Source organism: Mastigocoleus testarum BC008, assembly GCF_001456025.1.
Taxonomy (GTDB): domain Bacteria; phylum Cyanobacteriota; class Cyanobacteriia; order Cyanobacteriales; family Nostocaceae; genus Mastigocoleus; species Mastigocoleus testarum.
Map to the genome: position 1 here is coordinate 115,344 of NZ_LMTZ01000055.1, position 54,230 is coordinate 169,573.

42 protein-coding genes (1 of these 42 only partly in view) are annotated in these 54,230 nt (G+C 38.1%); 25 read left to right on the top strand and 17 right to left on the bottom strand.

The window, feature by feature from the left end; translation table 11 throughout:
- From BC008_RS09960 to BC008_RS10020, 14 genes are all read right to left on the bottom strand, one after another.
- Positions 1-1,173 carry the start of a non-ribosomal peptide synthetase gene (locus BC008_RS09960; protein WP_058183485.1) on the bottom strand. The gene continues 2,223 nt to the left of window position 1, outside the view, so only the first 1,173 of its 3,396 coding nucleotides appear in the window; it begins with the start codon at positions 1,171-1,173; its stop codon lies off the left edge, out of view.
- Between the two features lie 312 nt (positions 1,174-1,485).
- Entirely contained in the window at positions 1,486-6,522 is a 5,037-nt protein-coding gene (locus BC008_RS09965; RefSeq protein WP_027845249.1) for a non-ribosomal peptide synthetase, read from the bottom strand.
- Positions 6,523-6,691: 169 nt separating this feature from the next.
- The gene (locus BC008_RS09970) at positions 6,692-9,034 is read right to left on the bottom strand and encodes an HAD-IIIC family phosphatase (protein ID WP_058183486.1); all 2,343 of its coding nucleotides are present in this window, start codon (positions 9,032-9,034) and stop codon (positions 6,692-6,694) included.
- A gap of 667 nt (positions 9,035-9,701) precedes the next feature.
- Positions 9,702-10,589, bottom strand: coding sequence for an FAD/NAD(P)-binding protein (locus BC008_RS09975; RefSeq protein WP_082650529.1), 888 nt, complete (start codon positions 10,587-10,589; stop codon positions 9,702-9,704).
- A gap of 15 nt (positions 10,590-10,604) precedes the next feature.
- Positions 10,605-11,084 (bottom strand): cyclic nucleotide-binding domain-containing protein, encoded by a 480-nt coding sequence (locus tag BC008_RS09980; protein WP_027845250.1) that lies wholly within the window; start codon positions 11,082-11,084, stop codon positions 10,605-10,607.
- A 234-nt stretch (positions 11,085-11,318) separates the two neighbouring features.
- On the bottom strand, positions 11,319-12,446 hold the full coding sequence (locus BC008_RS09985; RefSeq protein ID WP_027844921.1) for a 4Fe-4S dicluster domain-containing protein: 1,128 nt from the start codon (positions 12,444-12,446) through the stop codon (positions 11,319-11,321).
- 154 nt (positions 12,447-12,600) lie between these two features.
- Entirely contained in the window at positions 12,601-12,864 is a 264-nt protein-coding gene (locus BC008_RS09990) for a hydrogenase maturation nickel metallochaperone HypA (protein WP_027844920.1), read from the bottom strand.
- Positions 12,846-13,340, bottom strand: a complete 495-nt coding sequence (locus BC008_RS09995) for a hydrogenase maturation protease (RefSeq protein ID WP_036266758.1) — start codon at positions 13,338-13,340, stop codon at positions 12,846-12,848. Before BC008_RS09995 ends, BC008_RS09990 begins: the two co-directional genes overlap by 19 nt.
- On the bottom strand, positions 13,321-14,613 hold the full coding sequence (locus BC008_RS10000) for a Ni/Fe hydrogenase subunit alpha (protein WP_027844918.1): 1,293 nt from the start codon (positions 14,611-14,613) through the stop codon (positions 13,321-13,323). The genes BC008_RS09995 and BC008_RS10000 overlap by 20 nt, the downstream gene beginning before the upstream one ends.
- 70 nt (positions 14,614-14,683) lie before the next feature.
- Positions 14,684-14,842 (bottom strand): hypothetical protein, encoded by a 159-nt coding sequence (locus tag BC008_RS50415; RefSeq protein ID WP_201026106.1) that lies wholly within the window; start codon positions 14,840-14,842, stop codon positions 14,684-14,686.
- A gap of 29 nt (positions 14,843-14,871) precedes the next feature.
- Positions 14,872-15,189, bottom strand: coding sequence for a GNAT family N-acetyltransferase (locus BC008_RS50420; protein WP_201026107.1), 318 nt, complete (start codon positions 15,187-15,189; stop codon positions 14,872-14,874).
- A gap of 31 nt (positions 15,190-15,220) precedes the next feature.
- Positions 15,221-16,084: an SDR family oxidoreductase gene (locus BC008_RS10010; RefSeq protein ID WP_027844917.1), complete on the bottom strand. Its 864-nt coding sequence runs from the start codon at positions 16,082-16,084 to the stop codon at positions 15,221-15,223.
- 94 nt (positions 16,085-16,178) lie between these two features.
- Positions 16,179-16,523, bottom strand: coding sequence for a DUF7670 domain-containing protein (locus tag BC008_RS10015; RefSeq protein WP_027844916.1), 345 nt, complete (start codon positions 16,521-16,523; stop codon positions 16,179-16,181).
- A gap of 18 nt (positions 16,524-16,541) precedes the next feature.
- A complete protein-coding gene (locus BC008_RS10020; protein ID WP_027844915.1) occupies positions 16,542-17,327 on the bottom strand; it encodes an NADH-quinone oxidoreductase subunit B family protein in 786 nt (261 codons plus the stop codon).
- A gap of 519 nt (positions 17,328-17,846) precedes the next feature.
- Here BC008_RS10020 and BC008_RS10025 point away from each other — a divergent pair.
- The 9 genes from BC008_RS10025 to BC008_RS10065 all read left to right on the top strand — a co-directional run bounded on the left by BC008_RS10025 (position 17,847) and on the right by BC008_RS10065 (position 30,103).
- Positions 17,847-18,446, top strand: a complete 600-nt coding sequence (locus tag BC008_RS10025) for a response regulator transcription factor (RefSeq protein WP_027844914.1) — start codon at positions 17,847-17,849, stop codon at positions 18,444-18,446.
- Between the two features lie 97 nt (positions 18,447-18,543).
- Complete coding sequence (locus BC008_RS10030; protein ID WP_027844913.1) at positions 18,544-19,509, top strand: mechanosensitive ion channel family protein; 966 nt, start codon at positions 18,544-18,546, stop codon at positions 19,507-19,509.
- 392 nt (positions 19,510-19,901) lie between these two features.
- Entirely contained in the window at positions 19,902-20,963 is a 1,062-nt protein-coding gene (locus BC008_RS10035; protein WP_058183487.1) for a baseplate J/gp47 family protein, read from the top strand.
- A complete protein-coding gene (locus tag BC008_RS10040; protein ID WP_027844912.1) occupies positions 20,953-21,615 on the top strand; it encodes a phage tail protein I in 663 nt (220 codons plus the stop codon). The genes BC008_RS10035 and BC008_RS10040 overlap by 11 nt, the downstream gene beginning before the upstream one ends.
- Positions 21,616-21,617: 2 nt before the next feature.
- On the top strand, positions 21,618-23,465 hold the full coding sequence (locus BC008_RS10045) for a phage tail protein (RefSeq protein ID WP_027844911.1): 1,848 nt from the start codon (positions 21,618-21,620) through the stop codon (positions 23,463-23,465).
- A 30-nt stretch (positions 23,466-23,495) separates the two neighbouring features.
- Positions 23,496-23,714 (top strand): hypothetical protein, encoded by a 219-nt coding sequence (locus BC008_RS10050; protein WP_027844910.1) that lies wholly within the window; start codon positions 23,496-23,498, stop codon positions 23,712-23,714.
- Positions 23,715-23,804: 90 nt separating this feature from the next.
- Positions 23,805-24,245 (top strand): hypothetical protein, encoded by a 441-nt coding sequence (locus BC008_RS10055; protein ID WP_027844909.1) that lies wholly within the window; start codon positions 23,805-23,807, stop codon positions 24,243-24,245.
- Between the two features lie 295 nt (positions 24,246-24,540).
- Positions 24,541-28,650 carry a hypothetical protein gene (locus tag BC008_RS10060; protein WP_027846223.1) on the top strand — a complete coding sequence of 1,370 codons (4,110 nt, stop codon included), beginning with the start codon at positions 24,541-24,543 and terminating at the stop codon, positions 28,648-28,650.
- A gap of 253 nt (positions 28,651-28,903) precedes the next feature.
- Positions 28,904-30,103, top strand: a complete 1,200-nt coding sequence (locus BC008_RS10065) for an eCIS core domain-containing protein (protein WP_082650530.1) — start codon at positions 28,904-28,906, stop codon at positions 30,101-30,103.
- An 827-nt stretch (positions 30,104-30,930) separates the two neighbouring features.
- Here BC008_RS10065 and BC008_RS10070 read toward each other — a convergent pair.
- Both BC008_RS10070 and BC008_RS10075 read right to left on the bottom strand, forming a co-directional pair.
- The gene (locus BC008_RS10070; protein ID WP_027843391.1) at positions 30,931-31,323 is read right to left on the bottom strand and encodes a type II toxin-antitoxin system death-on-curing family toxin; all 393 of its coding nucleotides are present in this window, start codon (positions 31,321-31,323) and stop codon (positions 30,931-30,933) included.
- Positions 31,316-31,519, bottom strand: coding sequence for an AbrB/MazE/SpoVT family DNA-binding domain-containing protein (locus BC008_RS10075; RefSeq protein ID WP_235595845.1), 204 nt, complete (start codon positions 31,517-31,519; stop codon positions 31,316-31,318). Before BC008_RS10075 ends, BC008_RS10070 begins: the two co-directional genes overlap by 8 nt.
- A 543-nt stretch (positions 31,520-32,062) precedes the next feature.
- Here BC008_RS10075 and BC008_RS10080 point away from each other — a divergent pair.
- From BC008_RS10080 to BC008_RS10145, 15 genes are all read left to right on the top strand, one after another.
- Positions 32,063-34,408: an eCIS core domain-containing protein gene (locus BC008_RS10080; protein ID WP_027843389.1), complete on the top strand. Its 2,346-nt coding sequence runs from the start codon at positions 32,063-32,065 to the stop codon at positions 34,406-34,408.
- Between the two features lie 422 nt (positions 34,409-34,830).
- Positions 34,831-36,954, top strand: coding sequence for an ATP-binding protein (locus BC008_RS10085; RefSeq protein WP_058183489.1), 2,124 nt, complete (start codon positions 34,831-34,833; stop codon positions 36,952-36,954).
- Positions 36,955-37,299: 345 nt separating this feature from the next.
- A complete protein-coding gene (locus BC008_RS10090) occupies positions 37,300-37,881 on the top strand; it encodes a DUF4255 domain-containing protein (RefSeq protein WP_027843387.1) in 582 nt (193 codons plus the stop codon).
- A 124-nt stretch (positions 37,882-38,005) separates the two neighbouring features.
- Positions 38,006-38,680 (top strand): carboxypeptidase regulatory-like domain-containing protein, encoded by a 675-nt coding sequence (locus BC008_RS10095; RefSeq protein WP_058183490.1) that lies wholly within the window; start codon positions 38,006-38,008, stop codon positions 38,678-38,680.
- A gap of 7 nt (positions 38,681-38,687) precedes the next feature.
- Positions 38,688-40,190, top strand: a complete 1,503-nt coding sequence (locus tag BC008_RS10100) for a phage tail sheath family protein (RefSeq protein WP_027843385.1) — start codon at positions 38,688-38,690, stop codon at positions 40,188-40,190.
- A gap of 123 nt (positions 40,191-40,313) precedes the next feature.
- Positions 40,314-41,495, top strand: coding sequence for a phage tail sheath family protein (locus tag BC008_RS10105; RefSeq protein ID WP_027843384.1), 1,182 nt, complete (start codon positions 40,314-40,316; stop codon positions 41,493-41,495).
- A gap of 125 nt (positions 41,496-41,620) precedes the next feature.
- Entirely contained in the window at positions 41,621-42,064 is a 444-nt protein-coding gene (locus BC008_RS10110; RefSeq protein ID WP_027843383.1) for a phage tail protein, read from the top strand.
- A 223-nt stretch (positions 42,065-42,287) separates the two neighbouring features.
- The gene (locus BC008_RS10115; RefSeq protein ID WP_027843382.1) at positions 42,288-42,650 is read left to right on the top strand and encodes a hypothetical protein; all 363 of its coding nucleotides are present in this window, start codon (positions 42,288-42,290) and stop codon (positions 42,648-42,650) included.
- Entirely contained in the window at positions 42,638-42,808 is a 171-nt protein-coding gene (locus tag BC008_RS50425; protein WP_321170073.1) for a DUF6760 family protein, read from the top strand. Before BC008_RS10115 ends, BC008_RS50425 begins: the two co-directional genes overlap by 13 nt.
- A gap of 41 nt (positions 42,809-42,849) precedes the next feature.
- Positions 42,850-43,401 carry a phage tail protein gene (locus tag BC008_RS10120; RefSeq protein WP_063800756.1) on the top strand — a complete coding sequence of 184 codons (552 nt, stop codon included), beginning with the start codon at positions 42,850-42,852 and terminating at the stop codon, positions 43,399-43,401.
- 86 nt (positions 43,402-43,487) lie between these two features.
- Positions 43,488-44,864, top strand: a complete 1,377-nt coding sequence (locus BC008_RS10125; RefSeq protein WP_058183491.1) for a hypothetical protein — start codon at positions 43,488-43,490, stop codon at positions 44,862-44,864.
- Positions 44,855-45,547 carry a CIS tube protein gene (locus BC008_RS10130; protein ID WP_027843380.1) on the top strand — a complete coding sequence of 231 codons (693 nt, stop codon included), beginning with the start codon at positions 44,855-44,857 and terminating at the stop codon, positions 45,545-45,547. Before BC008_RS10125 ends, BC008_RS10130 begins: the two co-directional genes overlap by 10 nt.
- A gap of 13 nt (positions 45,548-45,560) precedes the next feature.
- Positions 45,561-46,619, top strand: a complete 1,059-nt coding sequence (locus BC008_RS10135) for a phage late control D family protein (RefSeq protein WP_027843379.1) — start codon at positions 45,561-45,563, stop codon at positions 46,617-46,619.
- Positions 46,616-47,260 (top strand): phage baseplate assembly protein V, encoded by a 645-nt coding sequence (locus tag BC008_RS10140; protein WP_036265491.1) that lies wholly within the window; start codon positions 46,616-46,618, stop codon positions 47,258-47,260. The genes BC008_RS10135 and BC008_RS10140 overlap by 4 nt, the downstream gene beginning before the upstream one ends.
- Positions 47,261-47,317: 57 nt before the next feature.
- Positions 47,318-47,704: a GPW/gp25 family protein gene (locus BC008_RS10145; RefSeq protein ID WP_027843378.1), complete on the top strand. Its 387-nt coding sequence runs from the start codon at positions 47,318-47,320 to the stop codon at positions 47,702-47,704.
- 309 nt (positions 47,705-48,013) lie between these two features.
- Here BC008_RS10145 and BC008_RS10150 read toward each other — a convergent pair whose 3' ends face one another.
- Positions 48,014-52,990 (bottom strand): phytase, encoded by a 4,977-nt coding sequence (locus BC008_RS10150; protein ID WP_058183492.1) that lies wholly within the window; start codon positions 52,988-52,990, stop codon positions 48,014-48,016.
- Between the two features lie 265 nt (positions 52,991-53,255).
- Here BC008_RS10150 and BC008_RS10155 point away from each other — a divergent pair, with 265 nt between their 5' ends.
- Positions 53,256-54,158 (top strand): alpha/beta hydrolase, encoded by a 903-nt coding sequence (locus BC008_RS10155; protein ID WP_058183493.1) that lies wholly within the window; start codon positions 53,256-53,258, stop codon positions 54,156-54,158.
- Positions 54,159-54,230: the final 72 nt, after the last annotated feature.

Consider the following 54,230-nt stretch of genomic DNA (forward strand, 5'->3'; position numbering starts at 1 on the left):
TTCTAGTAAGGAAGAACCTATAGGATAATTTTCAAATACTACAAGACTTTCAAATAAAGGTCTTCCCCCGGGTATTTCGCTACAGCGTTGAATTTCTACCAGTGGATACCATGAATATTGTTCCCTTTCCAAATGCTGTGACTGTAACTGTTGCAACCACGGTAAAATTTGAGTATCACCTGACACTTTCACTCGTACGGGTAAAGTATTAATGAACAGCCCAACCATAGATTCTACACCGGACAAAGTGGGAGGTCGACCAGATACCGTCGCACCAAATAATACATCCGACTCACCACTATAACGACTTAATAGCAGCGCCCAAATTCCCTGTAATAAGGTAGAAAGGGTGAGATGATTTTGCTTTGCTAGGGACTTGAGAGCGCTAGTAGTCTTTTCTGATAATCGTAGATGTTGCTCTTGGTAAGTCTTTTGAGGTTGTGAATTTTGAGAGTGTGAATCTTGAGATTGTAAATTTTGCTGCACCACTCGGTCTACCACCAAAGGCGTAGAAGCAGAAAAGCCTTCGAGTGTTTGTCGCCAAAATGCTTCTGCTGTCAAGCAATCTTGCTTTTGCAGCCAATTAATATAGTCTTTATAAGGACGGGGAGAAGGTAAGTATAAACCTTCGTTTCTATTTTTTCCTGTATTTAATAATTCGTAAAAATAAAAGACTTCCTTGAGGATGATGGGTAAACACCAACCATCCGTCAACAGGTGATGAGAACTCCAGATAAATTTATAAGTGCGATTATCGCTCAGTTGAATTAAGGTATTCCGCATCAACGGTGCTTTGTCAAGTTCAAAACCCTGCTCTCTATCTACTTGAAGGAAGCTTTGGAACTTTTTTTCTTGTTCGCTCGCTGATAAATTCCGCCAGTCATAATTATTCCAAGGTAAATTTACCTTTTTGCGTACTACTTGGAGCGGCTTTTTACTGTTTTCCCAGACAAAAAGAGTACGTAAAACTGGATGTCGCTCGACAACTTTTTCCCATGCTTGCTCAAAAGCAGTAACATTCAAGTCTCCACTCAAAGTAAAACTAAACTGCTCGAAGTAAACACCCGATTCTCCTTCGTAAAGGGTATGGAAGAGTAAACCCTCTTGCATTGGAGAAAGGGGGTAAATAGATTCAATATTTTTACTTTTATTTTCTGGAACGGAGAGTGTCATTTTAGTTATCAGTTATCAGTTAACAGTTACCAGTTATCAGTTAACAGTTATCAGTCATCAGTTAACAGTTACTATTTACCCTATGAATCAATTGGTGGATTTGAGTGAGGACAATTTTTATTCCTACTTTCACTTGGGCAATTATAAATATTTACACTGAGTTTTGGTGTTACTTTAAGAACTAAAATATTACTTGCTAGGGAGCATCCCAATTTTTGAAAAAATATTGTAGTGCAAGCATCTTGCTCCCTTTATATATACAGTTGCTAGAAGGACTACAAATTTAAGCGTTTGGGATACTATCTATTGATATCAATCAAGAAGCGATAGTAATACATCAAGTTCATCTTGACTCAAGTCCGCTTCAGGGAAATCAGAAGGGGTATATCCTCCTGCATCATTGGACAAACAATGGGCGATGATTGTTTCTAGAGCTTGCAAATAACAATTTGCTAAACCTTCTACAGTAGACTTTTCATGGATATTCTTGCTATACCTCCAATCCAGTTGCAGCTGACCATTAATAATTAAGCCATCTATTTCTAATAAATGAGAGCGTTGTCCCAAAGGACTATGAATTTCACCATGAGACTCTCGAGCAAACTTCCACCCATTCCCCAATTGTGTTTGGTCAAATTGACCCAAGTAATTGAAACTTATCTCAGCTTGGGGAAGTGTTTGTAATTGTTCGCGGATATTCAGGTCAGGACTGAGATAACGCAAAATACCATAACCAATACCTCGTTGGGGAATTTGTCGCAATTGTTCTTTGACTGACTTGAGAATATCTCCCAGATGAGTTAAATCTTCTAGTTTTAGTAGAACTGGGAACACACTAGTAAACCACCCTACGGTGCGAGACAAATCCACATCCTCAAATAAATCTTCCCGTCCGTGACCTTCTAAATCGACAAGTAAGGAATTACCATCGGTCCACTGAGCAAAAGTCTGCACCAAAGCAGTAAGCAAGACATCATTAATTTGAGTATTGTAAACCGAGGGGATTTCCTGCAATAGCTTATGAGTTTGTTCCCTACTCAGGAATACAGATACAATGTCACAGGAAGCTACAGTGTTAAAGAATTTTTCAGTTGATTTTTCATGAGTATAATCAACAGGTAAATGAGTCGCAAATGTATTAGTCATTTGCAACCAGTATTTTAATTCCGACCTCAGTGCTTCTCCCTGAGCGTAATCTTGGAGTCGATATGACCAATCTTTAAAAGATGTGGTTTTAGCTGGTAATTGGATATTCTCTCCCCGTAAAAGTTGGTAATAAGCCGTTGTCAAATCTTCCAGTAAAATTCGCCACGACACACCATCAACAGCGAGATGATGGATAACAATCAGTAAACGTCCTGGTAAAGAAGTACCTGACTGGAATAACACCATCTGTACTAATTGACCAGTAGAAATATTCAGTGCTTTTTGTTGTTCGTTTGCTTTTTGAGTGATGAACGCTATTTTTTCTTCTTCTGATTCTAGGTGCGACAAATCAATAACCTGGAAGGGAACAGAAAAAGTAGCATCCCGATTAATTTGCTCCCACTGAGAACTATGCTGGACATATTGCAGACGCAAAGCATCATGATGAACCAACAACTGTTTTAGTCCCTGCTGTAGTAACTCCGGTTTGATGTCAGATGGAACCTCCAGTAGCATTGCTTGATTGAAGTGGTGAGGTTCAACAAAATTTTGCTCGAAAAACCAGTGCTGAATTGGTGTTAAGGGAATCTCTCCAGTAACTAAACCCTGTTGAGCTTGAAGATTAGTAGTAGCTTTACCAGCAACCATTGCTAATTCCGCAACAGTTTGATATTGAAACAATTGTTTTGGTGTCAGTTTTAAACCAGCTTGATGAGCGCGAGCGATGATTTGAATGCTGACAATCGAGTCTCCACCCAGTTCAAAGAAGTTGTTATGAATACCTACTTGTTTTAGATTTAAGACATTCTTCCAGATATCAGCTAAAATTTCTTCAGTATAATTACGAGGAGCAACAAAGTTTTCTAAGTCAATATTTACTGATGGAATCGGAAGAGCGCGACGGTCTACCTTACCACTAGGAGTCAAAGGTAAGGAATCTAAAATTACAAACACACTAGGTACCATGTAATCGGGTAACTTTTGTTTGAGGAAGTCCCGGAGTGTATTTTGGATGTTGCGGAAAGTTGGGGGTGTAGATTTTCTTCCCCCCAAACTTTCCAAGACGGATTTTTGAGTTTGTAGAGATGTTGATGTTACATTTAATGTCTCTACAATATAGGCTACAAGACGTTTTTTCCCCGGTTCATCTTCTTGGACAATAACAACCGCTTCTTTTATTTGGGGATGTGCAGCGATCGCAGTTTCAATTTCTCCCAATTCGATCCGAAAACCACGAATTTTTACTTGGTTATCAATTCGACCGAGAAATTCAATATTACCATCCGGCAAATAACGAACTAAATCCCCAGTTTTATATAATTTTGAACCGGTAATGGGTAATAATTTGTAATTAATATCTCTCTTTGCTTCCTCTGCTCCCCTACTTTTTAAGAAGGAATTTTGGATAAATTTCTCAGCCGTTAACTCTGGACGATTGAAATAACCTCTAGCTAAACCAGCCCCACCAATATACAATTCACCTGGTACACCAATAGGAACCGGTTGGAGATATTTATCTAGAATATAAACTTCTACATTCTTCAGCGGTCGTCCAATCGGTAACTGTGAGTTTATATTGTGCGGCGATCGCAGTTCGGAAAATCTGTATGTTGTCGTTTCTACAGTTGCTTCCGTTGGACCGTAAGCATTGATTAATAAGGGAGTTTGTGTAAGCTTATTCTCTCCATACTTTCGCCACAAATTTAATGTTTCTGCTAGTGCTGCTTCTCCCCCGATAATTACCAGTCTTACTGATGCGGGTAATATTTCACCAGTAGTTACTAATTCAGATGTTAACTGATGCCAATAAGCTGTAGGTAAATCTAATACCGTTAACTGAGACTCACGACAGCTTTGTAGAAATTGAGAAGTAGAGTTTATCATTTCATCGGTGCGTAGCACCAAAGTTCCACCAGCAGTTAAACAAGTATAAATTTCTTCTGCTGCAACATCAAAACTAATTGATGCAAATTGCAAAACCTTGTCCTCGGAACTAATTCCATACTCTACCTTTGCTGCTTCGATGAAATTTACCAAAGACCGATGTTCTATCATTACACCCTTTGGTTTTCCAGTGGAACCAGAAGTGTAAATTATATAAGCTAAATTATCTGATTTTACCTTGCTAACTTTTGTAGAAACGTTACATGTAATGTCTGTAGATATTGGATCTTTATCCAAGCAAATTACTTTTGCACTATTTTTAGGTAAAACATCTACTAATTTCTGCTGAGTCAGTAGAATTGATACTCCAGAATCCGCCAACATATATCCTAAACGTTCCGGGGGATAATTAGGATCCAGGGGAACATAAGCACCACCAGCTTTGAGGATTCCCAATAATCCTACAACCATTTCCAAAGAGCGTTCTATACATAAACCAACCAAGACTTCTGGTTCCACACCCAATGTTTGTAGATAATGTGCTAATTGATTTGCTTTAGCGTTCAATTGTGCATAAGTTAGTTTTTGGGAACCAAATTCTACTGCGACAGCATCAGGTGTTTTTTCTACCTGCGATTCAAACAACTGATGGATACATTTATCCTTAGGGAAATCGCTCTTTTTAGAATTCCACTCAATCAATAACTGATGTTGTTCGTTTTCTGTCAGGATAGGTAGTTCACTAATTTGTAACTGGGGATTTGCAACAATCGCTGATAACAAAGTCTGGAAATGACCTGTCATTCTAGCAATAGTGTCACTTTCAAACAAGTCAGTATTATATTCCCAATAACCTCTGAGTCCCGCTTCTGTCTCCCACATCGACAAACTTAAATCAAACTGAGATGTACCCCGATCTACTAGTTGGGGAGTTAGGGAAATATCCGGTAAATCTAATGTATCTATGGAAAAATTCTCCAGCACAAACATTGTTTGAAATAGGGGATTGTAACTGGGAGAACGTTGTGGTTGCAGTGCTTCTACTACTTGCTCAAAAGGTATATCTTGATGGGTGTGAGCATCTAGCACAACCCGTCTTACCTGTTGTAATAACTCAGAAAAACTAGGATTATCTTTAATTTGGGTACGCAACACTATTGTATTAGCAAAAAAGCCAATCAGTGATTCTACTTCCTGACGGTTACGATTTGCAAAGGGAGAACCGATACAAATATCCTCTTGACCGCTATAACGATAAAGTAAAATACTGTAAGCCGCCAGCAGACTCATAAACAAAGTTGTTCTTGACTTTTGGCTGAGAGTTTGCAGCTGTTGAGTCAAATTTTGGTCGAGTTGGAATTGAGCGATCGCTCCACAATAAGTCTGTACGGGAGGACGAGGTTTGTCAGTTGGTAATTCCAATAACGGTGGAACCGAAGCTAACTGTTGCTTCCAGTAATTTAGTTGTCTTTCTAATACTTCTCCAGTTAACCATTGGCGTTGCCAAATTGCAAAGTCTGCATATTGGATCGGTAATTCTGGTAATCTTGTAGAGACGTTGCATGCAACGTCTCTACATGTCGCGTCTGTAGATATTGCGTCTTTATATGTTCCGTCTGTAAATGTCGCATCTGTGCGTTTCGCATCTTGATAAAAAGCAGATAATTCTTGAAAAAACACTCCCATTGAAGCACCATCGGTAATGATGTGGTGCATGACTAATATCAGCACGTAGGATTCGGGAGCGAGATGCAATAAAGTTGTTCTTAACAAAGAACCATTGCTCAAATCGAAAGGTTGTCTGGCTTCTTTGATAATAATTTGTTGTACTTCTGCTTCTGATGAACCCTGTAAGTCAATTACTGGTAGGGGTACATTCAAGGAAGGATTAATATATTGTAAAGGTTTTCCCTCTACATTCGAAAAGCTTGTTCGTAAAGCTTCATGACGACGGACAATTTCATTAATACTTTTTTCTAAAGCAGGGATATTTAACTTCCCTGTAATTCTTACTTGAAAACTTTCATTATAAAAAGGGTTATTACTATCCAATTGATAGTTAAACCACATTCGTTGCTGAGCAAAGGATAAAGATAAATTTCCGTTTCGTGGAGCAGGTGCGATGGCTTTGTTTGTGGATTGTTTAGCAATCTTTGCTTGTTGGAGAAAAGTTATAACTTCTGTTTTTCGCTCGGTTAATTCTTGCTTCAGGGTTGACGTCATTACTCCCTTCGGAGCACGATAACGTAGTTTTTCATTTTCAATCCAGAGATTGATTCCTAAATCTTGTAAATTAGATAAAAATTTAACTATAGTCATTTCAATTATCAGTTATCAGTTAACAGTTAACAGTTATTAGTTAACAGCCATCAGTTAACAGTTATCTCACTGATACATCGATAAGTAAGAGTAGTAGAAAACATTTTTACTTTTTCACAAATATAATTTGAGAGCTTGATACGTTGATAGGTTTTTACTGTTTGGTCATTTACAAAACACCTTCATCGTATTCGTCTTCAGTATCAGCAATAGAACTACTAATGTGTTGTGTTGTAGTTTGCAGTACCTGAAAACTCTCAGCTAAGCCAGTTACCGTAGGGAATTCAAATAAAAGATTTAGAGACAGTTCCAATTTAAAAGCGTCCCGCAATCGAGAAATTAAATGAGTTGCAGATAGGGAATTTCCCCCCAATTCGAAAAAGTTATCATTAATACCCACCCGATCTATTTTTAAAACTTCAGCGAACAGACTTGCGATCGCTTTCTCTACAGAAGTACGAGGAGCAACAAATCCAATTTCTAATTCTGGACGTTGACGTTGTTGTCGATATAAAATTTCCTGGAGTATAAGTTCGGGGGTATATAACTCTTTTGCTACACGTTCCCAAATAATTCCTTCTGAGGAATCCCGTAGATCTGAGGTATTTGTAGTTTCAATTTGTTGAGAATTATTTTGCTGCAAATCCTGTGGAGATGGAGTTTCTGTTTCTACTTGATTTGGATTAAAAGTTAATCTAGTCAAAGCTGTAGATGAAAATTGAAATAACTCAACAGTATTATTTTTAGGAGTTACGCACTCATTACCAACTTTCAATGGTTTGGGATTGCTTCCTATAGTCGCAATGACCGTATTTACATTGTCCATGCGTAAGTCGCGATCTTCTTGGTTGTATTTCTCCTGGTTACACTCATCCAGTTTCAACTTCTCACTAATACTTTCAAGAAAATCTAAAGCTGGTTTATTTTTCTGGGTCTGTTGATATAAAAGATTAACTTTGCTCAATCCTTTATCTCGTGCTGTTTTCCCCAAATAGGAAACCACCCGATGCTCCACACCTCGACCAAGTACCCGACAACTGAGTAAAAAAGTATCTACACTTAATACATCATCATTATCATTAGAGGAAAACAACATTAAACCAACTAAACCATAATCTCCAAATCGGTCTTTGACGCGAACAACTCGACACTCCAACATACCAGAATCACAGAGTTGTTGAATTTCAACTTCTGACCGTCGGATAGTAGTAAAGTTAAATTGATTAGTACGTTGAGTTAGTTGAGAAACCCGTGGTAAGTCTTCCGGTTTCATCTGAGAAATCTCAATTTCTAAACCCAATTTCGTCAGAAAATCAGTAAAAGTGAGAGACTTTTGATGTAAACGCTGACGTTGGACATTTTGCTGATAAAGTTCAGTTCTTTTCTGATCTTCTTTAGTTACTTGTATCTGGTCGAATGCCCAAATATGCTGGATAAATTGGGGAATTTGTTCGCATTCTTTAGGAAGTTGTAGGGTTAAAACCTGGGGACAATTAGCCTTAACTTCCCCACACTCCACCGGATTGTCATCAATGAATATAAAACTATCCAAACCCAATTGAAGTTCTGCAGCAAGGGATTTCAAATTTTCAGACTTAGTTTTCCAATTAATCCGCCAATTTACCACCCGATCTGTTTTTAGTAACATATCTGGATGTTGTTCAAATACTGCAAACACATCAGCTTCAACATTCTTACTGCACAAACAAATCAGCTTTCCCGCTTCTTGCTGTGCAATGATAAATTTTTGTAGTGCTTGATATGGAGGGCTAATTTTCACCCCAGTTGAACCATCTTCACCACAAACTCCACTCCACAGAGTGTTATCGCAATCGAGAACAATTACTTTATAAGGTAAACTTTTCAAAGCATGGATTTTTCGCGCCAGCATTGTACCCAAAGCACAAAAGAAAGATGGAGTGTAGGGAATTTTTCCTTCTTCTTCACCGTAAGGGTCGTAGTAATCTGCAACTGGATAAGTTCTATTTAACTCTTCATATGTCACTACGTATACACCGTTGATGTGATTTAATTCAGACACCAACCATGTCTCCATATCCCGATACAGCTGCACCCGATTAATATCCCCAAGTGCTGACGGAGAAACCGGACAAATACAAACCAGATAAGGAGTTTTTGAACCTTGTGTCGCTCCTTGCATAGCCAGCAAGAATTCTTCTACACTGTGCTTAAAAGTTTCATCATCCTGGTACCAGTCCTCAAATCGTATCAGAATTAGATTTACACCTTGCTGATTCTGCGATGTGATACTATTTTTGTCGAGTAACTGTTGAAATATTTGATTGTAAGGGGCAAACTCAATCGAGTGAAAGATTCCTATTTCTTGCATCCAAAATTCAAGAGTATCTTTCACTGGTTCGCTAGTAAAGGATGCAGCAATTGCAATATTCTGGATTATTTTTTCCCTTTTTCCTTTGGACAACTCATTTCCAGAGGATTGTCCTGCTTCTGGTGAATCTTTTACTTTTTTGATTAATCCTGTTGGTAACATCAAAACCCCTGCTTCAGATCGAGTCTTATACTGTTGAAATATTTGTCAGTTATTCGAAAAAATAAATTATTAGTAAACAACATCAAGGCTTATAACCGCAGGTGTTGTAACCCTAGTTATAAAGAATATTGTGTCCCACAGATAAACTACCCCCCTGAACAGGACATACTCTGCGAAAGCATGAATATAACCCTGTCCTAGAGCATCATTAGTAAATATGCTTATGGGGACAGGAAGGAAATTTTTCCCTGGATATAAAAGGGTTAGATATTTCCTACAGTCTCTTCTGAGAGGTTAAAATCATGTTTTATTTACCTTCTTAGTAATATTACGTTTTTATATTTTTTGTCTGTTTTTTTTTATACTAATATTTTCAGAAGATTTATTAGGTTGTCAGTGACTACAAAAACCACAGTAATGTTATTTGTATTATAAAAACCAGAGTTCAAACAACCTAATGAAAGACAAGTAAGTGATGTACAGGCGAGAAGCTAAAAGTCAGGTGTAAAGCGCATTCCACTTCTGATTCCTGTCTTCTGACTCCTGAATTCTGTTATGAAAGCTGAAATAACCTAAATTTGTGGGAATCATCACAGATGTGATTTACGGCGATTGTTGAAGGTTGATGTATTCACACCTGCCAATGCCCCATCCCCATCCCAACCCCTCAAAACTCCCTTTGTTCAAACCAAAACTTAATTTTGTCATACCTGAACACAGGTCCATCCTTGCAAATAAAAGTTGGTCCAAGTTGACAATGTCCGCAAAAACCAACAGCACACTTCATATTCCGTTCCATTGAAATATAAATGTTATCTGGACTGACTCCCCGTTTTAATAACTCTGCAATTGTAAACTGCATCATCACTTCCGGTCCGCACATTATTGCTGTGGTATTGAGTCGGTCAAAAGGTGCTCTACGTATCAAGTGTGTCACAACTCCGACATTGCCCTGCCAACCAGCTTGAGCCCGATCAACTGTGACAAATACTTCCAGGTCGAGGTGAGATTTCCATGCTTTTAAATCGCGACGAAAGAGTATATCTTGAGGCGTACGAGTCCCGAAAAGCAAAACAACCTTACCGTATTTTTGTCTATTTGCCAGTATATGATATACCGCAGGTCTGAGTGGAGCTAAACCAATTCCTCCGGCAACTAAAACTACATCATTACCCTCAGCAATCTGTAAAGGCCAAAAACTACCAAAGGGTCCCCGTATCCCCATTGTGTCACCAGGTCTGAGCTTACTCAAGGCAGTGGTAACATTTCCTACTATTCTGGTAGTATGTTGTAATTTCTCCGGTTCTTGTGGATTCCCACTAATAGAAATAGCACACTCACCTGTGCCGAAAGCATAGAGCATGTTAAATTGACCGGGCACAAAGTTAAATTGTTCTTTACCGTCAGCAGGTTCTAACTCTAGGGTAAAAGTATCATGAGTTTCCTTACGCGTTCGTTTTACCCGGTAAATTTTCGGGAGCATCGGGTTAACTGGGGTATGAGAGGGAAGATAGAGGTGTGGAGATATATTCTCTTTCCTTTTAAAAGTGGTCATAATAATTAAAAGTGGTCATAATAACTTTCTCTCTGGTAAACCGTAGAGATCTAAAAGTTGTAACCGGGTTGCTTGTAAGCTCTCTAACATGATGAAGGAAAAGCGTTTCATCATTTCGTAACCCAGTTCCGGATCGTTGTCACATTTACCGCGCAAACACCGACCATCTAATGCGATCGCTCGCGTTAATTCTAGCGCTCGAGCATCAAATTGCCATTGGTAGGGTGGAAATAGCCAAGACCATCCCAGAACATCATTGTCTGTGAGGGTTTTAATGACTATTGCTTGTTTTCCGGGAGAACTGATTTCTACTGAAACTCTGCCATGTCTAAGCAGGTAAAATCTGTTTGCCTCTTCTTCGCGATGGAAAATCATTTGTCCTGCTTCAAAACAGGCATTTGATGCACATTCAACTAAAAGCTGGATGTACTCTGGTTTGAGTCCAAGAAAAAAACTATGTTCTTTTAAAAGTGGTTCTAAAGTAGATATTGTCATGGTGTGGAGGGGATTGGGGATAGCACTGCGTGCCGCCGCAAGCGGCATATGGGGACTAGCGATTGGGAAAATGAACAGTTTTAATACCAATTTGGAAAAATAATGAGACAGATATATTTTGTAGAGACCTTGCAGAGCCTGCGGCGTCGGCGTTAGCCTCTGCAAGGTCTCTACCGAAGGATCTGTTGCAATAATTTATTGAATCGGTATAACAAATCATTGTTCATAATTTAGTTAACTGCTTTCTTTGATTGCCTTCACTTCTTCAGTAATATCAATTCCTACCGGACACCAAGTAATACAACGCCCACAACCAACACATCCTGATGTTCCGAATTGATCGATCCAACTTGCTAGTTTATGGGTCATCCACTGGCGGTAACGGGACTTAATACTGGTTCGCACGCTTCCCCCATGCAGATAAGAAAAATCAATCGTGAAACAAGAATCCCACTGTCGCCATCGTTCGGCATGATTTCCTGTTAAATCAGTCACATCTTCTACTGTGGAACAAAAACAGGTGGGACAAACTAGGGTACAGTTACCACAAGCAAGACAACGGGAGGCGACATCATCCCATCGGGGATGCTCCAGATTGTCATACAAAAGTTCTTTTATACCTTCTGTATCTAAGTTGCGTCCCATTTGTTGTGCTGTTTGGGTAACAATCTCATCTGCTATGACTTGTTCGGCGGTGCTGGCTGGTTTATGGACTACTCTATCAATTACTTGTGCCCCAAGTTCGCTACCAACTTCAACCACAAAATAGTGACTTTCGGAATCTAAAACCTCAGTTAACGCTAGATCAAATCCCTGAATTGCTTTTGGTCCAGTTCGCATTGATGCACAGAAACATGTTCCCCCAGCTTGAGCGCAGTTGACAGCAACGATAAAAATATTATCCCGATTTGCTTTGTAGTGGGGATCTACGCTTTCACCTGAAAGAAAAACTTTATCTTGAATTGCGATCGCATTTAACTCGCAAGAGCGCATTCCAATAAAAGCTCTTTTGGTGGAATCAGGAATTTCTGGATTAACTTGAATATTCTGACCTTGACGTTGCGCTTTCCATAAACGAACCCTTGAAGGAAACAAATATTTCTTCCAGGAGTGGGGTCCAACTACATAGCCAAAAACAGCTTTATCGTTTCGCGATCGCAAACGATATGTTCCCCCATCTTGCTCGTCAGTCCATCCAATGGGAAAGTCTTCTACTTTAGATACTCGATCATAGACAATTGCACCTTCATTAATGGTAGGGCCAATTAATTGATATTCTTGTTGAGTGAGTACATCTAATAGCTGTTGCAAGTCCTCTCTCGCAACAATAACTCGGCTGTTGGTGGGAGATTTTTTATTCAATACATGTTCACCTCAAAACTTTTTAATTGCACTTTTCAATATTGGGAGCTTAAAAAACATGAGGAATAATTTTTCCCTCACATCGGCTCTATTTTTAGATTAAGCAAAAAAAATGGGGAACTTGTGAGGATTGTTGTTTTTTTTGTGGTGTTTACTAAACCTCAAATTCTACACTTTCAAGTAAAATATCCTCTGCAAAAGGGTCTTTCAAATCCTCTGATATCTGACACTCTAGATGAGCACCCTCTGCAACTGTATCTTTAGATGCTAACTGAAAATGTTGCTGTAAATGCTCGCTAGAAATATGCGAAAGTGCTCCCAATTTTACTTTAACTGATATAGCTCTTGTACCTTCTTGCTCTAAAACAACAGTATTAATTTTTTTAATGAGGTCATTAACTAAACTTGCTTCGTGCATAATTCTATTAGTATTTGTTGTACGACTTTTTCTGTAGCTTGTTCAACTTCTGGAGAAAGTCCTATCCCATGGGAAAAATTCTTTCCTTCCACGCCATATATAATTAACTTGGATGGGAGTTGATTTAAAGTTCTTGCCAGTTCCACTGCTTCAGCAACACTAAAAGCATGAGTTGAATAGTTAAAAAACTTTGCAGGTACTACTTTTATCTGAGCATCAATGCGATGAATTTTACCAACTTCAGCTCCAGACATTACAGCATCAAATAGATAAACAGTTGTTGCGTCTTGCCATAATTCCATCAATGCAACACCTTCACCTGATGCTTCAATAATTTTTATTTCTGGGGTCTTGGTTTCTGGATATATTTGGTTGCGGAATTTTTTCGCAATTACTAACCCAACCGCATCATCCTGGCGGAATTTATTACCAACACCAATCAGTAATATTTGATGATTATGGTTCTCTTTCGACATTAAGCTTTAGGAAATGGGTTGAACACGATATGCAGGGGTCGTAATTACGAATTACTTGTTCAGATTGTTGTCGCAATTGTTCGTCTGGTAAATCTATGTGTTGTTCGACAAACTTCCAGAGGTCTTTTTCAATAGTTGACTGGTTCTGGGATGTGGGAGGTACAATCTTGGCATCGAGAATATCTCCTTGCTCATCAAGTTGATAACGGTGATAGCAAATACCGCGAGGTGCTTCGGTGCAACCATGCCCAGTACCAGGTTTAATTGTATATTCCGCAACAGGCTGACTTGACATTTCCTCGGATTCAATAATACGCAATGCTTCCTGGGCTGCGTATAGTACTTCTAAACTCCGGATGATAATGCTTTGAAAGGGATTGCTACAAAATGATTCTAAGCCGATATTGCGAGCAACTGCTTGGATTTGGGGTGTTAGTTTTTCGAAATTTAAATTGTAGCGTGCTAGCGGTCCGACAAAGTAATTTCCCCGCTCCTTGATAGTTGAATGTAACGCCGTAGAATGAGGTTTATGTATCTCTGCAATGCAATCGTAAAATTCACTAATAGGAATGTCCAAACCTTTATTAGAAACCAAACGCCCTTCATTCATCGGATATTCTTCAGGATGTTGCAGCGCCACAAATTCATAGTCTGGCTCAAATTCAGGGAAAGTAAACCCAGCGACCCAACGTGCTGTTGATTCAGCAGCCTCAATTGCCCATTCTAGATCTGGGATAAGGGACTGTAACTCTTGTTTTGTCAGCATTTTGTAAAAACCACCCACCCTAACATTGATCGGGTGAACTTCTCTACCACCAACCAAAGACATAATTTGATTGCCAATTTTTTTTAACCGCAGTCCTCGTTTAACAATATCTGGGTAATCCTTTGCCATTTCAACAGCACTGTCATAACCAAGGAAATCGGGAGCGTGCAACATAAATATGTGTAAACTATGGCTCTCAATCCATTCGCCACAGTAAATCAGCCGTCGCATTGCGCGAATAGTACCCGCAACTTTAACTCCGAAGCAATCTTCCATCGCATGAATAGCACTCATCATATATGCGATCGGGCAAATACCGCAGATACGAGCGGTAATATCTGGAGCTTCACTATATTTTCGCCCCCGTAAAAAAGCTTCAAAAAATCGGGGTGGTTCAAAAATTTTTAGTTTAACTTCTTTAACTTTATCGTTTTTGATTTTCACATACATCGCGCCTTCGCCTTCGACGCGAGCCAAGTAATTGACCTTGATTGTTTTAGTTGTCATGATTCACTACTCGGTTAATAAGATAAGAAGAAAAAAGAAGATGCTTCCCCGCCATCCCCTACACTTTTGGTTAGCAATTTGCAGAAAAACCTTGGTGAAACTCCACAATGCCACGAGCACCATTTTTCTCAAAGGTTAAGGTAAGAAAATATTCTTGCGGAACACCGTCAAGAATCAAATCAGGAAAGTTTCTGAAGCCGAACCGTTCGTAGTATTTGGGGTCGCCCACAAGAACACAACCTTTGCCTCCTAAGGCTTTCAGCAAGGATAAACCTTCATGAATAAGAGGGATTTCCCGATACCTTGTTTCTGGAATTCTGGCAAAACAGAGATAGGACCAAGACCATACCAATTTTGACTATCGTCAGAAATGTTAACTGGGGAGAAGGCTATATGACCTACCACCTTTCCACCAACTTCTGCAACCAGTGAAACTGTTAATGCATTGGCAGATCGCAGTGCATTAACTATGAATTGCTCTGTGTTGTTACTATGTGGATGATTTTCGAAAGCTGCTTTGGTGACTGCGGATATTGCTTCAAAATCGGACGCTGACTCATTACGTATAACAACCATATTCAACCTCAATCTAAGCGTCACCTATGGATTAACTGGTAACTACACCAAGTCTAGCCTTTCTCTTTTCAATCCACTCATTTAAAGTTGTCGTTGGTGCACCTAAGATACAGTTAGCTTCTTCTGGTTCGCCTATTTCACTGACCTTTTCGAAATAAGACATTAATCTGCCCGCAAACCCAAGTTCTCGGTTGCGCGTGATAAATGACAACACCTTAACAAGCCAGAAAGGCATGATAGATATCTTCTTGATATCCGAATGAAACACAGAACAATAGCGTCTTAATGCCTCATCCATAGTAATCAGTTCTGGACCATAAATGAAGAATCTTCTATTTGCTGCTTCCTCAGAACTATAAGCAGTTGAAACCATCCTAGCAAAATCGTCTGCCGCTATCCAGTGGTAAGCTTGAGGTTGCTTTCCAAAAACAGAGGCTCGACCTTGAGTAACGAATTTCGGTAAAACCTCCATAAACCAACTGGGACAGAAAATGGTGTAGGAAATTCCACTATCTCGGATCGCTTTTTCTGCTATGAACTTCCGATCTACTAGGAAAAACCATCTGTTCTCCTCAGTGACAGTTACTCCTGAAACATATGATATTCGCTCAATTGCTGTCTTGGAAGCGACTTTCGCAATCATCTCAGTTGCTTGCTGTTCCACTTCAGTTGGAAGACTGATATGAACTCCATGACAGCCATTTAGCGCCTCCCTCAAGCTATTAGTTTCGACTGGATTTCCAACCACAACCTCAAAAGAATCATCAAATAGCTTTTTCGCTTTTTGACCATCCCTTGTCATAATCCGCACTCGAAATCCATCTTCTTGCAGACGGTGTGAAACAGGTTGTCCCAACATTCCAGTACCACCAACGACTAAGATAGTCTTTTGCATCTTCTTTCCCTCCTCAGAATAATGTTTCTTGATACTTTTATGTGCGTTTAAGCTGGGAAAATATCACTTCAAACCCGTCCATAGGCGACAACTATCACCTTTTCAACTGTGCTCTGTATATCCAGTTGAGTAGAAACAGAAGACCTATAAGAAACAGTGGTCCGGAAATTACCCAACTCCCACCTCCGCTGGAAAATATATAGAATAAAGCCAAAGCGATGAACAGAAATGCTCCCACCCCCTCCCAACGCCATGCAATAAGTAACGCCATAACAACCATGCATGTTGGGATTAGATGGATTAGTAAGGCAAGAATTGTTTCTCCAAAGTCATAACCTGCACTGAATACATCTAAAGCAAATATACTCAAAAATATTGCGAAAAGAATGCACAGAATTCTTGGAGCCCAGAATAGAATTCGCTTTGTATTTCTATTCATTAGTTAATCCTTAGTATTCTAACTAGTGAAAGGTGAGTCATGGGATTCACTTTCTTTACGAAAAGCTTCTGCGTAAGCGTTATAAGTGCGGTAACTGCGTACTAAATCGGCTTGATTCACACCCAAATTTTTCCACCAGTCACTTAAAGATGCAGTATTAGGAGTTTCAGCAGGTCCATAACAACCATAACAACCCCGGTTGTACGCCGGACAAATTGCTCCACAGCCAGCCTGGGTCACCGGTCCCAAGCAGGGTATACCTTGGGCGACCATAACACAAACAGTCCCCCGACGCTTGCACTCCATACAAACGCTGTATTGGGAAACATTAGGTTTGCGGTGAGATAAAAAAGCGCTAATTACCTCCAATAATTGATACTTGTTAATTGGACAACCCCGCAATTCAAAATCAACAAAAACATGGTCAGCGATCGCAGTAGATTTACTCAAGGTTTCGATATATTCTGGCGATGCATAAACAATAGAAGTGAATTCTTTAACGCTCTTAAAATTACGCAGTGCTTGAATACCTCCTGCTGTTGCACAAGCACCGATAGTCACCAAGTATTTTGATACTCGTCGTACCTTGTGAATTCGTTCTTCATCATGGGGTGTAGTAATTGAACCTTCTACTAGAGATAAATCATAAGGTCCTTTAACAACAGCGCTGGAAGCTTCTAGAAAATTTGCAATTTCAACTTCTCCTGCTAATGCAAGTAATTCATCTTCGCAATCCAGTAAACTTAACTGACAACCATCACAGGAAGCAAACTTCCAGACTGCGAGTTTAGGTTTTTTACTCATTATGAAACATGATTTTATGGATAATTTTTTATTTTTCAGTTTTCTCTACATCTACCTTTATAGAAAAAAAATATGAGGAATTTGTGATGGGAATTATTGGTAAAGCTTCTTTTTTATTTTCTACCACTTTGTTGTGCTCGATTTATACTTCGGACGGGTCTTTCTGGCTCGGGAATTGATGGTACTCGTGTCAATTTCTGCCAAAAGTGGATCCTCCCCCTTTTTCTTCCCTATTTCTTCTCGATACTTTTATTAAATACTGAAAGTATAAATTATAGAATAATAAGCGATAAAAAAGTTTCCTAGAAAATTCTGCTTCTTATTAATCTTTAGTTGTTTTTTATTTGCTTCTTTTGAAAATTATTTTGAAGCAAGACTTAGAGAACAACAAATTTTTTAACCAAAAGGTTTGGAAATAACCTTGACCTAAAACTTTTACTAAAACTTTTGTTTTTATTCTGTGAGGTATAAAACTATGTCAGCGTCACAATCATATGAAAGAATGGAGGATTGAATCAGATGTTTAACCAATCTCAAACATTACAACTATATACCCGAACTAATGGTTTTCCATTCTGGAAAAACCTGGATCACTATATTGTTCCAGATTCGAAAACTAGTACTATCCTCATTGCTGATGAAGAACTTGAAGTCTGCAATACTTTATCAGTTGCAGTTCGACAATGGGCGCAAGAGGAACAAAGAAATGTCAAAATAATTGCGTTTGAAAACGGACAACAAGCAATAGATTATGTACAAACAAGTCATCAAAATCCACCGTTTTTGGCAATTCTCGACCTGCGTATGCCCAAGATGAATGGACTCCAATCAGCTCAAAGGATAAATCAGCTTTTTCCACAAATGGCAATTATTATTACTGCCTCACATAATGAGAATGACGAACAATTAATCAAACAAGCTGATAGTTTTGCCAATCAAAACTCCCACATTGGTTTTATTATTCGCACCAATAGTCTTCATCTCTTAAAAGTAACTTTGGAGTCGGAAATTAACGAAGTTTTTTCAGGTAGGAAGCAAGCACAGGAAAATCCAGACTTGTTCAGAAAATTTCAAGGTACTCTAAGTCACCTGTTAAGTAAGGTAAGGGAAACTTTTTAAATTCCTCTTAACTCTTCTAAATCTTTCCAGTTATTCCATCAAGAAGATACAAATAGCAAATTACGTTAAAAAACTCATATATAAGGAGAAATTAGAAATGGAACTCACTCTGATGTCAGTCACTAAGGGTCTTATGAGTGGATTAATCTTAGGGGCTTTATATCTTATTGGTAATCCCTATATTCGTAAGTTAGGCAGTAACGGTAGGGCACTTGCTTATGTACTCAGTATTTTTGCTTGGCCAGCTATTTTGGTAGTTTGTCTTGCAGTTGCTGAAATTCACCTTGGTTTACTGGTCTCTTTAACTAGCGCGTTAGCTTTTGGTTTTTCTTTTGGCTCTAAGCAAGTTGTGGAAAATGTCGCTACCGTAGTCTTAAACTTACGGGATGACATTTATCAAGTAGGTGACATTATTGGCTTTTCTGGTGATAATGATTTCTATCAAGTTGCTGCAATTAAAACTTCTAGTGTCAAGTTAGTTTCAATGGGGGGACATGCAGGTCGAATTCTCAACGCCTCTCCTAGCGCACTTGCACAAAAGGAATTTATTAACTACACCCAAGATGGCTATGGTACTTTGTGTAAATGGATTTTCCCCATTTCTCTAAAGGCTCAGATTGACCAACCAGGTAGGGGAGATATGACTAATATGGAAGACACTTTACTTAGAGCAGCTAAAGAGGTTCAGTCTTGGATTATTCAAAATACTAAACATCCAGATGCTAAAGCGAGCTTTGCTGCTGAAGCAAGTAAAGAAAAGGGTCGTCAGGATATTCCTGCTGGAGTGTTTTTGACCAAAGTGGAAAAATTCATTCATCACTATGTTGTTGCTCTATGGGTTCCAGGGGTTGAAATTTATAAAGTCACTTCTATTGGTAATGAGCTACTTCATCGTATCTGGTATTATGCAGTTGAGTATCATAGCTTAGAGCTAACCACGTCAACGACTACAGATGATACAGATATGGTCGAAGCCACTCAAGCCATCGCTATGTCTATCAAAGAAGGATTGGGTAAAGTACATGAATGGGATTCAAGTAAGCATTTTAAGGCTAAAGTTTAGGTGTGGGTGATATGGGATTTTTTCTAAACTTTCAAAGCAATTTAATTAAAGCGATAACTTAATAATAATCATCATCCTTAAAAGTTCAATTATTAAAGAAACATCCTTGTGTTTTAAGTAATAAATAATTGGAGTTTAGACTAGATTTAGAAATTATCCACAAAGGCAGCTTGAGAATTTCATTCACGGGTATTGGGCTTAATATGTTGATAATTCTTGCTCTACACAATGGTGCCTGATATGCCGCAGGCGGCAAGCAAGTACTATCCCCGTTTATTTATGACGGGGAGCAGTTCAACACATTTTGGTTTAATTTTTCTTGCGTTTACTCTGTGGTAGCTTAAGGAAATATCTCTTTATTGACCTATTAATTTTTAATTCCATATCTTCATATGACTTTACCTTTACCCAATTTAGATGATCGCACCTATCAGGATTTAATGGAAGAAGCCCGTCGCTTAATTCCCATAGAATATCCTGAGTGGACCGATCATAATCCCAGTGATGCTGGAATAACCATTTTAGAGTTAATGGCGTGGTTAACCGAAATGGTGATTTATCGGGTTAATCGGATTCCTGATGAAAATATTGAAGTCTTTTTGAAACTCCTCAATGGGAAAGATTGGGAAAAAACTTCTGATTTAGATTTAGATATGGCTATACAGCAAACCATTATCGATCTACGGAAGCGTTACCGAGCAGTCACACCGGAAGATTATGAAACACTCATCCTCAAAGATTGGTCTGAAATGATTGCTCCATTGGATAAATATCCGGAGTATCTTCGTAGCCCGTCATGTAAAATTGCACGGGTAAAATGTTTCTCACAACAAAACTTAGAAGATTTTGAAGGAGAGAATTTTGAAGGAGAGAATTTTGAAGGAAGGAATTCGAGCGAGTTGAAAGAGCGACTCGCAGTGGGACATATGAGTGTAGTCATTGTTCCTCCCAAACCGCAGACTTCCGTTGAAGAACAACAACAAGAACAACTGTGTCGCTATATCTGGAATTATCTCGATGAGCGGCGTTTGTTAACCACGACTCATCATGTGACCCTACCTGAATATGTTGATGTACAAATTTCAGCCCAACTCCGGTTAAAAGAGGGAGCTAATTCAGAAGAAGTTAGGACATCTGCACAAAAAGCGATGGACAATTTTTTCGACCCCTTAACTGGAGGAGATAAGGGTCAAGGTTGGGATTTTGGGCGTGATGTCTATTTATCAGAAGTGTATCAGGTTTTAGATCGCTTACCTGGAGTTGATTATGTAAATGCTAAAAAAAATGAAGGAAATAATTCTGCAGAGCAAGCAGGGGATACTGTTATCTATAACGGTGTGGTTTTACAGAATCAAGTAAATATAAATACTGTAAAACTTAAAGATTATCAGTTAGTTAATCTTCGTAAACTAGAGTTGCAAATTCAGGAGAGTTGGGAGGAGGATGAACGCTAATACTAGCGAACAGCAAGTTAGTGAATATGTAAAATATTTACCCAGTATTTATCAGGACAATCAGTTTTTAGGACGCTTTCTATTAGCCTTTGAGCAGATTTTAACAGGACTTCCTGGTTCTGACACTTACGGTTTGGAGCAGTATATTGATAAAATTCATACTTATTTTTATCCGGGTTATCCAAGTAAAGAAAATAAAATTAATCCTGAAGAAACAGCACCAAAGGAATTTTTACCTTGGTTAGCCAGTTGGGTAGCTTTAAGTTTACGGGATGATTGGGAAGAAGAAACAAAACGAAGATTTATCAGTCAAATTGTTCCCTTATACCGTCTGAGAGGTACAAAAGCAGGGTTAACCCAGATTTTAAAGCTTTATACCCAAGAGGAGGTGAACATTTATGAATTTGACGATCCTCCCCATTATTTTCAAGTTGAACTCAGTTTAAGCGATCGCTCTGATTTAGCTCGCACGGAAGCGATCGCCAGAGCAATAATAGATCAAGAAAAACCGGCTCATACTTTCTATTCTCTGCAACTACTCTTTCCCAGTATGCAAATTATTAATAACTATGAATTTCAACCTGATAAGCCTGAAGAATCCAAGGGTTTACGCTTAGGTTACAACAGTTTATTAGGGACTTCAAGCAACTAAAAATGCCTGCGAATTACCAACAACCAGAATATGTTGAACGTCGAACCCGCTATTTCGACGGACAATTTCTCAAAGATCAAGATTTTATTGACGAGCAAAAATACCATATTGATCGTCTACGTCGTTCCCATAAATTACTGCATATTAAAGGAATTTGTGAGGGATTAAAGGTTACTGTTGACAATGAAAAGAAAACCTATGAAGTCATAGCCGGGACAGCTATAGATGAACAAGGAAGATTTATTGTTTTAGGGGAAAACTATAACGCGAGTTTTGAAGCGTTCACAGAATATGTAGATTTGTATATTAACTATAACGAAGAAGAATCAGATATTACTCAAGCTGGAAATGATACTAGTGAAGATGACCCCCAAAATCAGGGGGTAAAAGGTGCAACTCGCTGGTGGGAAAAACCTATTATCAAAGCGTATAATACACAAGAGCAAAATCAAATTCCACCAGACGCGATTTATTTAGCTCGACTAATACTAAAAGATGGAGATGCTACGGTCGATTCCACTCCTCGTAAATACTCAGGAATCCATTTACCCAGTAGTAATGATCCGGGTCCAATTTTACAATCTGGAGGAGATACAGCCCCTAGTTTAGCAAAATTAACAGGGAGTTTAAGTATTTCTGAGCAGTTAGGAGTTGGGACAGTTAGTTCAGGAATTGATTTAGCTATTGGGGATGATGATACTGGATTAAATCAAGAAGGGGAAAATGAATTAGCAATTTATACAGATAACAAAGAAAGATTAAGGATTGATGCATCAGGAAATCTGAGGATTGGGACGAAAACTCCAGATTCAAATTACAAACTTGATGTTGATGGAAATACGAATGTTAATGGCACAATTTACCGAGGAGGAAATCCTCTTATTTATGAAAATTATGAAATCTATTTAAGAGGCTCTGCTTTCGAGTCTACTGGAGGAAATAATACCTATTTAAGAATTGCTAATGTTTCAATACCTATGAATAATGGTAGGGGACTCAATACAGTTGTTCTAAATCCTAATGGTAGCTATAAGAGTAAAATTACTCACGATGTTTTTAGTACTGCAAATAATTGGAATACTTGGGCAGATTGGATTAATAATGCGAGCAACGTTGTTGATGGAGATGTTGTCGCAGTAGCCAGTTATGATGCGATAAGAAATGCTCCTACTGGAGGTTCGGCGGAAACTTTATTGAGAGCTATTAATGCTTTGAGAGTTTTTGCTGCACAACAAGGTAATGTACGTTCTCCCTATGCTCTATTATTTATCAAGGGACAAACAGGAGCGATGGAAGTTTCTCAACCTTATAAAGGACCCAACGCTCATCTTAAAACAACTTACTATGAACTGTTTAATTATGGTAATAGTTCGGTTGTTTTAAGGGGAATGATCATAATGTGGTCTGGAAATGTAGATCATATTCCTCATGGTTGGGGTTTGTGTGATGGTAATAATGGGACGCCTGATTTGCAAGATCGATTTATTGTGGGTGCTGGCTCCGGTAGTAATTCTAGTTACGCTCCCGATCAAAAAGGCGAACCTGACCAGCACCAGCACAATATCGATCTACCACCCAAGGAATTAAACACCTCATCAGCAGGAGGACACAATCACAGCCCTAACGCAAATTGGTACAATCGAAGTTTTTTGAGAGATGTGGCTGCTGCTGGGAAGAAACGTGCTAATGGTATAGATAGGGGCTCAGGTAATGTTGGGGATGCTAGAAGCTCAACAGAAGGCAACCACTCTCACTCATTAACTATTGATTATTCTCCCATAAATAGTAGTTTAAGCTCAGGGCATAATCGACCCAAGTGGTACGCACTTTGCTTCATTATGAAGCTCTAGTACAGCCATGAATATAAGAGTAAGGGGAACATGAGAGAAAAATTAGCAAAACGCCTCCAACAACTCAAAGCCGAATTTGCATCAGGACAAAAAGTCCTTGCAGATTTGGAAAACAAACAAGCAAATGTCCGTGACACTTTACTCCGCATTCAAGGAGCAATTCAAGTATTGGAAGAAGAGTTAAGTGAATATAACGATAATGGTGTCATATATGAACCAGAAACTTTAGAAATCCTCAAAAAAGAATAACTTGAGAATTAATCTACAATCCGTAATAAGTCAATTTATCCACTATTACTCAGTTAACTCAAAATTTACCGAAAAACTAATAATTCAATTATGTCAGATGATAAATTAATTTTAATTACTGGCGATTATGCAATTTTTGATGTTAGCTCTTTTAGTGGATTAACCTTTATTCCTCCTCCTCCACCTTTTGTTCTCTCTGGAACCGGGAAAATGAAAGTTAATGGTCAAATAATATGTGTAGAAGGAGATGAAAGTAAGATTCAAATTCCTTGTGGTTATAATACCCAAAGCTGTCCCCAACCTGGTGCAGGAATATTAACTATTGAATCTTTAAATAGCGACCAAAAAGCAAAAAAAAATAAATCTGGTGGTAAACCTGTTTTATTAAAAGGAAGCAAATTTAAGGCTAAATTTACCATAAATTCACCTGCGATAAATCCGCAAGCTGGAATACCAGATCCTTTAGCTTCACAAGGATATAAAGGACAAGGAGAATTTAATACGAATAATACAAAGGTCAAAGGAAGTTAATTAAGTTAAAAATCATTAGCGCCTAGCAAAGCGTAACGGATCCGTAGGTAGCGTAGCTATAATTATTGTGTATCCGTAGGACATAAGTCAAAAATTAAAAGTAATATGATGTCCACTTAATTACTTATGAAAAAATATGTTTGTAGTAGCGCTTTAGCGCCAATGTTTGTCTATTGCGCTAAAGCGCTACTACGAACCTTATTACAAGTGTTTTACCGGACATGATATAAGAAATCATAATTGTCAAAATTAAATGAAATCTTCTATTCCCTGTTTCCTTTTCCTACAGTAACAAATGAATATTCAAGCCCCTAAAATTGATGACCGCAGTTATGATGATATTGCCAATGAAACTACTGAGTTAGTCAAAAAAAATACAAATTGGCGACCCGGTGATGATGTTCAACCCGATGCTGGTTTAGCTTTAATTCGGATCTTTAGTAAGCTAGCTCATTTAGTCAGCGATCGCCTGAATAAGGTTCCAGATAAAAATTTTCTGGCTTTTCTTAGTTTAATTGGAAACCAACTTAAACCCCCAATTCCAGCGAAGGTTCCCCTGACATTTTACTTGGTGGATGGTTCACCGGTTGATGCTTTTGTCCCTTCTAATACTCAAGTTGCTGCACCGGAAACTGAAACCGAAGCAGAGGTTGTTTTCACCACGGAAGAAGAATTAGTCGTCACTCGTTCCCAACTGAAAGCGGTTTTTGTTCGGGATCCTCTTCAGGATCGCTACAGTGATAATACCCCCGTTGCTACGGGAATGATTGATGGAAATTTTCCCGCTTTTACAGGAAATAAACCAATCGAACATTCTCTCTATTTAGCTTGCGATGAATTTCTCACTCTTCCTAGTTCTAAAAATGTCACTTTAACTTTTCATTCGACCCAGGCTTCAGATTTGAAACTTTTACCTATTAGTTGGTCAACTTGGGATGGGGAAAGTTGGAACACGATTTTTGGAATTGTTGAAGGTTTAACTGTCGAGCTTGATATCAGTTTACCTCGATTTAAAGTTAATCCAGGAAAAGCAATTGATGGAGCAGGTCGGGAGATTATTTTAACTGAAATAAAGTCTTTTAATTTAGATGATAAGGAAAATTATATTTTAGCTGATTATCGCAATAAAAATGTCTTAATTGTGATTTCCTCCGCTTCTCAAATCGAAGTTGTTAAAGAAGAAGATTTTGCAGAAAAATCTGGAAATACTTATATTCGCTTAGCTTATTTAAAAGTTGATGAAAATGGAAAAATTACCCATGCACCGTTAGTCAGAGAGTCCAACCAAGAAGGAGAAAACCAAGAAGGACAAGAGTCAGAAGAAGAATGGGTTGTTGTTTTCAATAATCTTTCTGCTTTACAAAAATCTACGATTAATGGAGAAGAAAAAGCATGGTTAAAAGGTAGCTTAAATACGCCTTTAGTCTATGGTAGTTTAGAGCGAGCTAATAATTCTTTGCTTAATAATTCTTTGGCTAATAATTATTCGCCTAATATAAGTAAGATCGATCTACAGGTGAATATTGACCAAAGTGGATTAGAAGCAGATATTTGTTTACTAAATACAACCCAATTAGATATTAGTAAGGATTTCTTCCCTTTTGGAGAACAACCCAAATTTAATGATAGTTTATATATTGCTTGTCAAGAAGCTTTTTCTCAATCTGGGTGTACCGTTACTTTAGATATTAAACTCAGTGAAACGGCAATAAATAATGTCAATACTCAAGGGGGAATTGAATTAGTTTGGGAGGTGGGGATAGGTCAAAAATGGCAAGAAATTGGACGTTCTAACAGTATCAATTCTAATAGTAGTAATCAAGCAAGTTTTAACGACAGTACCCAAGCCTTTACTCAAGAAGGAATAGTAACTTTTCAAGTTCCCGATACTATTCAAGAACAAGAAGTCAATGGAACAAGTAATTATTGGCTACGAGTGAGAATTATTAAAGGTAATTATGGGATAACAACAGGAAATACTCAGTCTTCAACCTTAACCTATCTTAATACTGCTGTAAATAGAGGGGCAACAACCATTAATGTAGATAGTGTGAGGGGATTTATGCCTGGAGATATAATTAAACTAATCGGGGAATCTAGTGAAGATATAACAATAAGTGAGATTAATCCCAGTAATAATCAAATTACTGTAGGAAGGCAACTTAATCATAATTACAATATAGGAACAACCGTAAAATTAATCGGAGATGCGTTAGCTCCTCCTTCTTTTCAATCTCTTCCCATTAGTTATACACAGGAATTAAACACTACCTCATCAAATAACTCAGGTGATGCAAAACTTCACGGATTGACATATAACGATTTTCAATATGTCAATCCTTTTGATGGTGAGATTTTTCAACCTTTTCAATTATTTACTACAGGGAAAGATGCAGATCCAGCAATTTATTTAGGTTTCGACCAACCTTTCCCCAATCGTTTAATTACCCTTTATGCTCAAGTTGAACACCTGTCTCCGGGAAATGTGATGAGCAGAACAACTCAACTGAGACAGGCTGTAAATTCGGGAGAAAATACTTCAGCAGTTGAACAAGTTTGGGGATTTAAAGTCAAACAAATTATCCGCATCGATCCAGGTGGATTGTACCAAGAAGACCAGGAAATTCTGGGGATTAATCAAGAAGAAGACAAACTTATTTTACAAGATAATTTAACCCATACCCATCCTGCAGGGACATCTGTGGAAATCTTACCGGAATCTGTACAAATCCGTTGGGAATATCAAAATGCAGACGGTTGGGAATCTTTAGGTGCAATTGATGAAACAGATAGTTTAACCGAAAGGGGATTAATTCGTTTTATCGGTGTAACGGATTGGATTTCTACAACAGATTTTAATCAATCGCCCCTCTACTGGTTAAGGGTACGCTGGGATAAAGGTGATTACTTGGTTCAACCTCATTTACGCCGCATCCTAACCAATACCATTTGGGCAAGTCAAGTAACTTTACATCCAGAAGAAATATTAGGTTCAAGTACAGGAAATCCTGACCAATCTTTTTCTCCCATTGATTCCCCAATCTTACCAGGGCAAGTCTTGGAAGTACGAGAAATTCTCTCAGAAACCGAACGCCAGAATATTATTAATAATAATCATAAGAATATAGGTAAAGATTCGCTCACAGAAATCCGCGATCAAAGTGGGAATATCGAAGAAACCTGGGTGAGATGGGAAGAAGTTACAGATTTTTATGGTTCCCAGAAAGGCGATCGCCATTATGTACTTAATCATCTCACAGGAGAGATTCGCTTTGGTGATGGACAACGGGGAATGATTCCTCCCCTAGGACAAAATAATGTTCGTTTCTCCTATCGTAGTGGTGGAGGAACACAAGGAAATCGAAAATCCCAATCCGTTACTCAACTCAAAACCACTATTCCTTATATTGATCGGGTGGTTAATTTAGAATCTGCAAGTGGAGGTGTGGGACAACAAACCTTGGAACAAATAAAAACCCAAGGACCAACCTTGTTACGACATCGAAATCGAGCGGTAACTTTGCAGGATCTGGAAGATTTAGCACGGGATTCATCTTCTAATCTGGCTAGAGTTAAAGCCATTACCCCGAAATTTAATCCCAAAAGCTTACAATGGTTACCAAATTATCACCTTATTTTGAATAGTGCCGGAACAATAACCATTACTCTAGATAATCTTCCCCTAGCCCGTTTACAAGTAAAAATTTATGGACCAGGACAGGGAAATCCTTATGAGTCAAAAGTCATTGAGAAAACTGAAACCGCATGGGAATATACGGTAACACCAGAACAGTTTCAGTTGGGAAGTGAATGGAAAATTACTTTCAAAAATGTCGATCTAAATCAACCATCAGCTTCCGTAACAGGTAAATGTGAATACCCTGGAGGAGTTCAAAGCCTGGAATTTTCTTATCCCAGTCCAAATCCCAATCGTACAGATACCAATAATCAAATAATTGAAGCAGGAAGAGTAGAACTGATTATTGTCCCCCAAAGTGAGGCGAATCAACCAACACCGAGTATAGGATTACTCAACTGGGTTGAAACTTATATAAAAGATCGCAGTACACCGACATTTTCCTTGAATGTAACCGAACCAGATTGGGTAAAAATTACTGTAAGTGCAACCATTGTTCCCCAATCGCTTCAAGATGGAGACCGAATCAAGCAAACAACCATGGAACGAGTTACTCAATTTCTGCATCCCCTTACAGGAGGAGATGACGGAACCGGATGGGAATTTGGTCGGATTCCCCATGAATCCGATTTGTATGGTTTGATTGAATCCATATCTGGGGTTGATTATGTTGATTCTCTAACCATTGAGTACCCAGAGTTAAGTGAGGTGGCTTTGGATCGATTTCTGATTTATTCTGGATCGCATCAAATTAAAATAAGTAGTTAGGCAAAATTATTTGTACATTTGTCATTGCGAGTGCAGCGAAGCAAAACGAAGCAATCCCAACACCTTGCGATTGCTTCGCTGTCGCTCGCAATGACACAAATAATTTTGCATACCCACTTACCAACTTAGTCGCTGACAATTAACGGTTTGTAACGAAATATAACAGGCTGTAGTTCTTCAGTTCATGATAGGTGTATGAAGAGGTACTTTGTAAATGATATCCCTAGGGTCTTAAAAAGGCAGGTGTTTCCCCATGTACCACAAGCGAAGTTCCGAAAAACCATCCCGGTCAACTCGGTCAACGCCAAGAAGTAAGAACATCACCTCCAGTTTGAGTCATGCTCCCTTATCTTCAGTGGTGCAAAGGGCGCAACAAGACCCAAATAAGGTGAGTGGGGATGAGTGGCAGCAGTTAGATAGTGCGATTGGAACAAATGCAACGGGAGAGGTTTTGGCGGGGGAACAGTGGATACCTGAGTTTAAGGGCATTTCCGGGCAGCTTTGGGGGGGTGCTGCGATACAGATGAAGAGTATTGATGACAACAAATATTCACAAGTGGAGCAAGAAAACAAAACAGGCTTACCAGATAACTTGAAAGCAGGAATAGAAAATCTCTCTGGTATATCAATGGATGATGTGAGAGTTCACTACAATTCCTCTAAGCCTAGTGAATTACAGGCTTTGGCTTATACCCAGGGTACAAATATTCATGTGGGACCAGGGCAAGAAAAGTACCTTCCCCATGAGGCATGGCATGTAGTTCAGCAGAAGCAGGGAAGAGTGCATAAGATGGTGGAGCCGAGGAAAGGGGTATGGCTCAATATGGAACCAGGATTAGAGAAAGAAGCCGAGGTGATGGGAACTCAGGCGAAGAAGCGGGGATGGCATAATAGTCCGATGAGTTATGACCTTGCCGCCCCCGCAGACAAACTGGTTCAAGAACCTCAGGGAGGAAAGCAGGGCATGCCGGTTGTACAAGCCAAGTTGTCCGATTATGCAACTTATCCCATTGAGTGGTTGATGGTAAAATCACATAAGTTCTTGCCTCAACCAAATACCCAACCAGATTGTAATCTATGCGCGTATTACGCATACTATCATTACACTAACGGTGGGACCGATAAGGCAACATTTAATCAGCGAGCCATAACACATTACCAGACTAGACTAGAGATGAACTTCGCAGATGCACAAGCGATGTATCAAGGTGGTAACGACCCAAGTGTATTAGAGTCATTCCAACTTAACTTACACACTACTATACCGACGAGGGCTGTGAGGAAATTCATAGTAGCAGGGACGATGAATGGGGGAGGTCATTTTTGGACAATAAAGCGAATAGGGTGGCACTGGTGGAGTTTCGATAGTTATCATCAGCAAGCACCAAGCAGGATAATGGACTTGAATGCTTATCTGGGCGTCCAACCCCCCAGTACCACCTATTGGTATTAAAGTTAAGTGCGATCGCCGATCTTGTAGGTTGGGTTGAGAAACGAAACCCAACAAAAGAACCCTTATTTGATTATTATGATGGCTTTTTAACGAGTTAAACTATTGGATGTTAGGTTAAACCAAGTGCTACACAACTTTGGTTTTATTCCTTGCCAATAGACGATATTCCATATAGTTTAGTAGGCTGGGTGAAACGAAGTTTAACCCAACACTGTCACCGTTTTTGTGCGTGTTGATTACTGGTAGTATAGTAAGATTTACGTTATAAAGTGTTGGGTTTCGTTCCTCAACCTAACCTACGCCTGAAGTGCTTGATAAAGCCAGAGCTAGGTAGGTTGGGTGGAAGGAACGAAGTGTAACCCAACACAGTCAACCACGAACGTGGATTTCGATTGCGGTTAATATGGTTATATTTATCAATACCTTCGCCAATTTACGAGGATGAGTTGATGTATAAACTCCCATTTTTACGATCTTTGGCAAAAACAATAAGTCTTAAAAATTCCTTCACGGTTTTGCGCAAGGTTATTTTTAACGTATTGCCTACAGTATAAAGGTTCCAAGAGTTCAGACTATCTTGTAAGCGAAACGCTGATATATGGGTTGTTTTGCCATTTTTGCCAAAATTTTTCTAGGCTCTTATTTTGGCAAAGGCATTGATTTATGTTATGAACTGTTGGGTTTCCTTGCGTCAACCCAACCTACGTGAGTGCCATTGGTAAGAAGAATAGTAGGTTGGATAGAACGATAATGCGATCGCGCACTTCAATCAATCAGATAATACCCATCCCGCACATAACGCTAAACACTCGAATACAGCAAACCACCTACTCCTCCTTAGAAGAATATTGCTTCAACCACTGCGCCAACTCATCTTCAGAGAGTTCTCCCGAAGCCAGCGATCGCATCACTAGCACTACTTCCGGCTCAGGTGCATTCAGAACACAGCCATTCACCTTCAGAAACGCATACATCACCTGAAACGCCGTACGCTTATTGCCGTCAATAAACGGATGATTTCTAGCAATCCCATAACCATAGTCCGCCGCTAATCTATAAATATCTACCCCTTCTTCATACCCATAGCGATGTCTCCCGCGGGCAAGGGCACTTTCCAACAAGCCCTCATCCCGCAAACCATACGCCCCACCATGAGTCGCAACTTGGTCATCATGAATCATCTGCACCATTACAGTAGTAATCCAAATTGGCTCAGCCATCCGCCAACTCTCGCATTGCATTGCGATACTGGGATGCTCCTTGTTTATAAGCTGCCATCACCTGCTCGAATTGTGGATCGTAAGCCGTCAACTTAATGCCATCCTCCATTACTACCAGAGTTAGAGAATCCCCTTCTTTTAAATTAAATTTATCCAAGATTTCCTTAGGAAAGGTGGTACCTATGGAGTTGCCCACTTTCCGTAGTTTTATTTCCATGATTTAACTCAGCGCTTAGGTTATTACTATTGTAATCACGCAAATTACTATACAAACAAACCAAAAACGAATAGAGTTTGGTCTACCTGATTAAAATTGAAAGGTAAAACATCGTAGTAGCTTGGGTTGAGGAACGAAACTCAACAAAACAACCCTTATTTGATAACAATGAGGGCTTTCTAATGCAATACGGTTCAGTAAGGCTAAATCTCAACATTGACATAGGTTGGAGGAACAAACTACATAACCCAACATTTATCAGGTTTTGTTGGGTTGCGCTTTTGCTTAACCCAACCTACAAAAACACTTAATTCAACTGTATTGCTTTCTAATGATGAAACAACGGTAAAATCTAATCATTAATGCCAGTAGCGCGCAGCATACTAAAATTTCGTTCTCCCTCATCACCGACATATTTGCATATTGTCAATATCATTGCAATATAATTACACAAATCACTAACGTTAGAAACAACTTTTCAAATCCCGTTTATATTCCCCAATCTGGACCAGGACATACAACATGTACCGTCAAAAAATATCCAAGAAATCATCACCTGCTGCTAAATGGCAACAAGAAAGTAATCATATAAATCAATTTCCACCTTACAGTTCTTTATCTACAGTGGTGCAAAGGGCGCAACAAGACCCAAATAAGGTGAGTGGGGATGAGTGGGAACAGTTAGACAGTGCGATCGGTACAAGGGCTACAGGAAAAATATTTGCAGGGAAGGAAACACCCTGGGTACCGGAATATAAAGGGATATCTAACCAGCTTTGGGGTCATGTAGGAAATGGGAGTGCACCCATACAAACGAAACTGAACATTGGGGGGGTGGGGGATAAGTATGAGCAGGAGGCGGATCGAGTTGCAGCATCGGTGGTACAGCAAATCAATCATCCTGCAACTGTTTCTCAGGCTCACGATAAGATGGCGGATGGGAAGGAAATGCAGCCTAAACTTGGACTGAGAATGAAACCAATGTTGCAGCATCGACAACCCATTGGTGGTGGTGAAGCTTCAGCGGAATTGTCCGGGCAGATAAATCGAGCCAGGGGGGGTGGACAACCTTTAGATACTGGTTTACAGCAGTCCATAGGACAGGCGATGGGAGCCGATTTTAGTGGTGTGCGGGTGCATACAGATAAACGCGCAGATAGATTGAATCAGTCGTTGAGTTCCCTAGCTTTTACCACGGGGCGTGATTTGTTTTTTAAGAAAGGTAACTATCAACCGGGGAGTCGTGAGGGACAAAGGTTAATTGCTCATGAGTTAGCTCACGTGGTACAGCAGAAAAAACAAGGTAACCAACAAGATAATCAGCGGTCAAATTCATCATCAATAATTCAGAAAAAAGCTTATATCGGCAATGAATATCGTGACTATGCTGAGGAATTAGACGACAAGCAAGGTGACGATGAAAATAGTAAAAAAGTAGCACAAATAGCGAATGATGATATAACGAGACGCTTTAAAGATACAAAGGAATTAGAAAGCTACGCACAAAACCAAAATGATCCATCTGTTGACCATATTGGTTTAATAGAAACAAAAAATTTAACAGAAAAATATCAGTGGATAAGAGTAGATCAGTTTACAGTATTAGGGGAAAACCATGGGTCTCCGAAAGCTCCCACTATAATTGAAGCTATTGGTACAAAGAGATTCCGTTATGAAGGGTTTAGCGACTATAGTTCGGCTATTAATAATAGCGAGTTTCCCGAGTTTATAAAGGAGGAGGAAACCAAGAAATTGGAGCGTTTGGGACTAACACGAGACGAAGAAAATATACATTACGTAGAGGGAATTATACCGAAGTATGCAAGGATGATGCCAGATGCAATGGCAATAGTAAAAGTCCAGAGGGGAGAAAAGCTTAATGGAAAGGAACAAACGAATAATAAACTTCCTGAACTCACAGTAGGGAAGGAGTTTGGACAAGGCTACAACTACCTCAAAGGTATGTTGTCAGGGCTCAAGGATGCTCTAAAATTAACTCAAACTTTACATACTCAGAATTCAACAAACAACAACAAATCAAAAACAAAATCACCCGCGGGAGCATTTCCCGAAAAGATTAGTCAATTTTATGGAAAAAACAAAAAGCTAATCGATCAATGTATATATCAATTGGAAGAAAGTTTAAGTAACGGTAGGATCCCAGACCTTAGTCAGCGTAATTTTCCACTAACACCTAACCATTTGGGGCAAATAAAAAATATCTTTGTGGAAGGTGCAAAAACCGAACTTAAGATGAAATATCAAAGATCGCGGTTAGCATGGAAAAAACAACTAGATATTAAAAATCGAACAGATCAGCAGTATACGACAGAGGCACGTGAGTTAGATTTACTCAGAGATGCTTCAATGTACAGCTATATACAAGAGTCAAAAGATAGCGACTTGTTGTTCATTATCGGATACGATCACCAAACAAAGCTAAAACCAGTTTTGGACAAGAAGAATATAAAAAATATGAGTGATAACGATTTTATGAATGAACAACGAGAATTAAATGTGGATGCGAAATATGGTCATCCAAATGTAACAGAGTTAATAAAGCCCAAGAAAGAGGAGTATAGTAACCTTTGGAAACGTAGCGGGCCGCTAAAATTAAAAGAGTTAGGCAGTAATTTGCAAGAGGCGCTTAACGATGACAAAGTGACAGCCATTCTACCAGAACTTCGCTCGCCGCTAAAGTGGGGTAAAGTAGGAGATGGAGATGTGCGAAAACTTGAAAATATTAAGGAAATTTATGTTGACGAAAAGAAAATAGCAGTCTGGGGAACAGCAGACATCGATGGGAAGCAATTGAATATAAGAATTGACGAAGTGGACTTAAAAAAAGAATTGAAGAAGTGGACTTAAAAAGGTTTAGGAATTTGCGAGCGCCGATTTTGTCGATTGGGTTGAGGAACGAAACCTAAGAAAACTACTATTGGATGTTAGGTAAAACAAAGTTTTGTAGTTTTGTAGGTTAGTGTAACTCAACAAAGTCTGCCCTTATTGTGCGTGTCGATTACGGGAGTGAAGGAGATATTTACGTTATAAGGTGTTGGGTTTCCTTGGGTCTACTAATAATTGTGAAAATGATTCCTCAATATGATATAAATTTTATTCTGCAACTGATAATTGTTGGGTTTGCTTACCTCAACCCTACCTACGGCTGAAGTCCTTGATAACGCCAGAGAAATTTATCCCCATTTCGATAAAGATTTTTTAGGGGTACTAGTGAAAGCGCTAAAGCAGCAGAAAATATATTTAATTATTCAATTAACAAAGAAGTTGAAATGGCAGAAGTTTCAATCCCAGTAGTTTCAACTGCAGAAGTTGAAATTAGCCCTGATTTAAATGGGTTGCAACCTCTCCTCCTGCAATTAGATCGGCGAATTCAAGAAGCCTACTCTGTTTTGCAAAGTGAGTCACAAGCAGAAGGAAAAGCAATTTTGACATGGTGGCAAAAAACTGGGATTTCATTAGAAGGAACATCAATTCCAATTCGCTCAAATTCCCTCATTGCATGGCTGCAAAAAACATTTAATTTATCGGCTTTTGACTTAGAAATTTTGGCGATCGCACTTGCGCCAGAATTAGATTGTCAATATGAAAGGATTTATGTCTATCTCCAAGATGAACTCAGCAGTAAAAGACCCACAGTAGATTTGGTTTTAAACATGCTGTGTTCCAACATTGGCGAAAAATTATTACGACGCAAACATTTTACTACAAACGCCCCTTTGATTCACCATGGTTTGCTCCACCTCACCTCAGAACCAACCCTACTCAGATGTCATCTCAACCTTGACCCCCAGGTAATTAGATTACTATTACAACCACAACCAGGGTTAGATTCCCGCCTCACATCTTGTTGTCAATTGTTAGCTCCAACCCAATTATCCCATAATTTATATCTCCAGGCAGATATACAAAAAAAACTGCAACTGCTATTAAAGTCAGATTGGCAAAAACAACAACCCCTGCTACTTTATTTTCAAGGGAGCGATCGCCAGGGGAAACGCCACACTGCTCATATGCTCGCCACAACCCTAGAAGTTCCCTTGTTAGTTGCAGACTTAGCAAAAATGGTAGAAGATAAAGCCAATTTTGAAGAAAAACTGCAACTTTTGTGGCGAGAAGCTTGGTTTTTTGACCGTTTCCTGTATTTGGATAACTTTGATATTCTCTACCTTGAGGAGAATCAAATTTTCTATTCATTCTTCCTCAGGGAAATGGCGAGAAATCGGGGTATTACTATCCTAAGTGGAGTAAAAAATTGGATACCCACAAGCAACGGAGCAATGGGTGTAATTACAGTTCCCTTTACAATACCTGAATCTAAGCAACGCAAAGATTGCTGGCGAACCAATCTACAAGTAGCACAAATTGACATAGAAGATAAAGAATTAGATATATTGAGCGATCGCTTTCGTCTCACCCCAGATCAAATTGCCGATGCAGTTGCTACTGCTTATAATACTGCTCGTTGGCAATCAAGTAAAAATAAATATTCTCAGGACTCAGACACTCAAAACCCAGACAAACCACAAGTATCATTTGTTAACTTATGCAGTGCAGCTCGCGCTCAATCCGGTCATGAATTAACAACCCTAGCTCGTAAAGTAGAACCGAAATACACTTGGAACGATATCGTACTCCCTCAAAATCAACTCACACAATTACAAGATATTTGTAAAGAAGCAGAATATCAAAATTTAGTTCATCAACAATGGGGATTCGCAGAAAAATTATCTTTAGGTAAAGGATTAAATGTTTTATTTTCAGGTTCTCCCGGTACCGGAAAAACAATGGCTGCGGAAGTAATTGCCCATCACCTACAATTAGATTTATATAAAATTGATTTATCACAAATAGTTAGTAAATACATTGGTGATACCGAGAAAAACCTCAACCGCATTTTTACCGCAGCCCAAAACTCTAACGCTATCCTTTTATTCGATGAAGCAGATTCCTTATTTGGAAAGCGTTCTGAAGTTAAAGATTCTCGCGATCGCTACGCTAATATTGAAGTCGGTTATCTGCTGCAAAAAATGGAAGAATATGCAGGAATAGCCATTTTAACTACCAATGCTCGTAGTAACATGGATGAAGCCTTTGAAAGAAGGCTCAGATTTATAATCGAATTTCCCTTACCCGACACAAACCAGCGTCATTTAATTTGGCAGAAAATTTTTCCTCAAAACGCACCACTCGACCCCAACTTAGATTTAGATTTTCTCGCTCAAAATTTTGAAATTACAGGTGCAAATATTCGTAACATAGCACTCACAGCAGCTTTTTTAGCAGCAGACGATGGGGGAGTAATTGAGATGGTGCATTTAATACAAGCAATGCGTCGGGAGTATCAGAAAATGGGACAGATTCTTTGGGACAAAGATTTCAGCAAATATCCATAAAGTTAAGTACCAGGGAACAGGGAACAGGGAACAGGGAACAGGTAACAAAAAATTTCCTAACCCAAAAACGTAGTGCTATACCTGTGGAACTTACGGCAAACTAGTTAAAACTACCAGACAATATTTCTAGAATATTCAGGAATATAGAAGAATATTAGAACCTTTGTCACTCAAATAGAACTTTACAAAAGTAAACTGTAGTTTTCTTCTTTTTGCTAACTAACTATGGTATTAATAAAAACAAATCAAACCAAAGAATTAAAATTAAGCCAAATAATTCATATTTCTAAAAAAACTAGAAAAAATCTACAAGTAGTAGGGATTTATTTTTTATATATATTTGCAATGCTTCATGATTTAGATCAAACCTTAGATGCACTTTTGAAGTTGGAATTACCTCATTTATTTATTCCTAATGATGTGACACCAATTACTATTAGTTTCGAGACACCAGATCAAGAATTTATTAATAAAGTAACCCTTCCTGCTGTTGATTTTTTTCTTTATGATGTGCGAGAAAATTTGGAATTACGAACGGGGTGGTCTGCTATTGAGCGTCAAAGCAATGGGAAAGCCTATAAAACCCGTCCCCCTGCAAGAGTTGATTGTTCCTATTTAATTACAGTTTGGTCTAGTGAAAGCGATCGCAGTGCAATTCTAAATGAACATCGTCTTTTAGGCGAAATTATGAAAGTTTTACTACGATATCGTCAAATTCCTGATGCTGCATTACAAGGAAGTTTGAAGGGGAGCGATCCGCCCATACGCGCCTTTAGTTTGCACCAAAGTAATTTGCAAAGTCTAGGGGAATTTTGGCAAGCTATGGGAGGAAAACCCAAAGCAGCCCTAAATTACACCATAATTTTACCTGTACCGATTTATGAACCAGAAGAAGTAGGAACTTGGCTGACGGTTAATCAACAGTAGTAAATTTGCTAAGTAAATTTGCTAACAAGTTAATTCCCATTCAAGTTTCTTTACTAAACAAATTAATTTGCGAACAAATATAAACAATCGTTTACTTCTCTTGATACTTGAAGGAGGGACTTGCATGTCACAATGGTTAACGATAACGCCACCGCTTCACCAAATTGCCATAGTCGGACAAGTCAACGATAGTGAAACGGACAATGCTTTGAGGGATGTTTCCGTGGAAATAACCGAAAAGCCCCCGAAATTTCAGCGTTACTGTCAACTTCAGTCCCTACAATATGGTTCCCAATGGGACAAAATGAAGCAAAGGTGCGATCTTACTTATACATCAATAGACGGATATTTTTATTTTGCAGATATACCAGATGGCAACTATACATTAACTTTTTCTATTCCCCATAAAGGAACTCGGTATGGAACCACAAGTGTGCAAACTCAAGTTGTTCGTGATGCAAAGGGAAACATTAACCGAACTCAAAATCCTGATAATTCAGCCATTTTAAATATTTCCTTAATTCCAACTACCCTTAAAGGTCATATTCTAGATGTTAAAGGAAAAGCCATTGCAAACGCCAAAATAAAAATTGAGGGAACCCAAGAAACCACAATAAGTAATTCTGAAGGGAAATATCGTTTTACTCAACTCGAAGTTTCCTCAACTGAATCGAATCAACGTCAACTTACCCTATCTGTATCGGGTTATGGTTATTCGTCAATCACTCAAATAGCAACAATTCAGCAAGGAACAATTACCACCAAAGATTTCACATTATCAATGACAAACAAGGAGTAACATCAAAATGGTAGCCTATCTTTCCCCTGGAGTATATGTCGAAGAAGTTAAATCTGGAGTTTCTCCCATTGCTGGAGTAGGAACAAGTACCGCCGGATTTATAGGAGTTATTAGTTCAGGTACGGGAACAACAAGCACTCAAACCACCACTATTGGAAGTTCCACTGCTCCAGTCTCATTAAACGATACAAGTGGAAATATTCTGACAGGGACGGGAACTAAAAAAAGTTTTACTTTTGTGATTAATGAAGGGGAAACATTTGTTGCCGATGAGGGAAGTTATAATTTTTATTACACAATAGAAGGTGAAGATACAGAAGCAGTAGTTACTGAAGCTCCCAAAGTAGGAACAACTGCATCGACAGTGGACGTAAAATTAGAAACGGGAGAAGGAAGTGCAATTCCCAATAATGCACCAATTAAAGTAACCTATCAAGTCCAGACTTCTGTTATAAATTCTGACAACACATATACTATTCCAGGAGAACAAGGAGAAACTGACTTTACTTCGCAAGCTGCTGGAGAAGTAGTGTTATGTACGAATTTCACCGAATTTAAAAACGCTTTTGGGGATTTTTCTCAGCTTACAGGTCAAAGTATTCTAGCCCATGCAGTTTATGGGTTTTTCCGTAATGGAGGAACTCGCTGTTACGTGGTTTGGGTAGCTACAAAAGGAAATATTGAAAGTGCGCTTGAATCTTTTGAAGCAATCGACGAAATTTCCCTTGTAGCAGCTCCTGGTGTGACAGAATCTGATTATTTATCCATGATAATCAATCATTGCGGTCAAACAACTCAAGATCGTTTTGCCATTTTAGATAGTACAGAAGAAGCGGACATTACGACCTTAAAACCTGGAGAGAACGGTTTACCCGGAACTTCTAATTATTCAGCCTATTATTTCCCTTGGATTCAAGTCTACGATCCAGCTACAAGTGCTCGGAAATATATTCCTCCCAGTGGTCATATTGCTGGGGTTTATGCTCGTGTCGATACCAACAGAGGAGTTTACAAAGCTCCTGCAAATGAAACTGTATTAGGGGCATTAGGACTAAAATATAACATCAGCAAACGCAAACAGGATGGACTCAATCCTCAAGGGGTAAACTGTATTCGCAGTCTCAATGGTAATATTCTCGTTTGGGGTGCACGAACTTGGGGTGGTGACAGTAATGGAGAGTTTAAGTATATCAATATACGTCGCCTATTTAACTTCATTCGGGAATCAATTGACGAAGGAACACAATGGACAGTATTTGAACCCAACACTCCCGAACTTTGGGCAAGAATCCGTCGCAATGTCACAGCTTTTCTGACTACAGTTTGGCAAAGTGGAGCATTATTTGGAGCAACACCAGAACAAGCTTTTTATGTCAAATGTGATGAAGAAAATAATCCACCTAATGTCAGAGAGTTGGGTCAAGTAGTGATTGAAATTGGTATTGCAGTTGTTAAACCTGCTGAATTTGTGATTTTCCGGATTAGTCAATGGAATCAATCTGATAGTTAATAATTAATACCACACTAGCTGATAACTGTTCATTGTTCGCCGATCGCTGATAACTGTATGGCTAACGCCACGCTGAGACCGCGCTGCGCGAACGCTAACACTGATAACTGATAACTGTCAAAGATGCAAACTCTGATTACTCCTGGTGTTTATCGAGAGGATATTTTTCCTCAAGAAAGACCCGAACTGCTAACTGGAATTCCAGTCTTTTTGGGTTTTACAGTGAATCAAACCACTAAAGAGGAGGAACTGGAAAAATTTAAAATTAATCAACCTCAAGAGTTAACCCTATTTACTCAATTTTCCCAGCTATTTGGTTCCTCTAAGGTTGATAGCTATCTGTATAATGCAGTTCTAGGTTTTTTTGAAAATGGTGGGCAAATTTGTTATGTACTCCCTCTTAACCCTAATTTAGGACTTGAGTCAGCCTTAGCTCAGGGATTGGAGGTTATTGAATCTCTAGAAACAATTGACTTAGTCTGTTTCCCTGATTTAATGAGAGGAAAACCAGATTTAGAACAAGTGATTAAAATGCAAAAAGCTATTTTAAATCACTGTCAAAATATGGGCGATCGCTTTGCCATTCTGGATTCTTTAAATGCTTCTACCCTAGAGGAAATACAACAGCAACAGCAACAATTGAACAGTGATTACGGGGCGTTATATTGTCCTTGGATTAAAGTTGTTAATGCAACATTGGTTCAGACTACTTCAGACTTTGGTTATATCCCACCCTGTGGTCATGTTGCTGGATTATATGCTCATCAAGATCGAACTAGCGGTGTTCATCAAGCTCCTGCTAACAAAGTATTAGAAGGAGTGCTAAATATTGGGATGAATATTAGTCAGTCTGAGCAAGCAACTCTCAATCCCAAAAAAAGTAGTTTGCCCTATGTTAACTGCATTCGAGCTTTTCCGGGGCGAGGGATTCGCATTTGGGGAGCATATACCTTAAGTTATCAGCCTAAATTGCGTTATATCACAGTTAAACGCTTAATTATTACTATCGGTCGTTGGGTAGAAAGAAACTTAACTGATGTTTCTTTTGAACCCAATAATATCAAACTTTGGATTCGGATTGAACGGGAAGTCAGTGCTTATTTGCAATCTTTATTTTTTCAAGGTGCACTAAAAGGAAGTACTCCTGAAGAAGCTTTTTATGTCAAATGTGATGATGAAACTAACCCTACATCTGTTCAAGATGAGGGAAAAGTTGTCACAGAAATTGGAGTTGCACCGACGGTTCCGAGTGAGTTTATTGTTGTTCGCCTCATTCATGGAGCAACTGGAGTAACTACAGTTTAATAATTTTTGGCTGAAATATTCGCTTAAACCCAAATAAATTCAATTTAAATAAATTCAATCCAAATAACTAATTAATTGTTCATTAATCAACTTCAAGCAAATCAACTTTAAGGAGAGTTAAAATCATGGCTGTACCCCATAGCCCAGATCCATATTTAGGTTATAATTTTTTCGTCGAATGGGATGGAATTATTTACGCAGGTTTTCAAGAATGTTCCGGCTTAGACACCACCCAAGATGCAAAGGAATATCGAGAAGGAACGGACCCTCCAACAGTTCGTAAAATACCTGGATTAGTGAGCTATTCCAACATATCTTTAAAACGGGGAATTACCAATAATGATGAACTGTGGAGATGGCGGAAAAAAATTATGGATGGAATAGTAGAACGGCGTAATGTTTCTATTGTTTTATTAGATCAACAAGGAAGTGAAAAAATTCGTTGGAACTTAACACATTGTTGGCCTACAACTTGGTCAGCACCAGAGATGAGCGCTATGACAGATGATATTGCCATCGAAAGTCTTGAGTTTGTTCATGAAGGTGTTACCGTCGATAAATGGTCTTAAAATTTAATAGTTGAATATCAAATAATATTGTATAGTATTCTCATTTGGGTAATCAACTAAATTGTTGAATTATAGTTGTTAAATTATAAATAACAATAATCAATTAATCAGTAGTAAATAGCATTTTTTAGTTTGACATTATCTGCTAAATTCTACTTCAATATCTCAAATGAAAATGCTATACATCGTTCGTATTTAGTCTGTTTTAAAGGAGATTAAAAATATGCCGCAAACTGAATTTCCTTTCACGCTACCTCAAGGTTATATTGACCTGGAGGGAAATGTTCATCAGGAAGGGGTTATGCGGTTAGCTACTGCTTATGATGAAATTGCACCTTTACGAGATCCTAGGGTTCAAGCAAATCCGGGTTATTTAGTGATTATTCTGTTATCACGGGTTATTGTTCGGCTAGGGACATTACCACAATTAAATCCAAAGATGATTGAAGGTTTTTTCTCTGCGGATCTTGTTTATTTACAAGATTTATACCAAAGAATTAATCAAAATGCACATACTCGTTTCTCAGTAACTTGTCCCCATTGTCAAGGTGATTTTGAGGTAGAAACATCACCATTGGGGGAGTAGTTTGCTACCCCACAGACCGTTTGTTTGAGGAGGTAGCTTATATTGCTTATTATTTTCATTGGGATGCAGAACAAATTTTGAATTTTCCCCATTGCGATCGCCAACAATGGGTAACAGAAATTGCTCGCATTAACCAGAGACTAAATAATCCAAATTAAAATTAGTTAATTATAAATTTGATTTGTATTTTTAAGGAAAAATGCCTTTACCACTCAATGCATTAATGACCGCAGGAGGTGGACTTTCCGGAGTTCGCTTCGACCCTTTCATGAGTTACAATTTCCTGATTGAAATTGATATGCTCATTACTGGAGGATTTACTCAAGTTCAAGGGTTAGATAGTCAAATTGAATTAGAAGAATATCAAGAAGGTGGAACTTATGGTTATACCCATAAATTTCCCAAAAGAGTTAACTCTTCTAACTTAATTTTAACTAAAGGATTAACAGTTTTTCCCACCCTGTGGAATTGGTATGAAGATGCGATGAAAGGTAAAATCAAGCGAAAAAATGGCACAATTATGTTGCTAGATCATCAGCGTCTTCCAATTATGTGGTGGAATTTTACTAATGCTTTTCCGGTTAAGTGGTCAGGACCTCAATTTGATTCGAGTAGTGATGAAGTCGCAGTCGAAAGTATTGAGTTAGTTCACCAAGGAATTAGCCGACCTCTATTTAGTAAAGTATTGCCATTATACAAACTTCCAGTCGTTAGTAAAGCTGTTGCTCAGGAGGGTGATTCTCTTTTTTAGTCTGTAGAAGAGAGCAAACCTGATTTAATAGGTTAAAAAATCACAAATAATAAATTTTTCCGATATCTTTTGGGTGCAAAACTAAGATGGAGAGAAGTGAAAAAACAATATGGCAAAATGCCATTAATCCACAGTTGAAACAACGCCTGATTCATCCCCTAAGTCAACCAGGGGTAATTAATTTTGATATGGCTACTAAAGTTTTAATGCGATCACAACAGTTTAATAATCGCAATCCTTTATTAAAAAATCCTCGCTGGTCAGTCAAAAAAAAATTACAGACAAACAAAACTCCAATTGTTTATGCTCAACCTTCTCTAAATAATCAAGAAGAAAATAGCTTAGCAATTTCACCAAATACTTCAAGTTCTGCAAATACTTCAGGTCAATCTTCTTCAGGTAAATCTTCATCTTCTGCGATTACAACAGTAAAAGCAGAAAAAATTAATTCAGTCCCTCCCATTAAAAGTTCTATCTCTCAACCCATAATTCAACGAAAAATAGATACTTCTTCCCAATCTAATATAACTTCATTATCTAATACAGAATCTTATGCAGAAGAAAGATATAGTAGTGAATTACCTCTGGTGGAATCAGAATTAAAAAATCCTAAGTCTGTAGTTTCTGAGAGACCTGTAGTTTCTCTACCTTTCAATCAAGATAATCCTTTAAGCCAAGAAAATATTAGTAAGATTAATTCTAATCCAATAGATGAATCACAGACTACAAAATCTTCTGAACTAACTGTAGTCAAACAAGGATTAAAGAATCCTGAATCTATAATTATCGACCCTTCTAATAAAGATAGTATTAATCTTGTAAATGTTAATCATATTGATGATAATCAGAGGAATAAATCACAAACAGCTAAACCTTATAATGAGTTACCTTTGGTAACAGGTGAAATATCAAATTATGAACAGCTACAAAAAAGTATATATAAACCTAGTTTACCAATTATTTATCCTCATAAAATAAATAATATTTCCCTAACTCAAGAAAACAATAGAAATAAACAATTACAATCTAATAATGTTTCATCAAAGAGTCAGCAAAATAATAATATACCTTTAGTTAAGCCACAAAATAACGTCAATATTTACTCTTCATCTTCTCCAAAAGAGTCATTAGTTGTCTTAGAAACACCAAAGCAACAACCCCAACAAAATTTTACTCCTTTGGTATTTCCTCAAACTAATTCTGAGAGAAAATCTGAACCAATCGTTGACCCTAATATTTATCAACAGATTCAACAACATAACAACAATCAAAATAGTCCTAATTCTTCTCAAACCTCTGCAACAATTGTTAATCAATGGTTAGTGAATAATCAATCTTCTCAAAAACCGGAAAACAATCAACCTAAAATTGATATTAATACAATTACTAATCAAGTAGAACGCAAATTAAAACGCAAACTTATGGTGGAAAGTGAACGAAGAGGCTACAAAAAATGGCGTTAGAAAAATTAAGTATTAAAATTGAAACATCTACAGGTTTATATAAAGATGAGGTAAAAGTCTTATTTAATCCCAATCAACTTTCTTATTCTAGAAGTGGGGGAAAACTTAACACACATGGACAGTTAATAGGTAGTGATGACCCTACTACACTAAGTGTTGATTTATTTTTTGATACGACGATTAAAGATACTAACAGAGGATTACAGCCAACTACATTAGAGATGCTTAATCCCTTTGGATATTATACCCCCAAAAATGTTGAAGAATTTACCGCCCCTATTTATAATCTTACTCAAAAAAAGGGAGTATTTGATCCTGCAAGACCTCCTTTATGTCAACTTTATTGGGGAAAACAAGGATGGTTTAGTAAAAAATTAATCTTTCAAGGATTTCTCCAACAAGTTACTAAAACAGTGACTCAATTTCTCGAAGATGGTACACCTGTTAGAGCAACTTTAAGTTGTACTTTTATAGAATGGGAACAACCTGAAACGACAAAAAAAGAAATTAATCCTATTGACGATCCAATTCGAATTGTCAAACAAGGTGAAACCTTGAGCAGTATTGCAGCAGAAGAATATAATGACCCCTCATTATGGCGCATTATTGCAGAAACCAACAACTTAAATAATCCTCGAAAAATAAAAGCGGGTCAATCCTTAACTATTCCCCCTTTAAATTAATCACTATTGAGTAATGACTAAATCCCTGGTTCCAGTTGCAAGGATTATTATTAATGATAATCCTTTACCCATTGATGTAGAGAGTAAAACAGGTTCTATAAGTATAAAAGTCTCAGAAGACTTAGAAGCACCTGCAATGTTTACTCTGGAAATCATTGGTTGGGATTTGATTCAAAGTCAAGCCAACTGGATTGACAATGATAAATACTTTGGATTAGGAAATAAAATTGAAATTAAATTAGGTTATAACAATCAACAAGAATCTTTGATTGTTGGAGAAATTACTGGATTAGAACCAGAATTTACATCAGATGAAGCTATTTTAACAGTAAGAGGTCATAACCATAGTCACCGTCTATTAAGAGGAAATAAAACTCAAACTTTTATTAACATCACAGATAGCCAAATTGCAAAAAAAATTGCTGAGCAACAAAAATTGAAATTCCAAACTGAAGACACGAAAGAAAAGCTTGATCATGTGATCCAGTCGAATCAATCAGATTTAGATTTTTTGCAAAGTCGTGCTGAAAGAATTGGTTATGAAGTTTTTGTTGAAAATGAAACTTTATATTTTAGGTCTATCCAAGAAGATAGCCAAACAATTTTAACTCTAGATCTAAACGAAGATTTAATTCAATTTTCTCCTCGTTTAAGTACTATGGAACAAGTAGGAGAAATTGAAGTCCGTAGTTGGAATCCTTTAGAAAAAAAACTATTAGTTGCAAAAGCCGGAGTCGGAGATGAGAAAACCACCATGGGAGGAAAAACCAGCGGTGCAAAGGCTGTAAAAATTTTTGGCAAAACCAGTTATATTTATCTCAATTCTTCCATTAAAACTGAACAAGAAGCTAAAAAAGTAGCTGAAGCCTTGTTTAATGAAATGACGAGAAGTTACATCACAGGGGAAGGAACTTGTATCGGAAATCCCAAACTAAGAGTTGGTAAGGTAATAGAAGTCACTGGTGTTGGTGAACGCTTTAGTGGTTTCTATTATGTCACGGAAACAACCCATAGCTACTCTGAGTCAGAGGGTTATCAAACAGAATTTTCATTTGAAAGAAATGCTACATGATACCACAATATTTAATAGATAAAAATAATGAAGACGAACGCTACTATGGTGTGACAATTGGAATTGTCACTAACAATAAAGATGAAGATGGATTAGGAAGAATTAAAGTAAAATTTCCTTTATTGTCAGAGACTGATGAAAGCTATTGGGCGAGAGTTTTAAGCCCAATGGCTGGAAAAGAAAGAGGTTTATATTTTTTACCGGAAATTGAAGATGAAGTATTAGTTGCTTTTGAAAATGGGATGATTGATTGTCCTTATATTTTAGGAGGATTATGGAACGGAGTAGATAAACCACCTGAATCTAATAAAGAAGGGGTGAATCGTCGTTTAATCAAATCTCGTAGTGGTCATACCATTGTTTTAGATGATACAAAAGACAAAGAAAAAATTATTATTCAAGATAAGACCCAAAAAAATAAAATTGAAATCGATTCAGTCGGAAATAAATTAACTATCAGTTTCCCAGAAAAAAAAAGCAATGAAATTGTTATTGATTCAGAATCTGGGGAGATTACAGTCATAGGAAAAGATTCCGCTGTTAAGATTGAATGTAAAACAATGGAAATTAACGCAAAAGATGCATTGAAACTAAAATCTAAGAAAGTAACAATTAATGATACATCTTTAGAAATCTCTTAATAATTGCTTTAGATGTTTGAATATTTGATGTTTGAATAATTAAGGTCAAATATAAGAATGGATGATAATTTTTTAGGAGTAGGACTAGCTTTTCCTATTGAGCTTGATGAAAACAATCAACTAAAAATATCTCGTTATGAGATGGCTGTTCAACAGTCGATTTGGACAATTTTAGGAACAGCTAAAGGAGAACGAATTATGCGTCCTGATTTTGGCTGTGGAATTCATGATTTTGTTTTTTCAGCTAATAGTGCGAGTACCGTCGGACAAATCGTCAGTGAAGTCAGACAATCCTTAATCGAATGGGAACCTCGGATTGATATTTTAGATGTTGATGTTACTCCTGATGAAGATGAAGATAGTAAGTTACTAATTATTATTAATTATCGAGTGAGAACGACCAATAATCGCTTTAATTTAGTTTATCCTTTCTATTTGATTTAATAGTTGCCGTTCATCAAATTCCAGAATTTGATTGGTAATGGAAAGCAAGCTGCTAATCGGGAGCATCTCAGTTTTTTGCAAAGGTAGTAAGAATCAGGCAAGATAAGTCATAGATGAGTGTCCAGGGCTGTTTCATTCTTCAAAGAGAAAACCAAAATCAGCAATAAATGCTTATTCTTATGGCTCCGATACTTCGAAAACTATTTTGGTTTGCGATATTTCTCCACTATTTAGGGAAAACAAAGGTCCTTAATTTTTTTCTTTTTAGAATAAAACAGCCCTGGGGGTTAGAAGCGAGTCGACGCAAAACTACCCAAAAACAACACTGGTATTGACATCAAAATCAGTTACACCATTAAGTACGGCTAACGTATCATCCCCAAAAGCAATGGTAGTATTAACACCATCATCGCTCACATCTAGAGTCGACGCACTAATACCCAAACTTGCACTATCCAAAATACTAATAACATCGGTACCAGCTTTAAAATCAAGAACGGTATTTGCAGATTTAGGAATTTCAGCACTCGCAATCCAAAACTGATCTGCACCTTTTCCACCAGAGATGACATTATCACCACCAGACTGAGCAAAGAATAAATCGCTACCTTTACCACCCAAAGCGCGGTCATTTTTACCTAATAAGAAAATATCATCACCTTTACCACCGGACATCTGGTTACCACCCATACTATTGGTAGCATCAAATATGTCACCATCAGCACCACCAAATACTTTATTTTTGCTGCTGACAAAAATCAAATCGTTACCGCTACCGGTATTAACGCGATTCTTGCTTCCACCAGTTAAATCAACTAAATCATTACCAGCACGGGTAAACAGAATATTATTTTCACCTTTGAAGTCTTCCCCAGCGACAAATAGATCATCACCATCAGTACCGGTAATTAATTTTTTGTCTTCTTCAGGTGATACTGGTTTGGGTGACTGAGGATTGCGGGGGTCATAGCTGTTAGGATCGATTTGTAACGGATTATCGAATGCGTTTGCGACTCCCTCCCAAGGAACAAATTTAAAGTTAGTGCTATTGTTTTCTAATTCTTCCTCATCTTGAACAACATTTTGGGGGTCGTTTGCTCCGTCTTGGACTACTAATAAACCATTGGGAAATTCTGGACCTAAAGGTACATTAATAACATCTAAACCATCGGTTTCATTAGCTTGGTCAATATCACCATTATCCCCGATTGCAAAACTACCCAAATATTCGTTATCACCTTCGCGGTTAAATACTGCATAGCTGCTATCACCTTGGGAAGAAGCGATTAAGTAACCGGTACCATCTGCACCATAATATATTGATAAACCTTCCACATCGGGGACTAAGGGAGAAGTACTAGTATCTGTAAATTCAGTTATACCTTTGGGCAGATCGTCAATTAAACCTTGAGCAACTAAATTGTAAGTGGTAGTTGTCCCATGGACGTCATCCCACCAAAAGAATTTTGTCGGATCTGTTTGTGGATCTACTGCTAATGCGTTGAGTGCACGGTTGGTGGTATCGGTAAGTCCAAAATCCCCAGGATTTTCTAATAATTTGGCGGATTCTCCAGCAATGTCTAGTTCATAGATTTCAACACCAAGTTCATCTTCTAAGTTATCTAACTTGGTATCTAGGGACTCATTAAACTCATTAACTGCGGTGTTGACTTCATCACTGACTCCTAAATCAGTTATTAAGGGAGTTGAACCAAAGGGAGGAAGGTTGGAAATAATAAAGTTTTTGGCACCTGCTGCGGCTAAGGTAGTAATATGTGCGGTTAAATCTGCAAGAACTTCGTCGGTTTCTGGAATATTCGCCAAAATTTCTGCTGGAGTACCATTTAGATCTGAGACAATATTATTACTACCAGCAGAGATAAAGAATAGATCGGTTGCAGTTGGTTGATTTTCAGCTAAATAAAAATTAATTTGCTCCCCGACGTTGGGTTCTGGTCCATCATCACCGGAACCTAATTCTGAACCACCAAAAGCATAGTTATTTCCCCCAGCGAGGGAAGGAATGGAAGCAGATAAACCGATTTCTTCTGCAAGTATTTCATTAATTAGGGGTCCGTTGGAAAAGCGTCCGTTAAAGTAAGGTGGAGATGGTGGAGTTGGATTATCTGGAGTGATTTGTTGAGTTGTCAAGAAAATATTACCTACATCTACAGTACTATCACCAAAGGTAATGAAGTCTGTGAATGGAACTTGTTGTAAATCTCCTTTGGATTGAGAACCTGCAACTACGGTAAAATCATTACTGCTTTCCGGTTCTGCTCCAAACTTCAGAATACCCGCACTGTCTTCCATTGCGACGTAGAGAAAACCCAATTCTTTGTCTACAACTAAACCTTCAGCTTGACCATCTTCTGCTGTTCCGTCTTCAGGAATTGGTAATTCTAAAGTGCGGACAACTTTAGCTTCCATTAATGGTTCGTCAGCAGGTCCCAATTTAGAAGTAAGTTCGATTTGAGCAACTTTGTTTCCATCTGCTTGGGTAACAAAGACGTAGGATTTACCGGAAGTGGGACTGGTATAGGTTGCTAAACCGTAAGCTGTTGCTTCACCGTCATCGACACCAAAAATGGAAAATGCTGGATCGTCTAATTCTGGTGTGGGTAATTTATTAAGTTCACCGTTTTCGGAAATAGTGAAAATTGCTAAACTGTCATTTGCTCGGTCGGATGTAATCGCTATATCAATTTTTGGTTCATAACCAGCGATCATTGATGCGAAAGGAAAATTGTAGATAATATCGACGTTGTTAAACCTTGCTTTGTAGGAATCGCTGGGTTGTTCAAGACCAAAGTTACCTGATGGACTTATTTCTCCTGGAATTGTCTGTTGAATTTCCCCTTTCAAATTAAAGGTTGCTAAACCACCATCTTTAAGGGTTCCAATAACAATACTTTCTTCCGGATTATTGGGATTTACCCAAATTGCGGGGTCATCGGAGTCTCCTTTTAAGACACCTTCTGGTGTTTCTTCACTATCAATGGTGTTTGGAGTTTCTACTGTAGGGAGAACTGTAGGGGTGGTGTTTAAATCTAAACCTAGAGCAATAAACTGAGTTTTTTGAGTATCATTAAAGTTATTATCGCTCGCAACAATGAGGGATTGACTACCATCGGGTAAGGTTGGACCTAAAGCTAAACCTTCTAAATTATCCGGAGTAATTCCCAAATCGCTAAAGTCTACCAATAACCGTTTTTCTACTGCTGGATCGATTTCAAAAGATTGATTCTCTGATTCATTAAATAAACTATTTTCACTGCTTACGTCCAATGCTCCTTGGGTTTTTACTTCATAAAGCTTAACTGTGTTACCTTTACCAACGGAAAAAGAGCGTTCTAAAGCCAGAAGAGTACCATTATTATCAAGAGCAAGTAATTCGACCAATCCATTTACTTTAAAACCATCAGGAAGTAGCGGTGCTTCAGCAACTGGATCTAACTCATAAACAAATTCACCTACAGGTTCTTTAGTTTCTGAGTCATATTTAATAATCCTTACCAAAGCTCCCTGTTCTAAATCTGCTCTGGGACCATCCTGGAAAAGTGCATCTTCAACAGCAGTGTACAGAAAACGTTTATCGGGAGAAATCGCTAGACTTTCAAAAGCAGCATTGTTGCGAATTCCACTGCTTTGGTCTGCTGTGGGAAGAAATTTTTCTGGAATTGGTAATTCGCTTAGTTGCTGACCTTGTAACGAAAACTCATTTACAAAAGGATTAATTAGTTGATTCGCATCACCCTCAGAAGAAATAAATAAATTACCATTTTTACTCAAAGCAATTCCTTCTGGATCGAGACTTGCTTCAGGAAAAGGTAACCCATCCTCATCTAAAAGAGTAGTAACACCATCAAAGGTAATATCCCCATCATTTAAAGAACCATCACTTAAATCGATGGATAAATTGTAGAAACGAGCGGGGTTTCTTTGACTGCGATCGTCAGATAATCCGTAGTAAACACCCTTATCAGTATCGTAAGCTAAACCAGAAATTCCACCGAATTCCGTTCCATCAACCTCTAATCCAGTGGGGAAAGTAACCTCTCCGAGGAATTTGACACCCTTAACATTTTTACGATTTTGATTATTAGTTTGCATATCATTACTTTTGCGAACATCAGCATAAACTAGACGATGGTCGGAACTAGGGAAAGGAAAATCTCCAACCAAATCGAATTGGGGGTCATTGCTTTTTGGCCAAAAAACCCCAGAATCGTTAATATTTAAATTATCCGAAGGTAACACATAATCAACTCGCAAGTTACCCGAACCATCATCATTAAAGTCCGCAGTATCAAAAGCTGGATTTCCGGTATGTATAGCGTTGACTCCACCTTGACGCTCTGTTGCTTCTGTTCCACCCTTACTTTTAGGAATAACCGTATTATTAATTAGAGGATTGTCTAATAGCTGTAAAATGGCATTATCTCTACTATCACCGTCATTAGGGTCAGCGTTTTGATCGCCCATAATGACAAATTTTCTGCTAGATTTTAATCCACCATTATTACCATCATCGTCATAAATATAATCACTTTTACCAGGGGTTATATAATCAGACCAAAAACGGATTTCGTCATGATTGCGTTTTCCATTTCTATCTTCTTCACCATCAAATACTGGAGGTGTGGGGTGGGAAGCTAAAACGTGAATAATTTCACCATCAACATTAATGGGGACATCCCAATGACTTTTAGAAGATAAACGCAATACTTCTATTTCTTCAGGTGAATAATATCCATTAAGATTTTCATTGACTTCTGTGTCGGGATTGTCAATACTGGGGTCACTATTCAAAAAGCTATTGGGCATATCTTTCCAAAGAAAATTTTGGAAAGTACGAATTTCATCTGAAACGATGGGATATTTTGATAATAATACCATCCCAAATTGTCCCGGAAAATTCCCAAAACCAAAAGCATCGTTTCCACCACCTACGGTACCATCATTATTTAAATCGAACCCTGTGGGAATTCCCGTATTGGAAGGTGCGAAATAAATATAGGGGTAGTCTACAGGGTCAACACCATTTTGACTAACCTGTAAATAATTCTTTTTAAAGTTCGCTATTGCATCTCCATTTTCGTCATAATCAAATTCATTCAATAACAACACATCGGGACTTGTGCGTTGAATGATCTCTGCAACAGCTTTTGCTTGTTTGTTATCGGGAGTAGATAAGTCGGTAATTAATTCATCTGCACTGTTACGATTCAAAGAAGCATTGAACGTAGCAAAACGCACCTTATCTTGGCTTTGATCAGTAGCCATTGTTAATATTTATCCTCTAAATAGTTATGATTTGTGAGATGAATATTTTTACGCCGAATGGTTCTTAATAAGTTTCGTACTATTAAAGATATTCACTTAAAATCTTTCATTTAGAGGTTAAGGAAAAAATATACTGAGGTTAAAAGTTTTTAAACAAATAATTGTAATGTTTCTTATTGGTGAAGAAAACTTTCTGAAAACTAATATCGTCACACAGAAGTAAAAAATATTATTTGTTGTGTCTTTTTATTTGTAGTTTTGACTGATGATATTACGACTTAAGAATTGTTTGATTTCTTGGACATTAAGTTTACTGATAGTTTGTATTGGTGGTTTTAGTGCTAATGCTTTGGGTGTTAATTTGACAAATGCAGATATTGAGCTAACCCAACAAGCTAAAGATACTTTAATTGGTATTAACAGTGCTGATATAGAATTTGTGCAAGATGTTAATCTTGATCGCTTAAATAAATATAAGTTTATTAGCGATCGCCTTTATCCTTCGCTTACCAAATCTACGATAAAAATATCGCCATCCTTACCAAAACCAAGTGGTAATTACTCTGTAGGAACAACATCTTACCATTTCACAGATACACAGCGAGAAGAAATATATACCGAAGACAGCAACGACAAGCGAGAGTTAATGGTAAGGGTTTGGTATCCGAGCAAAAAAGTCTCAGCAGGAAAGCGCGCTTCTTATGTAAATGAATCTTCCACTGGAGAGAATCCCTTTGGAATAATTGCAACGAATAGTATTATTAATGCTCCCGTAGCTCAAACCGAATCGGGTTATCCAGTATTGCTATTTTCCCATGGTTTCGCCAGTCTACCTGAATTCAATACAATTAATGCCGAAGAATTAGCCAGTCAGGGTTATGTAGTGGTTAGTATGAATCATACCTATGACTCTAGTCTAAGTATTTTCCCTGATGGACGAGTCATAACTACATCTCAATTATTTAATGTAGTCATAGAAAACCAACTTAAAAATTTAGATAATTCCCAAGCATTCATGGGTTCTAAAGCAGAGGAAATGCTCAAGCAAAGCGTTGGAGTCAGAGCAAAAGATGCACAGTTTGTTTTAGATAAATTAGAAGAGATTAATGCTAAAGACTCGAATGGCACTAAGAAAAGCTGGAACCCTTGTGGTTCAAGCGGTTTGTAATTGCTTATTTAATTCATGCCGGGGTTTAGTCATTAAGGGGTAAGCTTTTGGACGGCGTTTGCGGACTCGTGG

Bases quoted from the DNA above. Each gene is read 5' to 3' on its own strand.
- BC008_RS09965 (WP_027845249.1), bottom strand. From the start codon at position 6,522: ATGACTATAGTTAAATTTTTATCTAATTTACAAGATTTAGGAATCAAT.
- BC008_RS09970 (WP_058183486.1), bottom strand. From the start codon at position 9,034: ATGTTACCAACAGGATTAATCAAAAAAGTAAAAGATTCACCAGAAGCA.
- BC008_RS09975 (WP_082650529.1), bottom strand. From the start codon at position 10,589: ATGACCACTTTTAAAAGGAAAGAGAATATATCTCCACACCTCTATCTT.
- BC008_RS09980 (WP_027845250.1), bottom strand. From the start codon at position 11,084: ATGACAATATCTACTTTAGAACCACTTTTAAAAGAACATAGTTTTTTT.
- BC008_RS09990 (WP_027844920.1), bottom strand. From the start codon at position 12,864: ATGCACGAAGCAAGTTTAGTTAATGACCTCATTAAAAAAATTAATACT.
- BC008_RS09995 (WP_036266758.1), bottom strand. From the start codon at position 13,340: ATGTCGAAAGAGAACCATAATCATCAAATATTACTGATTGGTGTTGGT.
- BC008_RS10000 (WP_027844918.1), bottom strand. From the start codon at position 14,613: ATGACAACTAAAACAATCAAGGTCAATTACTTGGCTCGCGTCGAAGGC.
- BC008_RS50420 (WP_201026107.1), bottom strand. From the start codon at position 15,189: ATGGTTGTTATACGTAATGAGTCAGCGTCCGATTTTGAAGCAATATCC.
- BC008_RS10010 (WP_027844917.1), bottom strand. From the start codon at position 16,084: ATGCAAAAGACTATCTTAGTCGTTGGTGGTACTGGAATGTTGGGACAA.
- BC008_RS10015 (WP_027844916.1), bottom strand. From the start codon at position 16,523: ATGAATAGAAATACAAAGCGAATTCTATTCTGGGCTCCAAGAATTCTG.
- BC008_RS10020 (WP_027844915.1), bottom strand. From the start codon at position 17,327: ATGAGTAAAAAACCTAAACTCGCAGTCTGGAAGTTTGCTTCCTGTGAT.
- BC008_RS10025 (WP_027844914.1), top strand. From the start codon at position 17,847: ATGTTTAACCAATCTCAAACATTACAACTATATACCCGAACTAATGGT.
- BC008_RS10030 (WP_027844913.1), top strand. From the start codon at position 18,544: ATGGAACTCACTCTGATGTCAGTCACTAAGGGTCTTATGAGTGGATTA.
- BC008_RS10035 (WP_058183487.1), top strand. From the start codon at position 19,902: ATGACTTTACCTTTACCCAATTTAGATGATCGCACCTATCAGGATTTA.
- BC008_RS10040 (WP_027844912.1), top strand. From the start codon at position 20,953: ATGAACGCTAATACTAGCGAACAGCAAGTTAGTGAATATGTAAAATAT.
- BC008_RS10045 (WP_027844911.1), top strand. From the start codon at position 21,618: ATGCCTGCGAATTACCAACAACCAGAATATGTTGAACGTCGAACCCGC.
- BC008_RS10050 (WP_027844910.1), top strand. From the start codon at position 23,496: ATGAGAGAAAAATTAGCAAAACGCCTCCAACAACTCAAAGCCGAATTT.
- BC008_RS10055 (WP_027844909.1), top strand. From the start codon at position 23,805: ATGTCAGATGATAAATTAATTTTAATTACTGGCGATTATGCAATTTTT.
- BC008_RS10060 (WP_027846223.1), top strand. From the start codon at position 24,541: ATGAATATTCAAGCCCCTAAAATTGATGACCGCAGTTATGATGATATT.
- BC008_RS10065 (WP_082650530.1), top strand. From the start codon at position 28,904: ATGTACCACAAGCGAAGTTCCGAAAAACCATCCCGGTCAACTCGGTCA.
- BC008_RS10070 (WP_027843391.1), bottom strand. From the start codon at position 31,323: ATGGCTGAGCCAATTTGGATTACTACTGTAATGGTGCAGATGATTCAT.
- BC008_RS10080 (WP_027843389.1), top strand. From the start codon at position 32,063: ATGTACCGTCAAAAAATATCCAAGAAATCATCACCTGCTGCTAAATGG.
- BC008_RS10085 (WP_058183489.1), top strand. From the start codon at position 34,831: ATGGCAGAAGTTTCAATCCCAGTAGTTTCAACTGCAGAAGTTGAAATT.
- BC008_RS10090 (WP_027843387.1), top strand. From the start codon at position 37,300: ATGCTTCATGATTTAGATCAAACCTTAGATGCACTTTTGAAGTTGGAA.
- BC008_RS10095 (WP_058183490.1), top strand. From the start codon at position 38,006: ATGTCACAATGGTTAACGATAACGCCACCGCTTCACCAAATTGCCATA.
- BC008_RS10100 (WP_027843385.1), top strand. From the start codon at position 38,688: ATGGTAGCCTATCTTTCCCCTGGAGTATATGTCGAAGAAGTTAAATCT.
- BC008_RS10105 (WP_027843384.1), top strand. From the start codon at position 40,314: ATGCAAACTCTGATTACTCCTGGTGTTTATCGAGAGGATATTTTTCCT.
- BC008_RS10110 (WP_027843383.1), top strand. From the start codon at position 41,621: ATGGCTGTACCCCATAGCCCAGATCCATATTTAGGTTATAATTTTTTC.
- BC008_RS10115 (WP_027843382.1), top strand. From the start codon at position 42,288: ATGCCGCAAACTGAATTTCCTTTCACGCTACCTCAAGGTTATATTGAC.
- BC008_RS10120 (WP_063800756.1), top strand. From the start codon at position 42,850: ATGCCTTTACCACTCAATGCATTAATGACCGCAGGAGGTGGACTTTCC.
- BC008_RS10125 (WP_058183491.1), top strand. From the start codon at position 43,488: ATGGAGAGAAGTGAAAAAACAATATGGCAAAATGCCATTAATCCACAG.
- BC008_RS10130 (WP_027843380.1), top strand. From the start codon at position 44,855: ATGGCGTTAGAAAAATTAAGTATTAAAATTGAAACATCTACAGGTTTA.
- BC008_RS10135 (WP_027843379.1), top strand. From the start codon at position 45,561: ATGACTAAATCCCTGGTTCCAGTTGCAAGGATTATTATTAATGATAAT.
- BC008_RS10140 (WP_036265491.1), top strand. From the start codon at position 46,616: ATGATACCACAATATTTAATAGATAAAAATAATGAAGACGAACGCTAC.
- BC008_RS10145 (WP_027843378.1), top strand. From the start codon at position 47,318: ATGGATGATAATTTTTTAGGAGTAGGACTAGCTTTTCCTATTGAGCTT.
- BC008_RS10150 (WP_058183492.1), bottom strand. From the start codon at position 52,990: ATGGCTACTGATCAAAGCCAAGATAAGGTGCGTTTTGCTACGTTCAAT.
- BC008_RS10155 (WP_058183493.1), top strand. From the start codon at position 53,256: ATGATATTACGACTTAAGAATTGTTTGATTTCTTGGACATTAAGTTTA.